The 57,147-nt window shown below is 64.5% G+C and carries 48 protein-coding genes and 1 riboswitch (1 of these 49 cut by a window edge); of the genes, 28 read left to right on the top strand and 20 right to left on the bottom strand.

Annotated elements, in window-relative coordinates; translation table 11 throughout:
• Positions 1–219: 219 nt before the first annotated feature.
• From hinT to H7R73_RS14725, 10 genes are all read left to right on the top strand, one after another.
• Complete coding sequence (gene hinT / locus H7R73_RS14770; protein ID WP_010674343.1) at positions 220–570, top strand: purine nucleoside phosphoramidase; 351 nt, start codon at positions 220–222, stop codon at positions 568–570.
• Entirely contained in the window at positions 570–1,991 is a 1,422-nt protein-coding gene (locus H7R73_RS14765; RefSeq protein WP_182951304.1) for a COG3014 family protein, read from the top strand. Before hinT ends, H7R73_RS14765 begins: the two co-directional genes overlap by 1 nt.
• 68 nt (positions 1,992–2,059) lie before the next feature.
• Positions 2,060–2,458, top strand: coding sequence for a YcfL family protein (locus H7R73_RS14760; RefSeq protein WP_103259904.1), 399 nt, complete (start codon positions 2,060–2,062; stop codon positions 2,456–2,458).
• Positions 2,458–3,054, top strand: a complete 597-nt coding sequence (gene lpoB / locus H7R73_RS14755) for a penicillin-binding protein activator LpoB (protein ID WP_010674346.1) — start codon at positions 2,458–2,460, stop codon at positions 3,052–3,054. Before H7R73_RS14760 ends, lpoB begins: the two co-directional genes overlap by 1 nt.
• A complete protein-coding gene (locus tag H7R73_RS14750; RefSeq protein WP_043155733.1) occupies positions 3,044–3,907 on the top strand; it encodes a phosphotransferase in 864 nt (287 codons plus the stop codon). The genes lpoB and H7R73_RS14750 overlap by 11 nt, the downstream gene beginning before the upstream one ends.
• A gap of 50 nt (positions 3,908–3,957) precedes the next feature.
• On the top strand, positions 3,958–4,818 hold the full coding sequence (locus H7R73_RS14745; RefSeq protein WP_041215412.1) for a DUF6279 family lipoprotein: 861 nt from the start codon (positions 3,958–3,960) through the stop codon (positions 4,816–4,818).
• A 106-nt stretch (positions 4,819–4,924) separates the two neighbouring features.
• Complete coding sequence (locus H7R73_RS14740) at positions 4,925–5,392, top strand: hypothetical protein (protein WP_103259905.1); 468 nt, start codon at positions 4,925–4,927, stop codon at positions 5,390–5,392.
• A 148-nt stretch (positions 5,393–5,540) separates the two neighbouring features.
• Positions 5,541–7,343 (top strand): protein translocase subunit SecD, encoded by a 1,803-nt coding sequence (gene secD / locus H7R73_RS14735; protein WP_103259906.1) that lies wholly within the window; start codon positions 5,541–5,543, stop codon positions 7,341–7,343.
• A gap of 109 nt (positions 7,344–7,452) precedes the next feature.
• Positions 7,453–8,367 (top strand): protein translocase subunit SecF, encoded by a 915-nt coding sequence (gene secF, locus H7R73_RS14730; RefSeq protein WP_029314368.1) that lies wholly within the window; start codon positions 7,453–7,455, stop codon positions 8,365–8,367.
• 250 nt (positions 8,368–8,617) lie between these two features.
• A complete protein-coding gene (locus tag H7R73_RS14725) occupies positions 8,618–10,237 on the top strand; it encodes a methyl-accepting chemotaxis protein (protein ID WP_103259907.1) in 1,620 nt (539 codons plus the stop codon).
• 54 nt (positions 10,238–10,291) lie between these two features.
• Here the strand turns inward: H7R73_RS14725 and H7R73_RS14720 are convergent, their stop codons facing one another.
• Positions 10,292–10,894: a DUF924 family protein gene (locus tag H7R73_RS14720; protein ID WP_102948306.1), complete on the bottom strand. Its 603-nt coding sequence runs from the start codon at positions 10,892–10,894 to the stop codon at positions 10,292–10,294.
• A gap of 206 nt (positions 10,895–11,100) precedes the next feature.
• Here H7R73_RS14720 and H7R73_RS14715 point away from each other — a divergent pair, with 206 nt between their 5' ends.
• From H7R73_RS14715 to H7R73_RS14695, 5 genes are all read left to right on the top strand, one after another.
• A complete protein-coding gene (locus tag H7R73_RS14715; protein ID WP_103259908.1) occupies positions 11,101–12,012 on the top strand; it encodes a DUF808 domain-containing protein in 912 nt (303 codons plus the stop codon).
• A gap of 169 nt (positions 12,013–12,181) precedes the next feature.
• Positions 12,182–13,972 (top strand): M3 family oligoendopeptidase, encoded by a 1,791-nt coding sequence (locus tag H7R73_RS14710; protein ID WP_103259909.1) that lies wholly within the window; start codon positions 12,182–12,184, stop codon positions 13,970–13,972.
• 78 nt (positions 13,973–14,050) lie between these two features.
• A complete protein-coding gene (locus H7R73_RS14705) occupies positions 14,051–15,859 on the top strand; it encodes a M3 family oligoendopeptidase (protein ID WP_103259910.1) in 1,809 nt (602 codons plus the stop codon).
• Between the two features lie 184 nt (positions 15,860–16,043).
• Complete coding sequence (gene ycfP, locus H7R73_RS14700) at positions 16,044–16,583, top strand: alpha/beta hydrolase YcfP (RefSeq protein ID WP_005331594.1); 540 nt, start codon at positions 16,044–16,046, stop codon at positions 16,581–16,583.
• A gap of 74 nt (positions 16,584–16,657) precedes the next feature.
• Positions 16,658–17,950: an NAD(P)/FAD-dependent oxidoreductase gene (locus H7R73_RS14695; protein ID WP_041212859.1), complete on the top strand. Its 1,293-nt coding sequence runs from the start codon at positions 16,658–16,660 to the stop codon at positions 17,948–17,950.
• A gap of 78 nt (positions 17,951–18,028) precedes the next feature.
• On the opposite strand, the gene H7R73_RS14690 is transcribed toward H7R73_RS14695, so the two are convergent.
• Positions 18,029–19,219 carry an OmpP1/FadL family transporter gene (locus H7R73_RS14690; RefSeq protein ID WP_197971162.1) on the bottom strand — a complete coding sequence of 397 codons (1,191 nt, stop codon included), beginning with the start codon at positions 19,217–19,219 and terminating at the stop codon, positions 18,029–18,031.
• 230 nt (positions 19,220–19,449) lie between these two features.
• On the opposite strand from H7R73_RS14690, the gene H7R73_RS14685 reads away from it, so the two are divergent.
• Positions 19,450–19,767, top strand: coding sequence for a heavy metal-binding domain-containing protein (locus tag H7R73_RS14685; protein ID WP_010674360.1), 318 nt, complete (start codon positions 19,450–19,452; stop codon positions 19,765–19,767).
• Between the two features lie 479 nt (positions 19,768–20,246).
• Here H7R73_RS14685 and H7R73_RS14680 read toward each other — a convergent pair whose 3' ends face one another.
• Positions 20,247–22,517, bottom strand: a complete 2,271-nt coding sequence (locus H7R73_RS14680) for an LTA synthase family protein (RefSeq protein ID WP_103259911.1) — start codon at positions 22,515–22,517, stop codon at positions 20,247–20,249.
• Positions 22,518–22,768: 251 nt separating this feature from the next.
• On the opposite strand from H7R73_RS14680, the gene H7R73_RS14675 reads away from it, so the two are divergent.
• A complete protein-coding gene (locus H7R73_RS14675) occupies positions 22,769–23,863 on the top strand; it encodes a hypothetical protein (protein ID WP_010674362.1) in 1,095 nt (364 codons plus the stop codon).
• A gap of 116 nt (positions 23,864–23,979) precedes the next feature.
• Here H7R73_RS14675 and lysC read toward each other — a convergent pair whose 3' ends face one another.
• Positions 23,980–25,332, bottom strand: coding sequence for a lysine-sensitive aspartokinase 3 (gene lysC, locus H7R73_RS14670; protein ID WP_010674363.1), 1,353 nt, complete (start codon positions 25,330–25,332; stop codon positions 23,980–23,982).
• An 87-nt stretch (positions 25,333–25,419) separates the two neighbouring features.
• Positions 25,420–25,645: riboswitch (Lysine riboswitch) on the bottom strand.
• A 109-nt stretch (positions 25,646–25,754) separates the two neighbouring features.
• Positions 25,755–27,083 carry an amino-acid N-acetyltransferase gene (gene argA / locus H7R73_RS14665; RefSeq protein ID WP_041215931.1) on the bottom strand — a complete coding sequence of 443 codons (1,329 nt, stop codon included), beginning with the start codon at positions 27,081–27,083 and terminating at the stop codon, positions 25,755–25,757.
• 252 nt (positions 27,084–27,335) lie between these two features.
• Between argA and msrA the strand changes: the two genes are divergently transcribed.
• Complete coding sequence (gene msrA / locus H7R73_RS14660; RefSeq protein ID WP_010674365.1) at positions 27,336–27,968, top strand: peptide-methionine (S)-S-oxide reductase MsrA; 633 nt, start codon at positions 27,336–27,338, stop codon at positions 27,966–27,968.
• A gap of 301 nt (positions 27,969–28,269) precedes the next feature.
• Here msrA and H7R73_RS14655 read toward each other — a convergent pair whose 3' ends face one another.
• The 3 genes from H7R73_RS14655 to H7R73_RS14645 are packed head-to-tail and all read right to left on the bottom strand — an operon-like array spanning position 28,270 to position 29,520.
• Positions 28,270–28,605: a DUF3802 family protein gene (locus tag H7R73_RS14655; protein ID WP_010674366.1), complete on the bottom strand. Its 336-nt coding sequence runs from the start codon at positions 28,603–28,605 to the stop codon at positions 28,270–28,272.
• A gap of 60 nt (positions 28,606–28,665) precedes the next feature.
• The gene (locus tag H7R73_RS14650) at positions 28,666–29,145 is read right to left on the bottom strand and encodes a GNAT family N-acetyltransferase (protein ID WP_103259912.1); all 480 of its coding nucleotides are present in this window, start codon (positions 29,143–29,145) and stop codon (positions 28,666–28,668) included.
• 3 nt (positions 29,146–29,148) lie between these two features.
• Complete coding sequence (locus H7R73_RS14645; protein ID WP_010674368.1) at positions 29,149–29,520, bottom strand: MmcQ/YjbR family DNA-binding protein; 372 nt, start codon at positions 29,518–29,520, stop codon at positions 29,149–29,151.
• Positions 29,521–29,626: 106 nt separating this feature from the next.
• Here H7R73_RS14645 and H7R73_RS14640 point away from each other — a divergent pair, with 106 nt between their 5' ends.
• Positions 29,627–30,421, top strand: coding sequence for an alpha/beta fold hydrolase (locus H7R73_RS14640; protein WP_042863674.1), 795 nt, complete (start codon positions 29,627–29,629; stop codon positions 30,419–30,421).
• Between the two features lie 15 nt (positions 30,422–30,436).
• Here H7R73_RS14640 and H7R73_RS14635 read toward each other — a convergent pair whose 3' ends face one another.
• Positions 30,437–31,414 carry a LysR family transcriptional regulator gene (locus H7R73_RS14635; RefSeq protein ID WP_103259913.1) on the bottom strand — a complete coding sequence of 326 codons (978 nt, stop codon included), beginning with the start codon at positions 31,412–31,414 and terminating at the stop codon, positions 30,437–30,439.
• Between the two features lie 61 nt (positions 31,415–31,475).
• Between H7R73_RS14635 and H7R73_RS14630 the strand changes: the two genes are divergently transcribed.
• From H7R73_RS14630 to H7R73_RS14605, 6 genes are all read left to right on the top strand, one after another.
• Entirely contained in the window at positions 31,476–33,173 is a 1,698-nt protein-coding gene (locus H7R73_RS14630) for an L-lactate permease (protein WP_103259914.1), read from the top strand.
• A 12-nt stretch (positions 33,174–33,185) separates the two neighbouring features.
• Positions 33,186–34,007: a (Fe-S)-binding protein gene (locus H7R73_RS14625; RefSeq protein ID WP_103259915.1), complete on the top strand. Its 822-nt coding sequence runs from the start codon at positions 33,186–33,188 to the stop codon at positions 34,005–34,007.
• Positions 34,000–35,436, top strand: coding sequence for a LutB/LldF family L-lactate oxidation iron-sulfur protein (locus tag H7R73_RS14620; protein ID WP_103259916.1), 1,437 nt, complete (start codon positions 34,000–34,002; stop codon positions 35,434–35,436). Before H7R73_RS14625 ends, H7R73_RS14620 begins: the two co-directional genes overlap by 8 nt.
• Position 35,437: 1 nt before the next feature.
• On the top strand, positions 35,438–36,082 hold the full coding sequence (locus H7R73_RS14615; protein ID WP_103259917.1) for a LutC/YkgG family protein: 645 nt from the start codon (positions 35,438–35,440) through the stop codon (positions 36,080–36,082).
• Entirely contained in the window at positions 36,082–38,889 is a 2,808-nt protein-coding gene (locus tag H7R73_RS14610; protein WP_103259918.1) for an FAD-binding and (Fe-S)-binding domain-containing protein, read from the top strand. Before H7R73_RS14615 ends, H7R73_RS14610 begins: the two co-directional genes overlap by 1 nt.
• A 131-nt stretch (positions 38,890–39,020) precedes the next feature.
• Complete coding sequence (locus H7R73_RS14605; RefSeq protein ID WP_232092698.1) at positions 39,021–39,581, top strand: hypothetical protein; 561 nt, start codon at positions 39,021–39,023, stop codon at positions 39,579–39,581.
• A 257-nt stretch (positions 39,582–39,838) separates the two neighbouring features.
• On the opposite strand, the gene H7R73_RS14600 is transcribed toward H7R73_RS14605, so the two are convergent.
• The 4 genes from H7R73_RS14600 to H7R73_RS14585 form a co-directional block, all read right to left on the bottom strand.
• Positions 39,839–40,540, bottom strand: a complete 702-nt coding sequence (locus H7R73_RS14600) for a cold shock domain-containing protein (protein WP_182951302.1) — start codon at positions 40,538–40,540, stop codon at positions 39,839–39,841.
• A 556-nt stretch (positions 40,541–41,096) separates the two neighbouring features.
• A complete protein-coding gene (locus tag H7R73_RS14595) occupies positions 41,097–42,137 on the bottom strand; it encodes a lipocalin-like domain-containing protein (RefSeq protein ID WP_103259920.1) in 1,041 nt (346 codons plus the stop codon).
• Positions 42,138–42,322: 185 nt separating this feature from the next.
• Complete coding sequence (locus H7R73_RS14590; RefSeq protein ID WP_103259921.1) at positions 42,323–44,749, bottom strand: ABC transporter permease; 2,427 nt, start codon at positions 44,747–44,749, stop codon at positions 42,323–42,325.
• A gap of 21 nt (positions 44,750–44,770) precedes the next feature.
• Positions 44,771–45,451 (bottom strand): ABC transporter ATP-binding protein, encoded by a 681-nt coding sequence (locus H7R73_RS14585; RefSeq protein WP_103259922.1) that lies wholly within the window; start codon positions 45,449–45,451, stop codon positions 44,771–44,773.
• 152 nt (positions 45,452–45,603) lie between these two features.
• On the opposite strand from H7R73_RS14585, the gene H7R73_RS14580 reads away from it, so the two are divergent.
• From H7R73_RS14580 to H7R73_RS14570, 3 genes are all read left to right on the top strand, one after another.
• Positions 45,604–46,077 carry a DUF4357 domain-containing protein gene (locus tag H7R73_RS14580; protein ID WP_010674381.1) on the top strand — a complete coding sequence of 158 codons (474 nt, stop codon included), beginning with the start codon at positions 45,604–45,606 and terminating at the stop codon, positions 46,075–46,077.
• Between the two features lie 134 nt (positions 46,078–46,211).
• A complete protein-coding gene (gene nhaD, locus H7R73_RS14575; RefSeq protein WP_103259923.1) occupies positions 46,212–47,636 on the top strand; it encodes a sodium:proton antiporter NhaD in 1,425 nt (474 codons plus the stop codon).
• Between the two features lie 33 nt (positions 47,637–47,669).
• Positions 47,670–48,236: a pyridoxamine 5'-phosphate oxidase family protein gene (locus tag H7R73_RS14570; protein WP_103259924.1), complete on the top strand. Its 567-nt coding sequence runs from the start codon at positions 47,670–47,672 to the stop codon at positions 48,234–48,236.
• A 59-nt stretch (positions 48,237–48,295) separates the two neighbouring features.
• On the opposite strand, the gene H7R73_RS14565 is transcribed toward H7R73_RS14570, so the two are convergent.
• The 7 genes from H7R73_RS14565 to H7R73_RS14535 all read right to left on the bottom strand — a co-directional run.
• Entirely contained in the window at positions 48,296–49,492 is a 1,197-nt protein-coding gene (locus H7R73_RS14565) for a Bcr/CflA family multidrug efflux MFS transporter (RefSeq protein ID WP_049637007.1), read from the bottom strand.
• 52 nt (positions 49,493–49,544) lie between these two features.
• A complete protein-coding gene (locus H7R73_RS14560; protein WP_182951301.1) occupies positions 49,545–51,233 on the bottom strand; it encodes a 6-pyruvoyl-tetrahydropterin synthase-related protein in 1,689 nt (562 codons plus the stop codon).
• 69 nt (positions 51,234–51,302) lie between these two features.
• Entirely contained in the window at positions 51,303–52,565 is a 1,263-nt protein-coding gene (locus H7R73_RS14555; RefSeq protein ID WP_103259926.1) for a hypothetical protein, read from the bottom strand.
• A 106-nt stretch (positions 52,566–52,671) separates the two neighbouring features.
• Positions 52,672–53,232 carry a hypothetical protein gene (locus H7R73_RS14550; RefSeq protein WP_103259927.1) on the bottom strand — a complete coding sequence of 187 codons (561 nt, stop codon included), beginning with the start codon at positions 53,230–53,232 and terminating at the stop codon, positions 52,672–52,674.
• A 142-nt stretch (positions 53,233–53,374) separates the two neighbouring features.
• Entirely contained in the window at positions 53,375–54,799 is a 1,425-nt protein-coding gene (locus tag H7R73_RS14545) for an FAD-dependent oxidoreductase (protein ID WP_103259928.1), read from the bottom strand.
• A gap of 75 nt (positions 54,800–54,874) precedes the next feature.
• Positions 54,875–55,714, bottom strand: a complete 840-nt coding sequence (locus H7R73_RS14540) for an FTR1 family iron permease (RefSeq protein ID WP_103259929.1) — start codon at positions 55,712–55,714, stop codon at positions 54,875–54,877.
• Positions 55,714–57,147 carry the 3' portion of a YncE family protein gene (locus H7R73_RS14535; protein WP_182951300.1) on the bottom strand. The gene runs 1,527 nt beyond the window's last position, so 1,434 of the gene's 2,961 nt are visible here — the last part of the coding sequence; its start codon lies off the right edge, out of view; it ends in the stop codon at positions 55,714–55,716. The genes H7R73_RS14540 and H7R73_RS14535 overlap by 1 nt, the downstream gene beginning before the upstream one ends.

Genomic DNA, 57,147 nt, shown 5'->3' with positions numbered 1-57,147 from the left:
GTACCCCGTCCCTTTGATACCCTGCATGCCCCGAAGGGGATGCCGTTGTGGTTCGCGGGACGTCTCCTCGCTATCGGTATTCTTCACAATAACTGAAGCGATTGGGACAACGGCTGTGCCAAATGTCGGCTTGTGTCACACTTGGCGCGTTGCGGCGGCCTGTTTGGGAGCCGCTTGAGCTTTGTATTGAATTTTCTTTTTCCTATAAAGGAGTTACCCATGGCGCAAGAAACCATTTTCAGCAAAATCATCCGCAAGGAGATCCCCGCCGACATCCTTTATCAAGACGATCTGGTGACCGCGTTTCGCGACATCCAGCCCAAGGCCAAGACCCATATCCTGATCATTCCCAACGTGCTCATCCCCACCGTCAACGACGTGGAGCCGGATCACGAGCTGGCGCTGGGCCGGATGTTCACCGTGGCCCGCAAGCTCGCCAGCGACGCGGGCATCGCCGAGGACGGCTACCGCCTCATCATGAACTGCAACCGCCACGGCGGGCAGGAGGTCTATCACATCCACTTGCACCTGGTCGGTGGCGAGCCCCTGGGACCCCTGCTGAGCCTGTGATGCGCCTCGTCCCGTCGACCGGCCTGCTGTTGGCCGGTCTGCTGCTGGGGGGCTGTGCCTCCCAGTGGAAAGACATGTTCGTCTCCTACTCGGATCAGATGGTGCCCCTGCGCAACCAGCTGCTGCTGGGCCATGCCGCCGAGGCCCTGCCCGAGGTGCGCGAATCGACCTCGGGGGACGACACCTTCGTGCTCGACCAGCTGGAGAAGGGGCGCATCGCCTGGCTGGCGGGTCAGGACGGCCCCAGCAAGCAGGCCTTTGCCGCCGCCGACAGCCGGCTTGCGTGGGAAGACAATCAGGCCGAGTACCGCCTGAGCCGGGGACTGGCCCAGGCGGGCAGCCTGCTCACCAACGATCAGACCCTGGCTTACCAGGCGCCCGATTACGAGCGCACCATGCTGCACCACTATCTGGCGCTCAACTACTTGCAGCGCGGGGATGCCGACGGCGCCCTGGTAGAGGTGCGCCGTGCCAACCAGGTGCAGGAGCAGGCCCTTAAACGGTGGGCCGACGAGGTGCGCAAGGCCGCGCAGGAGGGGGAGCAGGAGGACGAAGCCGGGGAGATGCGCCAGCTGATGTCGCGCGGCGCCCCCGAGCTCGATCGCCTGATAGGCCAGGTGAAAAACGGTTTCCAGAACGCCTACACCTTCTATTTCTCCGGCGTGCTCTACGAGGCGGCCGGGGATCTCAACGATGCCTGGGTCGATTACCAGCGCGGCTACCAGATAGCGCCGGACAACCAGAGCCTGCAGGATGCCCTGCTGCGCCTGGCCCGGCTTCGCGGCTCTCCCGAGGAGCTCAAGGAGACCGAGCAACGGATGGGCCGCAAGGCGCCGCCCTTGGCCAAGGATCAGGGCCAGCTGGTGGTGCTGTTTGAAGATGGCCTGATCCCGGCGCGCCGGGAGCTCTTCCTGCCGCTGCCCATCTCCACCTCCAGCGGCGATTTTCGTACCTTTACCGTGGCGGTGCCCTATTACGACAATCGGGCCAGCGACGGCGCCCCGCTTACCCTGTCGGTGGGCAAGGGGGTGGCACAGACCAGCGAGCTGGTGAGGCTGGAGGCGCTGGCGGCCAAGGATCTGCAGGAGCGGCTGCCCGGCATGCTGACCCGGCAGGCCCTGCGGCTGGTGGCCAAGGAGCAGGTACGGCGCACCGCCGCCAAGGAGGGGGGGGATGTGGGCAACATCCTGGTGGGGATCTTCAACACCCTCTCGGAGCGGGCGGATACCCGCAGCTGGCTGACGCTGCCCGCCAAGGCCTCGAGCTGGCAGGGGATGGTCCCGGCCGGGAACGTCACCCTGACCCTGGGGGCGGGCAGCGCCATGCGTACCCTGCCACTCAGCGTCCACGCCGGGCGCACCACCCTGGTGTGGGTACAGCGCCTGGGGAGCGGGCTCACGACCCGGGTGATGCCCCTCTAGGGGGAACCGGATATGGCAACTCAGATGAATGACCGGTCAGGCCGACGGCCACCGGCAAGGAGAACAAGATGAAAGCACAAGGGTTGGCCCTGGGCCTGGTTCTGCTGCTGACGGGCTGTGCCACCAATACTTCCGGCGTGGCGCTCTATGGCGCGGCCGGTTCGGCGGCGGTGGCCGAGCAGCATCAAAACGTCAACGTCACCCTGACCGAACTCAGCCGGCGCCAGCAGAACGGCCTGTTGCAGGTCAACGTGGCGGCGGCCAGTACCCAGCGTGGTGACAACAGGCTGCAATATCTCTTCTACTGGTATGACGACGCGGGGCAGGAGGTGGCCAGCGATGGCCGCGGCTGGACCCCCTTCAAGCTGCATGGCTACCAGACCCGCACCCTGTCCGCCCTGGCGCCGAGCCCGGCTGCACGGGGTTACCGGATTTACGTTCGCGAAGTGATGGAGGAATCCTACTGATGAAAATGAATCATGCCCTGCTGATCCTGACCGGCGCCCTGCTGCTGGGCGGCTGCTCCAGCACCACCGTCAGCTATGGCGATCCCACCGAGACCGAGACGGTGACCGTCGATTACGGCTCCTCCGACTTGCAGGCCATCGCCGACAAGATGGCGGATTCCATGCTGGCGTCCCCGGCCACCAGCGAGATCACCGCCGGGGGCCGCCCGGTGATGTTCATGGACTCCATCCGCAACAAGACCTCGGAGCACATCGACACCGAGGCCATCACCGACACTATCCGCACCAAGCTGCTGCGCTCGGGCAAGTTCCGCTTCGTGGACATGAGCAAGGTGGCGGCGGTCAAGCAGCAGCTCGAATACCAGCAGGGCAGCGGCATGGTGGATCCCGCCACCATGGTGCGGCTCGGCAAGCAGACCGGTGCCCGCTACATGGTCTATGGCAACCTCGCCAGCATCGTCAAGGACAACGGCAAGGTGAAGGACGTCTACTACCAGATGACCATGAACCTGATGGATGTGGAGAACGGCGAACTGCTGTGGGCCGATCAGAAAGAGATCCGCAAACAGGCCAAGAAGTCCACCTTTGGCTGGTGAGGACCCGCGGGGGCAGGGGGATCTGGCGGAGCTGGCGCTCCTCGCCAGCCTGCCGGCGCCTTGGGATCAGGGGCGCCTTGAGCCGCTGGGTCAGGGCCTGACCAACGGCAACTACCGGCTTTGCCTCCCCACTGGCGAGCAGGCCTTCCTGCGCCGCGGTCATCCTGATCCGGTGCGCCTTGGCATCGACCGGGCCACCGAGTGGCAGCTCTACCAGGGGGCGGTGGGGCAGGGGCTGGCGTTGCCCTGTCATCACGGCGATCCCGCCACCGGCCTGATGCTGCTGGCGTGGTGCGACGAACCCAACTGGGCCGAGCAGGCGCCGCCTCTCGCCGCGCAACCCCGCCTGATGGCGGAGGTGCTGGTACGGCTGCACCGCCTGCCGGTGCCGACCGTGGTGATGGCGGTGCGGGCCCACAGCGGCGGTTATCGGCAGCGTCTGGCCCATATCCCTCCCTGGCTGCCCGCGCTGGAGCGGGCCCTGCTCGCGAGCCGGGAGCCGGACGACTGCTGGCTCCCTTGCCATCACGATCTCAATCCGGCTAACTTGTTGGGGTCGCGACCCTGGGTCATCGACTGGGAGTACGGCGCCGCCGGTCATCCTGGGTTCGAGGTCGCCAGCATCCAGCGCACCCACGGCTGGAGCGAAGAGCAGCGGTGCCAGTTGGAGAGCTGCTATCTTGAAGCCATGGACGGGGCACCGACGGGGCTGGGGCCCCGGGGATTCCAGGCCGATGCCTTCCTGCCCTGGGTCGATTACATCGGCCTGCTGTGGGCGCTGCTGATGGCCGAACAGCAACCCGGGCCCGAGTATCAGGCCCTGATCGACATCAACCGCCAGCGCCTGGAATGAATCCGGCAACGGCCCGCGCGACGCGTGTATTCAATGAATGGGAGGCATGCATGGTGACCACATTCTCATGGCGTCAACCGCGTAGCTGGAGCCTGCTGCTGCTCTGCCTGCTGCTGACGGGTTGCGCCACCCGGGTGATCTACTACTGGCTCGACTCGGCCATCGTCTGGCAACTGGACGACTACTTCTCCCTGGACCGCAGCCAGAAGAAGCTGCTTGACCAGGAGGTGAAGGGGCTGATGGCCTGGCACCGGCAGCATGAGCTGCCCATCTATGCCCGGGATCTCGACGCCCTGGCCAAGGCGGTGGCCAGCCCCATGAGCCCGGCCCAGGTGACCCTGCATCTGGACAGAACCCAGGCGAGCCTGACCCGTACTCTGGAGAATGCCATTCCCCGCACGGTGCGCCTTGCCAAGACCCTGACCGACGAGCAGGTGGCTCGCTTCATGGCCGATCGGGTGAAGCGCCAGCAGGAGCGCCAGCACGATTTTGCCACCCAGTCGAAGGCCGAGATGATCAAGGGCTTTCGGGAGAAGATGAACGAGCGCCTGGTGTTCTGGATTGGCAAGGTGAAGCCGGCCCAGGAGCCCCTCATCACGCAGTGGGCCGAGTGGCAATACGAGATGATGGCCCCCTGGCTCGACTTCCAGGAGGCCTGGACCAAGGAGCTGGATCGGCTGATGAAACAGCGCCAGAGTCCGGATTTCGGCCAGGAGCTGACTCGCTTGCTCCAGCAGGGGGACGGCCTGATGGATGGCCGCTTCACCGGCTACACGGACCAGTCCCGCCAGCGCACCATCCAGTGGCTGAGCGATCTCAGCCACTCCATGGATCTCTCCCAGCGGGCCCACCTCTACACCCTGCTCAAGGACTATGCCGAGGACTTCGAGGGCATGACCCGCAGCCGCTGAGGACGCGGTGAGACAACACAAGGGCGGCGGGCACTGGGCCTGCCGCCCTTGTTCTTGTGGGGCAGGCTGTGGTAGCTTGCCCTTTCTATTGTGTGGGAATTAACTTTTGAACCTGACCGACAACGTGAAACTGGCGGCGATGACCCTGCTCATCACCCTCGCACTGTTGTTCTCTACCCTCTCGGTGGAGGGGGTCAAGGTACCCGCGTTCCAGCCCTCGGCCCAGCAGGCCCACTCGCTGGCGGAGGGGGCGGCGCCTGCCGACGCAAGCCCGGCGGCCCACGGCGTCAGCGGCGGTGACGATGGCATCGTCAAGTTCGTCGGCTCCCACCAGAATCACCTGCTGCGCCTCGAGCACTCCCTGAGCCGCGATCATCAGCCCGGCAGCGTGGTCTACGAGCTGGTGATGAGCTGGTCCCAGCAGGCGATCCTGCTGCTGCTGTGCGGCCTGCTGTTCTATGCCGCCCTCTTCTACCCGGGGACGAGCTTTCGCGATCACTTCGCCGGCATTCACAGGCGCCGCCTGCAGCGCCGGCATCTGCAGTACCGCTTCGCCCAGAGCTTCCTCGCCTGACCCCGATGGGGTCAGCTTGCCACCTGTTGCCTCATCTTCTCTCTGTTGCTGTTCACTTTTAGTGAACGGCTAGGCTGTCTTGTTTCATTTTTTTGCACGGTGCGACCCCGGTGTCGCCCCTTGCCATCGCCTGACAGAGGCCGATTTCATGAGAAAAAAGAGTCATACCGTGTTGAACCGCATGAGCCTGTGGCAGTACGCCCTGTTGCTGCTGATGCTGGTCACGTTCGCGTTCTATTCCCTGCCCACCTTCTTCGGTGAGCAGCCCTCCCTCGGGCTGCACGGCCAGTCGCGCCTGAGCGACGCGCAGCGTACCCTGCTGGCCGAGAACCACATCGACCCCCTCAAGCAGATCGCCCAGGGTGGCCGGATGGCGCTGGTGTTCGCCAGCCAGGGGAAGCAGCAACTGGCCAAGCAGTTGCTGGAGCAGCAGGGGCTGGACAGCGCCGCCCTGACCCTGGAGTTCTACTCCAACGCCCCGGCCTGGATCAGCCGGCTCGGCGCCGATCCCATCAAGCTCGGGCTGGACCTGCGCGGTGGCTCCCAGCTGCTGATCGGGGTGGACGTGGATTTTGTCATCGACAACCAGACCAAGAACCTGGTGGATACCCTGCGCACCCGTTTTCGCGAGGCCAACCTGCGCGGCGCCAGCGTGATGCGCACCGCCCAGGGGAGCGTGGCCGTCACCCTGCCCGACGTGACGGGGCAGGAGGCCTGGCTCTCCATCATCAAGGAGAGTGCCGGTACCCGCCAGGATCAGTGGACACTGAGCCGCTCCGGCAATGCACTGACCCTGGTGCTGAGCGACGCCGAGCGCACCCTGCTGGTGAACAACGCCGTGACCCAGAACCTGTCGATCCTGAAAAAGCGGATCAACGAGCTCGGCATCGTCGAGGCCTCGGTGGTGCGTCAGGGGCAGGACGGCATCCGCATCGAGCTGCCGGGGGTGCACAACCCCAAGCAGGCGAAAGAGGTGATCGGCGCCACCGCGTCCCTGGCCTTCTATGAAGCCAAGGCCGACAGCCGCTTCTTCATGGCGGATCGCAGCGGCCAGGCAGTGGGGCTGGCCCGCCAGCCGGTGCTGAGCGGCGAGCACATCGTCGATGCCCGCGCCAACATGGGGGAGATGGGGCAGCCCCAGGTCAACATCGTGCTCGACACCCTGGGGGGGAGCAAGATGAACCAGTTCAGCCGCCAGCACGTGGGCAAGCCCATGGCCACCGTCTTCACCGAGTACAAGACCAACGCCGAAGGCAAGCTGCGCGCCCGAAGCGAGGTGATCAACGTCGCCACCATCCAGACCGCCCTTGGCAACCAGTTCCGCATCACCGGGATTGGCAGCCTGCCCGAGGCCCAGGAGCTTGCCATGCTGCTGCGGGCCGGGGCCCTCACCGCGCCGCTGAAGATCCTGGAGGAGCGCAGCATAGGCCCGACCCTGGGTCTGCAGAACATCGAGGCGGGCTTCACCGCCCTGGCGTTCGGCATGGCGGGCATGATGCTGTTCATGATGGCCTGGTATCGCAAGTTCGGCTGGGTCGCCATCACGGCGCTGGTCGCCAACCTGCTGATGCAGGTGGGCATGCTGGCGGTATTGCCTGGCGCCGTGCTGACCCTGCCGGGGATCGCCGGTCTGGTGCTCACCGTCGGCATGGCGGTGGATACCCATGTGCTGATTTTTGAGCGGATCAAGGACCGGCTGCGGGAAGGGGGTTCGTTGGCCAACGCCATCGACTTTGGTTATCGCTCGGCGTTTCGCACCATCTTCGATGCCAACATCACCACCCTCATCTGCGCCGTGGTGCTCTATGCCATCGGTTCCGGGCCGCTGCAGGGCTTCTCCATCACCCTGATCCTGGGGCTCATCTCCAGCATGGTGACCGGCATCTGGGGCACTCGCGCCATCATCAACCCCCTGTGGGGCAACAGCCGCGCCAAGCTGCTGAGGGTATGACCATGAACCGACTTCATCACCATGGCGCCGCGCCCGTGAGTCTGCATGACCTGCGCACCGACCGCTTCCTGCCGGGAAGCCTGTACCACCTGACGTCGAGGGAAGAACAATGCTGAGAATGATCCTGGCCATGGGGCTGACCCGCTGGCGCTATATCGGGCTGTGGGCCTCTGTGCTGCTGACCCTGGCCTGCGTGGCCGTCCTTGCGACAAAAGGGCTCGCCCTCGGGCTCGATTTCACCGGCGGGATCCTGCTGGAGTTTCGCATCCAGACCCTGAAAGAGGCCCATGAGCTCAACGCTCTGCTGACGGCGCCCCTGGCGGGGGTGGTGGAGCTGCACGGCGCCGGTGTGCCCGGCGAGTGGCTCATCAAGCTGCCCCCCCACGCACTGCCCTGGGCGGCGGAGGATCTGGCGACCATGCTGGGGCAGCAACTCGCCCTGCCGGTGGAGCTCTTGCGCACCACCATCGTCGGGCCCCAGGTGGGCGCGGAGCTGTTCCAGCAGGGGATGCTGGCGGTGCTGGTGGCCTCGCTCGCCATCTCCGCCTACCTGGCGGTGCGCTTCGAGTGGCGCCAGGCAATCGGCATCCTGGTGTCGGTGCTGCACGACGGTCTGGTGGCCATCGGGCTGCTCGCGCTCTTTGACATCGAGTTCGACCTCAACGTCATCGCGGGCCTGATGGCGGTGATAGGCTACTCCCTCAACGACAGCATCGTCATTTCGGACCGGTTGCGGGACTTGCTGGGGTCGCGTACCCGCATGGGGATCCACGAGTGCTCGGACGTGGCCATCAAGGCCACCTTCAGCCGCACCATGATCACCTCGGGCACCACCCTCTTCACCGTGGGGGCCCTGCTCCTGTTCGGCGGCGACGCCCTCTACGGCTTCTCCTTCACCCTGTTCGCCGGCATCCTGGTGGGGACGCTCTCCTCCATCACGGTGGCCTCCACCGTGCAGGAGCTGCTGGGGCTCTCCCCCCAGGCCTACCAGAAAAAAGAGGAGGAGCTGGCCGAGGCGGCGTGACCGGCGAGCGCCCCGTCACGTGGCACATGGGCGGCCAGTGCGGCCGCCCCGGGCAAAAAAGGAAGGCGAATGCCTTCCTTTTTCCATTCTGCCAGAGGGGGCGCGGCGGTCCCGAAGGCCGGGCTGGGGCGGCGTGTGTGACGCGGCCGAGCAGAAGTTGAAAAGTGTAATGAAATGCATGTTTTAGGCGCTATTTTCGGGGCCCGCTTCGGCTACACTGGCAGGGAGTCTATGGATGGAGTAAGCACTCATGAGTATCGCTCGTCGGCTTCAACTCATTGCCCTGCTGGTCATGCTGGCCCTGGGGTGTCTCAGCTGGTTCAGTATCAGCAGACTCTCCTCCGCCAATGCGGATCTCAGCTATGTAACAGACAACACAGTCCCCAGCATTTCCACGATCAAGGAGATACAAACAGACTTCTACGCCCTGCATTCATTGATCCAGGCGCACGTGCTCAACACCGACGACGGCAAGATGAGTCAGATAGAGCAGAGCATTGCATCCCTTCACACCAAGATGGACGCCCTGCTGAGTCAGTATGAAAGCGGGATGATCTCCAATGAGGAGGACAGGCAGCTCGTCGCCGATGATCGGCGCTTGGTTGCCCAGTACGGCAAGGCCTCTGAAGACGTCCTGCGCCTGTCCCGCGAGAACAAGAATGTGGAGGCCAGAGAGGCGATCGACAAGGAGCTTGCCCCCTTGTTTGAGCAGCTTTCCCAGGCCATCGACAAGCACGTCCACTTCAACATCCAGCAAGGTGACGCCGTCAAGCTGCGAGGCGAGCAGAATGCCGATAGCAGCATGCAGGCCCTGTTGTTCATCTCGGTGGGCGCGGGTGCCCTCACGCTGGTGCTCTTTCTCTGGCTGTTCAGGCAGGTCGCCAATCCCCTCCGTCTGGCCATGGCGACCCTGTCCGAGATCCAGCGCGACCTGAACTTCACCCTGCGGGCCAATGTGAGCCAGCAGGACGAGATCGGCCAGACGCTGACGGCGGTCAACCGCCTGCTGGACACCTTGCAGCAGACCTTCACCGAGTTCTCGGTGGGCAGCCTGCAAATCAAGAGCACGGCAGAGTCCCTCTCCCAGGCGGCCCAGCACATGGCGGAGTCGGCGAGTCAGGCCAATGACGCCACCAGCCTTATCGCCGCCGGGGTGGAGGAGATGAGCGTGAGCATCACGGACATCTCCCAGCGCACCCAGGAGACCAGCCGCATCACCAATGAATCCGGCAAGCTCGCCAGTGACGGCGGGGCCACCATAGAGCGCACTGTGCTCGCCATCAACGACATCGCCGACGCCATTCGTCAGGCCTCCCGCGATGTGACGGCGCTGGGGGAGGGGATCTCCCGCATCGGTGGGGTGGTGAACGTCATCAACGATGTGGCGGGGCAGACCAACCTGCTGGCGCTCAACGCCGCCATCGAGGCGGCGCGGGCCGGTGAGCAGGGACGCGGCTTTGCGGTGGTCGCCGACGAGGTGCGCAAGCTGGCGGAGCGGACGGCCCAGTCGACCCAGGAGATCTCAAGGACGGTGGAGGCTATCCAGCAAGGGTCCGAGGCCACGGTGGCCAGAATGGTCCTGGTGGAGGAGAAGGTGGCGCAAGGGGTGGCCATGGCGACGGAAAGCGGGGCCATCATCACCCAGATCCGCCAGGCCTCCCATCGCGTCATGGATCAGGTCGGCGAGATCACCCTGGCCATCCGCGAGCAGACCTCGGCGGCGGAATCCATCGCCCTCCAGGTCGAGCAGATAGCCCAGGTGGTGCAGCAGACCAGCAGCACGGCGGAGGAGACCTCCGCCGCCGCAGAGGAGCTGAACGTGACCACGGAGAATATCCACCAGCAGATCTCCCGCTATCGCATCCAGTGAGGTGCGGATCGGTTGTTCTCTCCCCGCCATGCCCATGGCGGGGATTTTTTTATGTCAGAACCCCGAACCGGGCTGTTGCAGGAAGGCGGCCTCTTCCTCCGTGCTCGCCCTGCCCAAGATGGCGTTGCGGTGGGGGAAGCGGCCAAAGCGATCGACGATCACCTGATGGCGGCGGGCAAAGTCGGCAAACCCTTCGAAGGTGGCCCGGGCCGGGCCTGTGGCCTGCTCGTCGGCCAGCGCCTCGAACAGGGCGACGCTTCTGGCCTGCTGCTCTCTGGACTCCGCGTGCTCGAGGGGCAGATAGAAGAAGACCCGGGCCAGCGGCGAGAGCCCCTTGTCGACCCCGAGGGTGAGCCCCTTGAGGCACAGCGCCCTGGCCTTGTCGTCCTGGGCGAAGGCGGCGGGGGTGTGGCGGTGAAGGTTTCGCGGCAGCTGGTCCAGCAGCAGGATGAGGGCCAGGCGCCCTGCGGGATCGTCCTCCCAACGGGCGAGCTCGCCTGCTGCGGCACGGGCCGCCAGTTCGCCGAAGCGTGAGGCCAGCAGGGCATCGGTCTCGCTGCTCTTGCCCCACCAGAGGGGGGCCTGACGGGCGGCACGGGGAGCGTCGTCTGCGTCATCGCCAAACCAGAAATCGAGCAGAGGTTGCCAGGGTTGCATGGGAACTCCTTGGGCCGGTGGCCGTAAGGTGAAAACGGAGCAGGGGATCTGCCATGGGGGGCTGCCGCCGTGGCGGCTTCCCGTTACACTGTGCCATCTTTTGCCCCAAAGGGTGATCCCTGGATGGGCCCATGGTCCCCTGATCTCCTCATCACCCTGACCGGGGCAGCCCGGATGTGTCCCACTCAATAGAAGGAATGCCAGATATGGCCGGAGCCAGTTTGTTGACCCTGCTCGATGATATTGCCAGCGTGCTCGATGATGTCGCCCTGATGACCAAGGTGGCGGCGAAGAAGACGGCCGGGGTGCTGGGGGACGATCTCGCCCTCAATGCAGAACAGGTCTCCGGGGTGCGGGCCGAGCGTGAGCTGCCGGTGGTGTGGGCGGTGGCCAAGGGGTCGTTTCGCAACAAGCTCATCCTGGTGCCTGCCGCCATCGCCATCAGTGCTCTTATCCCCTGGCTCATCACCCCGCTCCTGATGCTGGGGGGGGCCTACCTCTGTTTCGAGGGGGCGGAGAAGCTGGTCCACAAGTTCCTGCCCCACGAGGAGGAGGCGCATCAGGCGGCGCCGGTGCCCGAGGATCTGGCGGCCTATGAGCGCCAGAAGGTGAAGGGGGCCATTCGCACCGATTTCATCCTCTCGGCAGAGATCATCGTCATCGCCCTCGGTACCGTGCAGGGGTCGAGCCTGGGCCTGCAGATCGCCGTGGTAGCGGGCATCGCCCTGCTGATGACCGTCGGGGTCTATGGCCTGGTGGGGCTCATCGTCAAGCTCGACGACATCGGCCTGCACCTGCTGCAAAAGCCCGATGGCGGCGCTGTGCGCCGGGCGGTGGGGCAGGGGCTGCTGGTGACGGCGCCCCGTCTGATGCACCTGCTTGCCCTAGTGGGCACCATCGCCATGTTCATGGTCGGCGGCGGCATTCTGGTCCATGGCTGGCCCTTCCTCCATCACCTCATCGAAGGGACGGCGGGTACGGTGGCCGCCCTGCCCGGGGTCGGCGGGGTACTGGCCGTGGTGACGCCCACCCTGCTGAGCGCCCTGGCCGGCGTGGTGTCAGGGCTGGTGCTGGTGGTGGCCATGACCCTGGTGAGCAAGCTTCAGCCCGCCAAATAGGTCGCTTGTCGGGGGAGGGCCGACAGGGGCCGTCGCACCCGGGGGCGCTCTTCTGCTGGTTGCCTCGAATGGGGGCTAGGCAAGTGCCTGGCCCCCTTCGTACTATCCGGTTTCACCCGCCCGCAGAGGCGGGGTGACCCGATATGGACGCAAACAGACAAGGACAACCATGAAACCACCCGTTTGGCGAGATGATCACATCTATGCCGCCCCCGACGATCCTGCCATCGAGGCCGCCTTCCAGGAGGCTGCCCGCGCCCTTACCCGGCTTGACGCCCTCCTGGCGGACCTGCCGGATCCCGCCCATCCCGTTGCGGATGCCAATGCCCTGCGCCACCTGCTGCGGGCCATCCGCCGCGAGGCCAACGGGGTGAAGACCCTGGCCTGGAACAGCCAGGTCTATGGTTACAACCGGCTGAGCCAGAACGGGCGCGACGAGGAGGCCCGAGTACTGCTCTCCCGGGGCCAGCAGCTGGAGGCGACCCTGGCCCAGCGCAGCAAGCCGGTGGACCTGTTCTGGGTTCGCGCCCCCGAGTCACTGGTGCGCACCCTGCTGCAAGATCCCGAGCTCTTCGAGCTGGCCTACCACATCCATCACGACAGAGCGCTGCAGGATCAGTGGCTTTCGCTCGAGAGCGAGCAGCTCATCGAGGGGTTGGCGGTGGACGGCCTGCAGGGGTGGGGGGATCTCTACGACAACCTGGTGGGGCGGCTGCTGCCGGTGGTGGAGGGGGTGCCCATGGGGCTTGCCCAGGCGGACAACCTGCTCGCCCACCCGGACAGGGCACGGCGCGCCAGTGCCTGGCACGCCATCCAGGGCGCCTGGGAGGCGGAGCAGGAGACGGTGGCCGCCATTCTCAACGCCATCAACGGCTGGCGCAACGAGCTCGGCCGCCAGCGCGGCAAGGGGCGCAGGCTGGATGCGCTTGAGGTCACCTGCCATCAGGAGCACATCACGGGCGCGACCCTGGAGACCCTGATGGCGGCGGCCGGGGAGCACAGGGAGCTCGGGCGCCGTGCCTTGCGGGCCATGGCCTGTGCCCAGCAGATCACCGACTTCGCCCCCTGGGATCTCTTTGCTCCGGCGCCCCAGGCCATGCACGGCAAGTTCGGCTTCGAGCAGGCGCTGAATCTGGTGATGGAGGCCTTTGCCGCCTTCGATCCCGAGATGGGGGCGTTTGTCCGCATGATGGCCGACAAGGGGTGGATCGATGCGGCCCCGAGCGAGCACAGGCGAAGCGGCGCCTATTGCACCGAGTATGCCGATCCGCCCGAGCCAAGGGTCTTCCTCACCTTCGAGGGGACCATGGACAACGTCATCACCCTGGCCCATGAGCTCGGTCACGCCTGGCACAGCTGGTTGCTGCGGGATCTTCCCTTCGAGCAGCGGGGCTACCCCAAGACGCTGGCGGAGACCGCCTCCCTCTTTGCCGAGATCCTGGTGCGCGATGCCCTGCTGGCCGCCACCGACAAGGTGGAGCAGCGCCGGGCCATCGCCTGGCTGGACGGGGAGCGGGCCGCGAGCCTGCTGCTCGACATCCCCGCCCGCTTTGCCTTCGAGCACGCCCTGGTGACGGCGCGGGAGGCGGGTTACGTGGGGGCGAGCCAGATGCGGGAGATGATGAAATCGGCGCAGCAGCAGTGCTATGGTGACGCCCTCAGCCAGTATGACGAGCTGTTCTGGGCCAGCAAGGGTCACTTCTCCATCGCCGAGTCCGGGTTCTACAACTACCCCTATCTGTTTGGCTATCTCTTCAGCCTGGGGCTCTATGCCCAGCATGCGCGGGCCGGGGGCGAGTTTGTGCCCGCTTATCGCGCCCTGCTGCGAGACACCGGCCGCATGAGCGCCGAGGCCCTGGTGGAGAAGCACCTGGGGGTCGACATCCGCGAACCCGGGTTCTGGCAGGAGAGCCTGCGCTATGTGGAAGAGGCGGTGGTGCGCCTCGAGCGGCTGGTGTGATGCCTGCCCGCGAAGGTGGTGGCTCTGGCCACCTGGATTTCACGACGGGCCAGGCCCGTCCCTGACGATGAGCGTTCGATGCAACAACGAGTCTATCCACAGCAGTGGCAAAATGATCACATCTACCCCTCCCTCGACAGCTGTGTCCTCGAGGCGGACATGAGTCTGGCCCGCGCCAGCCTGGCCGAGCTGAGCGGTTTTATCGAGGGACTGGCCGAGGTTCCGCGCACCCCAGGCGCCTTGCAGGACTTCCTCAGGGAGGTACGCCTGCGGGCCCGTCGCATTCGCGACATCGGCTGGAACATCGCCGTGCTGGCCGCCTGCAAGGGGAGCCAGGACGCCCGGGATCCCCTCGCCAAGCAGGTTGCCTCCCGGGCCCGTGCCCTCAATGCGGATCTGTTCAAGACGCTTGCCCCCATCGAAGATCTGATGCTGGGGCTGCCTGCGCCCGAGTTTGAACAGCTGATGGCCGACCCCCTGCTCGGGGAGGAGGAGTACCGGCTGCGCCACGAGCGCCGCCTGCAGGATCAGCGGCTGCCGGTGGAGGCGGAGCAACTGGTCATCGGCCTTGGCACCGATGGCCTGCACGCCTGGGGCAACCTCTACAACGATCTGGTGGGCAAGATAAGGCTGGTGATCGCGGGTCGCGAGATGGGGCTGGCGGAGGCGAGCAACCTGCTCTCCAGCCCGGATCGGGCCCTGCGCAAAGAGGCCTTCGATGCCATCAGCGCCGGCTGGGAAGGGGAGCAGGAGACGGTGGGGGCCATCCTCAACGCCCTCAACGGCTGGCGACTGGAGCTCTCGCGCCAGCGCGGCAAACACCGGCGCCTCGATGCCCTGGATCTCTCCTGCCACCAGAGCCACATCGAGCGGGCGACCCTGGATACCCTGATGGCGGAGACCTGGCAGGCCCGACATCTGGGCCAGCGAGCCCTGGGGCTGATGGCCGGTCACCTCGGCCTCGAGGTGCTGGGGCCGGAGGATCTCTTTGCGCCGCCCCCTGCCGCCAGCCGCCGGGAGATCCCCTTCGAGGAGGCGGTCGACATCATCGCCCAGGCCTTCGCGCGCTTTGACCCCGAGATGGGGGACTTTGCCCGCATGATGGCCGAGCGCGGCTGGATTGATGCCGCCCCCACCCCCAACCGGCGCACCGGGGCCTATTGCACCAAGTTTGCCGAGCCGGTGGAGCCGCGGGTCTTCATCACCTATGCGGGCACCATGGACAACGTCATTACGCTGGCCCACGAGCTCGGTCACGCCTGGCACAACTGGCTCATCCGCGACTTGCCCATGAGCCAGCGCAGCTACCCCATGACCCTCGCGGAGACCGCCTCCATCTTCGCCGAGACCCTGGTGCGCAGCGCCCTCTACGAGCAGGCCCGAAGCGCCGAGGAGCGTCTGGCCATCGCCTGGGCGGATGCCGACGGCGCCGCCACCTTCCTGGTCAACATCCCGGCCCGCTTCGACTTCGAGCGGGCCCTGGTGGCCGAGCGCGAGCAGGGCTATGTGTCGTCGGCCCGGCTCAAGGGGCTCACCGACGAGGCCTGGGGGCGCTGGTACGAGCAGAGCCTCGACCGCTATCACCCCCTGTTCTGGGCCGCCAAGGCGCACTTCTCCATCGCGGGCTTCGGTTTTTACAACTACCCCTACCTCTTTGGCTATCTGTTCAGCCTCGGGGTCTATCAGCAGCTGATGAGCCGCCAGGCCGCAGGGGAGGCGGGGGTGGCAAAGGCCTACCGCGCCCTGCTGCGAGACACCGGTCGCATGAGCGCCGAAGAGCTGGTCGAACGGCATTTGGGGCAGGACATTCGCGAGCCCGCCTTCTGGCAGGGGAGCCTGGCCCTGGTGGAAGCGGCGGTGGCGCGCTTCGCCCAGTGCGGCGGTTAACCTCGCCAGACCCGGTTTGCGCCATGTCCCGCCGGGGCATGGCGCTGCCACAGCGGCCCCGACGCGCGGTTTGGTGGCCCGAAGGGGCGTGATCCAAAGCAAGAAAGTGGGATGTTTTGGTGGCGCAAGGCCCTGTCGCTGGGGTAGTTTCGATAGAACCGACACAGTTTTTGAGGTCTTGTCCATGATCATCTATCTGCATGGCTTTGATGCCACCAGCCCCGGCAATCATGAAAAAGTGCTGCAGTTGCAGTTTATCGATGATGATGTGCGTTTCGTGCACTACAGCACGGTTCACCCCCGCCACGACATGAGCCACCTGCTCAAGGAAGTGAAGAAGCAGCTCGACATGAGCACCGATCCCAAACCCCTCATCTGCGGCGTGGGCCTGGGTGGCTACTGGAGCGAGCGGATCGGGTTTCTGTGCGGCATCAAGCAGGTGGTCTTCAACCCGAACCTGCACCCGGAAGAGAACATGCAGGGCAAGATCGACAGGCCGGAGGAGTACGAGGACATCGGCACCAAGTGTGTAACCGAATTTCGTAATAAAAATTCAGGAAACTGCCTGTGCATCCTTTCCGTTCAGGATGAAATCCGCGATAATCGGGACACTGAACGTGAATTGAAGAACTATTACGACATCGTATGGGATGAGCGCGAGACCCATAAGTTCAAGAACATCTCGCACCATCTGCAACGGATGAAGGCCTTCAAAGAAGCCTGAGCCATCACGTCAACCGATTTCGTTTTAGGGAGCCAATGGCTCCCTTTCGTTTTGAGGAACCAAGGAAAATCATCATGATGAATATTGTCGTTGTAGGCGGTGGCGCCGGTGGTCTCGAGCTTGCGACCAGCCTGGGCCGCAAGCTGGGCAAGAAGAACAAGGCCAGGATCACCCTGGTGGATCGCAATCGCACCCACCTGTGGAAACCCCTGCTGCACGAAGTGGCCACCGGCTCCATGGATGCGGGCATCGACGCCCTGAGCTACCAGTCCCACGCCAAGAACCACGGCTTCGAATTCCAGCTCGGCAGCCTGACCGACATCAAGCGCGACGAGAAACGCATCGTGCTGGCCCCCATCCACGACGAGAGCGGCGCCCTGGTGGTCAACGAGCGGGAAGTGGCTTACGACATCCTGGTGATGGCCATCGGCTCCGTCTCCAACGACTTCAACACCAAGGGCATCAAGGATCACTGCATCTTCCTGGACAGCCCCTCCCAGGCACACCGCTTCTACAACAGCATGATGAACCGCTTCCTGCAGTTCGCCACCGAATACCAGCCCGGTGACAAGGTGAAGATCGCCATCGTCGGCGGCGGCGCCACCGGCGTCGAGCTCTCCGCCGAGCTCTACAACGCGGTGGAGCAGCTCTACGCCTACGGCTTCAAGAACCTCACCACAGACAGTCTCAAGGTGACCCTGGTGGAAGCGGGCCCCCGCATCCTGCCGGCCCTGCCGGAGCGCATCAGCGGCTCCGCCCATCAGGAGCTGGTGAAGCTGGGCGTGGACGTGCGTACCGCCACCATGATCACCGAGGCGACCGCCGAAGGCCTGCACACCAAGGATGGGGAGCTGATTGAAGCAGACCTCATGGTGTGGGCCGCGGGCATCAAGGCGCCGGACTTCATGAAGGAGATCGCGGGCCTGGAAACCAACCGCATCAACCAGCTGGTGGTCCACGAGACCCTGCAGACTACCCGGGACGAGAACATCTTCGTCATCGGCGACTGCGCCGCCTGCCCGCAGCCGGACGGCAAGTTCGTGCCGCCCCGCGCCCAGTCCGCCCACCAGATGGCGACCCAGGCGTTCAAGAACATCCTGGCCAAGATGAACGGCGGCGAGATGAAGCCCTACCGTTACCACGATCACGGCTCCCTGGTCTCCTTGAGCCGCTTCTCCACCGTGGGCAGCCTGATGGGCAACCTGATGCGCGGCTCCATGATGGTAGAAGGCTACATCGCGCGCATCGTCTACATCTCCCTCTACCGGATGCACCAGGTGGCCCTGCACGGCTACATCAAGACCGGCCTCATCATGCTGGTGGGCCGCATCAACCGGGTGCTGCGCCCGAGCATGAAGCTGCACTGAGTGCATGGCGGCTGCCGCTGCGAACATCAAAAAGGAGAGGCTTGCCTCTCCTTTTTTTATGGCCGACGCGGGGCGACGCTAGAAACGTCTGCCGTAGTTGAGGGCGAAGAAGTAGAGGGCCGGGGTGGGGTAGCGGCCCGAGAGATCCCGCTCATCGACGCTGGCGCTCTCCATGTGGATGTACTCAAACCCGGCTCCCAGGGTCTCCTGAGGGGTGAGCGCATAGGTGACACCGGTGCCGAGCCGCAACGCGCTGCCGCTTGGCGCCGTGAGGGAGGTGTGCTCTTGATCCCGGTAGGCACTGGTGTCGTACGCCACGCCGCTATTGAGGGTCCATTGGGGCGTCAGCGCGTGCTGGAGCCCGAGCGCCAGGTGGTAACTGTCCTGATAGAGCCCCTGCTGCGGGGCGGTGCGGTCAAAGATGGTGACTTCGTTGTCGTTGTAGCGACTCCAGTCCTGCCAGCCCAGATTGCCCATGATGGCCCAGTCGTGGGCCAGAGTATGAAAGGCGCTCACCATCAGCTGCTGGGGGCTGTTGACCATGCCGGACAGGGGCAGGGTGGCGCTGATGCCGGGCAGGTTGGGGCGCGAGAAGGTGATGGTGCGGTCGATGGCGAAGTGGTAGGTCACCTCGCTGGCATAGCCGAGCCCGAATCGGGTCTCTGGATTGTGCTCATAGAGGAGCCCCAGCTTGGCATTGAGGGCCCAGTCTCCGTCGTCCTGCTTCTGCTCCCCGCCACTGCCCTCCCGGGTGAGGGAGAACAGGCCGTAGTTGATGCCGACCCCGGCCCCGAGAGACCAGTGCTCGTCGAGGCGATAGGCAATGGATGGTTGCAGGGTGAGGCCGATCAGGGTGGCCTTCTTGATGAGCTGCTTGCCAGCCCAGTCGCCAAAATCGAGCCCCAGCCCGAAGTTGCCATAGAGCGCCAGGCCCGCCGACCAGCGATCATCGAGCTGCTGGCTGTAGTAGGCGGAGGCCGCGGGGAACCAGCCGACGACGGTATCGACATCCCCCTTCGCGGGATCGTCCAGATCGTAGGGCAGGTCCCCGTAGAGCAGTTGCCCGCCGAGAGTGAGGTGGCGCCCCTCCAGCCGGGTCAGGCCGGCGGGGTTCACCAGTTGCACGGTGGCATCCTGGGTCCTGGCGGCCATGCCGGCGGCGGCCAGGCCGAGATCATTGGTGCCGGTTTCGTACAGGTAGAGCCCGGCCCCCTCGGCGGGGGCGTTCAACATGGCGGTCAGGGGCAACAGCAGCAGTGTCCGTTTCATCAAGGTCCCTCTTTCATCGTGGCTGAGAAGCCCTCTCCCCAGCGTCGGTGCCCATCCTTGCATTCCCGGGGAAAGTGGCACGACACAGGCAGTATAGATGGCACCTTGATGAGCGTGGCGGGCACGATGCACGGGGCGCCCCGCCACACCGGGCTTATGCTTTGGCCAGCGCCTTGCTACCATGACGGCAACGGTGCTTCGCGCACCCAGCCCAACTCACAGGAGACCTCATGATCCTCTCAACCACCCCCACCCTGGAAGGCAAGACCATTCGCGAGTACCGCGGCATCGTCGTGGGCGAAGCCATCCTCGGCGCCAACATCTTCAAGGATCTGTTCGCCGGCATCCGCGACATCATCGGCGGTCGCTCCGGCGCCTACGAAAAAGAGCTGGCCCGGGCCCGGGAGATCGCCTTCGAGGAGCTCAAGGAGCGTGCCCAGGCGCTGGGGGCCAACGCCGTGGTGGGCATCGACATCGACTACGAGGTGGTGGGCCAGAACGGCAGCATGCTGATGGTCAGCATCAGCGGCACCGCCGTGGTGATCTAGCCCGCCAGTGCCCGGCCCTGCATGGCCAAACGCCCCGTCACAAGCCGACCCCGAGGTCGGCTTTTTGTCGGGTGTGACGCGCAAAGGTGGGCGCAAGTGAGTGGGGCTCAAGGCCTGAACGTATCGAACGCTCCGATGGTTCTGGGCTGGCCGGGAATGAGGGAGAAAATGGCCCGGCCCGGAGAAGGTGCGGGAACATGGGGGGGCACGGGGCCTGAAGGTCGGCAAGGTTGTTCAATTTTACTATTCGATAGTGAGTTATCGTTTGATATATCTAAACAAAAAATGACCTGGCAGGGGTCGTAGAGCCCAGGTCGGGACGAACATGGCGAGGTGCAGGCGGCACTGTACTCGCATCCCGCCCATAAAAAGAGGCCGCCCGGGCGACCTCTTTGTCGTCTGCGACTTCGCTGCGGATCAGGGCAGGGCATCGGGCCGGAAGGTGTTGCAAGGATCTGTGTCCCTCGTGTCTCAATCGATCAGGGCAATGCATCGGGCCGGAAGCTGGCGCGGATCTGCGGCACCAGGGGAGAGGGGTCGAAGCCTTTCTCCTCCCCGAGCACCGGGTGGAGCAGGGGTTGGTCCCGGATAGGGGTGAGGTCCCCCGCCAGCAGCTGCCTTGTGGCCTGGCCCATCTGGTAGAGCTGGCGCACCGGGTCGAACTGGCGGGCGAGATCCAGCCCGTCCCCGGCCCGGGTGAAGGCCATCATGGGGATCTGGTAGCTGGCATCCCGTGGCGGTTTGGCGCCGTGGATACCCTTGCCGGCCGACATCAGGAAGGGCTGGTGGTCCCCGAAGGCCACCACCAGGTAGCGCTTGCCGGAGCTGTCCAGGGTCTTGAGCAGCCGCTCCAGGGAGGCTATGGCATCCACCACCCCGGTGTAGTAGGTGTTGAGCAACTGGGTATCCGCCGGGCTCTGATCCGGGCAGGCGCCGCTGCGCTGCTGGGCCCGGTAGCGATCCCCGTCGAAGGGGCCGTGCCCCTGCATGGTGACCGCGTAGGCGAACAGGGGCTGATCGTCCTGGTTGCTGCGTTTGAGCAGGTGATCGATGAGGGCATCGTCGGAGATATAGAGCCCCTTGTGCTCGAGGGCGGTGAAGCGGGTATCGAACCAGCGCTCCTGGTAGCCGAGGGCCGGGATCGCCTTGGCGCGGCCCCAGAACTTCTCCACATAGGGGTGGGCGAACAGGGTCTGGTAGCCGCTTTGGGCTGCACTGCGCGCAAGGCCGGGCACCTTGTCCGAGAGGTAGTAGTAGGGCACCACCCCCTGTTTGAGCAGGCCCACCGGCAGGCCGGTGTTCATCTCGAACTCCGCCAGCACCGTCATGCCGCCCGTGGTGGGGGAGTGGATGGTCTTGCGCCATTGGGCCACGCTGGCGGGCAGGCTCAAGGTGGGGGCGGGGGCGCAGAGACGGCCCTGCCAGTCAAGCCAGAGTGACTCGTATTGCAGCACGATCACCAGATCGAAGCGGGGAGCCCTGGGCTGGGCGGGCAGGCTCAGCTCCGGGGTGCGCTCGTTGATCTGCAAGGGGTAGCGAAACACGTTGCCGCTTTGCAGCATCTCGTCCACCAGGTTGAACAGGTAGAGGCCGGGGCCGGCGCGGATGATGTCCCTGTGGTAGTTCACCGCCCTGTCCACGTAGCGGATGTTGGCCCCGAGCAGCTTGTTGCCGGTCTGGGTGGCGAACACGCAGAGGGCGAAGAAGGCGGCGGTGGCGGCGGCGGTGCGCAGCAAGCCCCGCAGGATCCAGCGGGAGAGGGCAAAACGCCACACCAGAAAGAGGAGCCCCAGCACGACGAGCACCGGCACCACAGGGTGCTGATCGAGCAGGATGTGCAGCAGGGCCAGCAGGTTGCCCAGATCGTCCCCCCCCAGCGGCACCCCGTAGATGGCGATCTTCATGAAGTTGGCGAGCAGCCCGATGCCCGAGAGGGCGGTGAAGAGCAGCCCCATATAGAGGCTGAAGCCTGCGAGGGCGCAGAGGCTCCAGCCCAGCACCATGCTGCCCCAGGCGAGGTAGTAGTGCTCGGGCCGAAAGCCCGACCAGAACAGGAATTCCCCCAGCTTGAACACCACGAAGCCGTGGAGCAGCACGAAGGTGAGGTTGCCGAGCAGCAGGCTGCCTGCCACCCGGGCGCGGTAGCTTCGGCGCAGCCGCGGCAGCAGGGCCTTGAGCACGGCGGCGCTCACCAGCAGCACCAGCAGCAGGCTGGTCATCAGGTAGAGGAGGTTGAAACCGCGCTCCGGCAGGGTCTGGAGGATCTGGCTGTATTCGGCGCTCTCCGGCCTGTCTGCCAGCAGCAGCCCGATGCGCAGCTGGTAGCGGCTGTCCAGGGCGTCGTCGGGGGCGCGCAGGGCGCTGTTGAGGCTCAGGGTGCAGCGCTCCTTTCGGCACTTCTGGCGCTTGTCCACCGCCTGGCTCAGCTGGTCGATGCGCACCCCTTTGTCGTTGAGCAGCTCCACCCGCACCTTGTCCCCCTCCTGCAGGGGTTTGAGCAGTTGCCACTGGCTGCGCACCACCAGATAGAAGCCCCGGTTGTCACTTTTGTAGAGCAGGCTGTAGCGATGGAGGGTCGCGATGGGCTGATCCGCCGGGCCCAGAATGAGGGGGGCGGCACGCCCGAGCCAGCTGACGGGGTTGAGCAGCGGCAGGGCGAGGGTCAGCAGCAGCAGGGCGGTCAGCAGACCCAGCAACAGCCCGGCCAGGGGCTGGGAGGCGGGGCGGTGGCCGGTGACGGGGGCATTCATAAGGGCTCATCCTTGGAGCGGTCATGGCAGCGACGACTGCCTCTATTTTGACCCGATGGTGCGTGGCTTGTTCCTTGATGTCAATTTAATGACAACAAGATGAATATTCCGTGATGAGCACTGTGAAGCAATTTGTGATCCCGATCCGCCAGGGGCACTCATTCTGTGATGAAAGCGTCATCATGAGCCTTTGCCGCTGGTCTGGGAGGGGGGCGCTGTTTAGTCTCTCAGTAACGGTTGGAGGTACATGTATGAATCCCAAAGTTGCGGCGCGTCAGGCCAGATTGCTCCAGATGCTGGAGAGCAAAGAAGAGATCCGGATCGGGCGGGAGCGGGACTGCCCCCTGCCGCTGCCCCAGCTCGTCCGGCTGACCGAGGATCACCCGGACGTCGTCAAGGTCTACGGTCACGGGCTCACCGCCGAGGTGTTCCATCTCAAGGTGGAGGGGCACCACTGGTGCCTGAAACGCTGCCGCCAGGACTCTCTGGTGGCCAATGTGGACGGCAAGACCGCCTTTCTCACCGAGCTGGAGCGCCGCCGGGAGATAGAGAGCCTGCGGGAGCTGCACCCCACCATCCTCTCCAACGTGGTCTGTACCAGTTTCGGCTCCGCCCGGGCCGGGGTGCTGGTCTCCCCCTGGCTGCGGGGGGAGCCGGTGCGCACGCTCTGCGAGCGCAACCTGGCGCAGATGCTGGCGGTGGAGGCGGAGCTGGCCCGCTGGGGCTGGTTTGACTGGGATCCGAGCCCGGGCAACCTGCTGGATGACGGCCAGCATATCTCGGTGTTCGATTTTGGCTACATGTGGCCCTTCGATCCCCTGCACGAGTTCAATTCCAACGGCCTCACCGATCCCGATTTCCATGTGCCTGAGCGGCTGGAAACCCGCACCCTCTCCGGGCTCTGGCTGGACGAGGCGGATCCCTTGCCGCTGTTTCGCCGCTGGCGCGAGCTCTGCCTCGCCTGGGCCAGGGGAGAGCTGCAATACCTGTCGCGGGAGGGGGCGAGCGCCCCCGTGCTGGCGCGGATGCAGGGACTGGTGGGGGAGTGGAGTGCGGCGCTGGCAAGCGACGAGGCGCTGGCGGCCAACTGGTGGCGCGACATGTACCGCAGCCATCGGCTCGACATCCTGGACGATCTCAGCGGCAAGAGCTGCGGCCCGCTCACCCTGCGCCGCCTCGACTGGCTGGAGCAGGCGGTACGGGAGCACTTCCCGGCCCTGGTGGACAATCTGGCCCCTGACGAAGCGGGGCTCGGTCAGGCCGGGTTGCTGCAACGGCTGGGAGGGCTGCGCGAGCAGATCCGGGCCAATCTGCTGCCCACCCGGGCCACCCTGGTCACCAGCTGATGGTGAAAGAAGAGTGACAAGAGGGGCGCCGCGGCGCCCCTCTTTGCTGAGTGGGGAAGGCCGCCCCGGGTGTGATGGGGCGGAGGAGGCTCGTTGTGTGCCAGCGCCGGGGCAACTCAGTCGAGCAGTTCCCGGTGCAGGCAGTTGACGATGTGGCCCGCCTCGTCCTCTTTGACCAGGAAGCAGAGGTTGTGGGCGCTGGCGCCGTAGCAGATCATCCGGATGTTGTGCTCGCGGATGGCGTCGAACACCTGGCTGCCCACCCCGGCCGCTTCGCTCATGCGGTTGCCGATGAGCGCCACCAGGGCGAAGCCGGTCTCCACTTCCACCTTGCACAGCTGGCCGAGCTCCGCCAGCACCTTGTCGTTCAGGATGGGTTCGCCGTTGCTCTGACTGCCGGTGTGATCCAGGGTCAGGGAGACGCTCACCTCGGAGGTGGTGATGAGATCCACCGAGATGCGGTGACGGGCCAGGATGCCGAACACCTCGGCCAGGAAGCCGTAGGCGTGGAACATGTTGAGGCTGTGCAGGGTCACCAGCACCTGCTGGCGGCGCAGGGCCACGGCCCGGAACAGCGGGTTGCTGCGGGTGGTGGCGCGGATCCAGGTGCCACCGGCGGCGGGATCCTTGGCGGAGCCCACGAACACCGGGATGTCCTGGCGCAGCGCGGGTTGCAGGGTGGCCGGGTGCAGCACCTTGGCGCCGAAGGTGGCCATCTCCGCCGCCTCCACGAAGCTGATTTCGGGGATGGGGCGGGCGCGGGTAACCAGGCGGGGATCCGTGGTGTAGATGCCGGGCACGTCGGTCCAGATCTCGATGCTGCCTGCGTCCAGGGCCTCGGCCAGGAGGGCCGCGCTGTAGTCGGAGCCGCCACGGCCGAGGGTGGTGGTGCGGCCATCGCCGTCGGCACCGATGAAGCCCTGGGTGATGACCAGGCTGTCACCCAGCAACGGGCCCACCGCCTGCTGGCAGAGGGCGCGGGTCGCCGCGAGATCCACGGTGGCCTTGCCAAAGCGGCTGTCGGTGCGCAGCAGTTGGCGCGCATCCTGCCACTGGGCCTTGACCCCGCGCTGGTGCAGGAGTTCGGTAAAGAGACGGGTGGACATCAGCTCGCCGCAGGCGATGAGGCGATCGGCGAGTTCGGCGTCGGTGTGCTGACTGGCCTGACGGGCCATGGTGCGAATGTCGCCGAGCTGGGCATGGATGAGGGCGCTCACGTCGCTCGGGTTGCCAAGGGCGGCCAGAATGGCCAGCTGGATGTCGGCAAGCCTGGCGAGCTGGGCATCCTGTCCGGCTTCGTCCAGTTCACCCTGAGCCAGGCTCACCAGCAGGTTGGTGACGCCGGCGCTGGCGCTCAGCACCACCACCCGGGTCGCCGGATTGGCCAGCACCACGTCGGCGCAGTGGTTCATGGCCGCGGCATTGGCGACGCTGGTTCCGCCAAACTTGGCGACATTGATCGGGTTCATTGCATACTCCTGTCTCAAGGTGAAAATCCGGTTTCATCGGGCAAATAGAGAGGAGGAGGCAAAAAATGGCAGGAAAACGCGAGGATCCCGGCCAGAAGCACTCCACCTGCAGAGCCCATCCCGTACCCGCCCCAAGGTGGGGCGCGGTGTGGGATGACCACTACCGATGACAACCCGGGGGATTCAGCCCCCGCAGCCGACGTGGCGGTGTCCAGTCACTCGCCTCGTCTCGGCGCTGCTCCCCCTGACCCAAGTTCACCGGACACTGGTGTCCTCCCTTGGGCTGCCTGGGCAGCGCTCCTCTTCTGGTGCCACCTGTGACAGGTGGCGTGCATGTACAAATACCTTGGTCTGGATTGCACTGTCAATCGAGTTCGTAAAAAAGAACAAAATTGACGGTAACCAGGCACAAGATCAATCAGTTACGAAATGGTCTTGGACAAAACCTTGGAGCGACGCTGCCAGTTGTAGAAGCGCTGGCGCTCCACCGGCAGATCTTCGACTTCCAGGGGATCGAAGCCCCGCTCCCGGAACCAGTGGATGGAGCGGGTGGTGAGCACGAACAGGCGACGGATGCCGAGCCGCTTGGCCCGCTCGGCCACCTTGGCTATCAGGGTGTCCCCCCGGTTGGAGTTGCGATACTCCGGGTGGATGGCGACGCAGGCCATCTCGGCCATGGCTTCTTCCATGAAGCAGTAGAGCGCTGCGCAGCCGATGATGAGGCCGTCCCGCTCGATGATGGTGAACTTGTCTATCTCCATCTCCAGCTGCTCCCGGGAGCGGCGCACCAGGATCCCTTCCTCCTCCAGCGGACGGATGAGGTCCAGGATGCCGCCGATGTCCTCAATGGTGGCGGCCCGGGCCCGCTCGGCGCTTTCGCGCACGATCTGGGTACCCAGCCCCTCGCGGCTGAACAGCTCCTGCAGCATGGCGCCGTCGTCCTGATAGCTCACCAGGTGGGAGCGGGGCACGCCACCCCGGCAGGAGGCGATGGCCGCGCGCAGGTAGCGGGCGGTGCCTGACATCTCTTCCCCCGCCTGCTCCAGCGCCACCAGCAGCTCTTCGGCCTGTTCGGGGAAGAGCTCGGAGATGGCCTCTCCGTGCCTGTCCATTACCCCCTGGGTGCTGCTGAAGCAGATGAGCTTGTCGGCTTTGAGATCCACCGCCACCCGGCGGGCTACCTCTTCCGAGCTCAGGTTGAAGCTCTCGCCGGTGACCGAGCAGCCGATGGGGGAGATGAGCACCAGGCCGTGCTGATCCAGCTGGCGGGTGATCCCCTCCACATCGATGCGACGCACCCGGCCGCTGTGGCAGAAGTCGATGCCGTCATCCACACCCAGCGGCTGGGCGGTGACGAAGTTGCCGCTCACCACGCTGATGCGGGCCCCCTGCATGGGGGTGTTGGCGAGGCCCATGGAGAGCTGGGCGGTGATGTCGTATTGCAGACCGCCGCACACCTGCTTGATGATGGCGAAACTGGCATCGTCGGTGACCCGGATCCGCTTGTGATACTGGGCCTGGATGCCGGCGCGGGCCAGGGCCTCGTCATTTTGCGGACGCGAACCAAACACCAGTACCAGGCGGATCCCCAAGGTCTGCAGCAGGGCGATGTCGCTGACGATGTTGGCGAAATTGGGGTGACAAATGGCTTCCCCGCCGATCATCAGGACGAAGGTGGCACCCCGGTGCACATTGACATAGGGGGTGGATTGCCGAAAGGCATGGACCAGGCTGGGTTCGCGTTCACGCACGTGTTTCATTCCATAAAAAAGCAGCAATTCGCCCAATATATGAAAATAAATTCACAAATCAAGACTAAATATCGACTTGATGTTTTTTTGTCGCCATTTTGACCAGTGCTGGTGGGGAGGGGAAGACGCAGGCGAGGGCGGGAGGGTCGCCCCGGGGGCCGCTCCCTGGTTGATCCGGGCTAATAACCTGATATCTTCGGTGTTCCTTTTCGTCAGCCGCATTGCGCGGGGTTTTATACAAGGACAGGGCATATGGAGCAGATTATTTCACCGGCAGAGGCGCTGCCGGGACGGCGGGAAGCGCTGGAGATTGGCCAGGTGCACGCAGTAAACGGCCACCCGACCCAGGGGCCCTGGCCCGAGGGGATGGAGCTTGCCTGGTTCGGCATGGGCTGTTTCTGGGGGGTGGAGCGTCTGTTCTGGCAGCAGCCCGGGGTCTATTCCACCGCCGCCGGGTATCAGGGGGGGCTGACCCCCAATCCCACCTACAAGGAGGTGTGCAGCGGCCTGACCGGCCACGCCGAGACGGTGCAGGTGGTGTTCGATCCCAAGGTCATCAGCTATGGGGATCTCGTCAAGCTGTTCTGGGAACACCATGATCCGGCCCAGGGGATGCGCCAGGGTGGCGACATCGGCACCCAGTATCGCTCCGTCATCTTCGTCGGGGACGACACCCAGGAGGCGATTGCCCAGCAGAGCCTGGCCGCCTACCAGCAGGCCATGACGGCGAGCGGTGACGGGCGCACCATCACCACCCGCATCCTGCCGCTGGCCCCCTTCTATTACGCCGAGGATTATCACCAGCAATATCTGGAGAAGAATCCCGAGGGGTATTGCGGCCTGGGGGGCATCGGCGTCTGCCTGCCTCCCAGCCTGAATCGCTGAGGCGTCATTGCATACCACGGGGGCCATCAGGCCCCCGTGTCATTGTGATGAAAAATAATTGAAAAAAATGCGTCAGGTGGGGAACTAAACTGAACCCTGGCTGACCAACAGGGTAGCGACCACGGATGGTTGCCAAGACCAGACACATTTTTTTGCCCCGATATTCATTACTCTGACAAGCGCGATGAATTGACAATGCTAGCAAGCAGGGCTGCCCGATGAGGCGGCCCTTTTCATTGGGCCCCGCCTCACTCCTCGCCTCATTGCATCTCGTCCCATTGCCGTCACGGCAGGGGTGGGGTCAGCTGATGGTGCTGTCGAACAGGTTCTTGATGAGGTCGATGAACTCGATGAGGAAGGCTTGCTGGGCTTCGCTGGGGGCGGACAACCAGACGGCGGAGAGCACCTCTTCCAGGTCGGCGACCACGGCATCGGCCTCCTGCATGATCAGGAAGCGCACCTTGGGGTCGAGCTGGGGGTTCTGCTCGCAGATGGCCATCAGGTTGTCGGCCACCCGGCTGCTCACCAGATCCTCGATGGTCTGGGCGCCGCCGCCTTGTTGCTGGCTCTCGAACAGACCCAGACTCTCTACCAGATACTCGATCAGCGCAATGTAACCGTCGCTCTCTACCACCATGATGGCTGCCCTTTCTTCATTGCCTTGGGGAAATGGTGCGTATTTTAGTGGCTGAACCCGTCATGGCAAGCGGCAGTGGAGCCGATGGCGGATAAATTGGACACCGCCGCGCTCCACAGTCTCCAATCCGGTCAGCAGGAAGCCGTGACGCAGGAAGAGGGCGAGGCTGAAGGCGCTCGCCTCCGTGGTGAGGCTGCCAAGTCCCATCTGGCTGGCGGCTGCCAGCACCCGCTCCAGCAGCAGGGTGCCAAGCCCCTGGCGCGGATGATCCGCGCTCACGTAGAGCAGGCTGAGATGACCGTCATCGCTCAGGGTGGCAAAGCCAAGGGGCACATCGTCTTGCTCGATGACCCAGCCATGGTGCTCGCGCAACTGGCTGGCAAGCCCCGGGTGATGGGTGCCCCTGGCCCACTGCTCAACCTGCTCCGGGCTGTAGTGTGCAGGCCCCAGGCGGCGTACCGACTGCTCGAACAGATCCAAAAGTCTTGGAATGTGCGCCTCCTCGAGGGGGACGATGCGAGGAGAAGAAAGAGACGGCATGGGTCAATCCTCCCTGATGGTCGCGCGGGGAGCCTGGGGCCGCTTCGCCCTGGGCAGACCCGCCACCACCCGCTCATAGGAGTGGACTATCCAGCCCTGCCAGAGATCGTCAGACAGGCCTTCGCTCAGTGTCACCGTGTTCCAGTGCTGCTTGTTCATGTGCCAGCCCGGTTTCACCTCGGGGTGGATCTCCCGCAGCAGCAGGGCGAGCTCGGGTTCGCACTTCAGGTTGATGGAGAGGGGCTCCGCCTGCCAGTCCACCAGGGCAAACATCTTGCCGGCGATGCGGTAGACCAGGATCTCCGGGCCGAAGGGGGTGTCCTCGGTGGCGCCGGGCTGGCTGAGCAAAAATTCACGCAATTGAACGAGGGTCATGGGGACTCCAGGCTGGTCCGATCATGGTGGAAGCATGTTCACCGGGGTGAGCCTTCTGTTAATATGCGCGCCGAGTATACCCCCCATCACCCCGGGAGCCCATGAGATGTTGTACCACAAGACCTTTGAACTGGGTCCCGATCGGGATTGGGTGGTGTTCGTGCACGGTGCGGGCGGCAGCTCCTCCATCTGGTTCAAGCAGTTGCGGGCCTACCGGGAGCACTTCAACGTGCTGCTGCTGGACCTTCGCGGTCACGGCCAGTCCAACCAGCTGCAGCAGGTGGTAAAGGGGCACTACAGCTTTCGGGCCGTGACCGAGGATATCCTGTGCCTGCTGGATCACCTGCGCATCCCCCACGCCCATTTTGTCGGCATCTCCCTTGGCACCATCCTCATCCGCCACCTGGCGGAGCTTCGCCCCGAGCGGGTCAAGAGCATGGTGCTCGGCGGCGCCATCCTGCGTCTCGACATCCGCTCCCGGGTGCTGGTGCAGCTTGGTCGCCTCGGCCAGCACTTCCTGCCCTACATGTGGCTCTACCGCCTGTTCGCCTTCATCATCATGCCGCGCCAGCACCATCAGGAGTCCCGCAACCTCTTCGTGCGCGAGGCTCGCAAGCTCTGCCAGAAGGAGTTCAAGCGCTGGTTCCGTCTCGCCACCGAGGTGAACCCCCTGATGCGCTACTTTCGCGAGCGGGCCCTGCCCATTCCCACCCTCTACGTGATGGGGGAGGAGGATCACATGTTCCTCGCCCCGGTGCGCGAGCAGGTGGCCCGCGACCCTTACAGCCGCCTCGAAATCATCGAAAAGTGCGGCCACGTCTGCAACGTGGAGCAGCCGGATCACTTCAACCGCCAGTCCCTGGCGTTTCTCTCCCGTCAGGCGGCGTCATCCGCCCTCTGAGGCCCGACAAGGGCCTCAGAGGAAGTAGTGGCCAATCTCCAGATAGCGCTGGCGGATGTGCTCGATGAGCAGCCTTATCTTGCGCGGCGGCTGGCGGGTGAAGGGGTAGACGGCGTAGATGCCGAGCTTCTTGCCCACCTGATCGGGGAAGAGATCCACCAGCTCGCCGTTCATCAGATCGTGATAGACCAGACAGCGCGGCACATAGACGATGCCGCGCCCCCCCAGCGCGGCCTTGCGAAGGGCTCCGGCGTTGTCGGTTGAAAAGCTCCCCGACACCGACACCAGATAGTTGCCCTCTTCCCCCTTGAAGGCCCACTCCGAGGCCCCCGTGCTCTGGTAGGCGTAGCGCAGGCAGTTGTGGGTGAGCAAATCTGATGGCTCCCGCGGCGCCCCGAAGCGGCGCACATAGGCGGGGGCGGCGCAGATGACCCACTGGGAGTCGAGAATGTGGCGGGCAATCAGGCTGGAGTCATCCAGATAGCCGGTGCGAATGACCAGATCGAACCCCTCTTCCACCAGGTTGACGAAGCGGTTGTCCAGCGACATCTCCACCGTGAGCCCCGTGTGCTGCTGGCAAAAATCGGCCACCGCATCGGCGAGCAAGAGCTCCCCCGAGATGGTGGGCACCGACATCCGCACATGACCGCTCACCTTTTCACCAAATCCCGCCACCGCGTCGAAGGCGTCCAGTGCGGCGGCCTTCACATTTTTGGCACCTTGATAGAGCGCCTTGCCCGCCTCACTCAGGGTGAGCCGGCGGGTGGTGCGATAGAGGAGCTGCACCCCGAGCTCCTCTTCAAGACGCCCGATCCGTTTGCTAACCACTGAATTTGTCAGGGAATTTTGTTCAGCCACCTTGCTGAAGGAGCCGGCCTCCACCACCTGGGCGAAGAGGATGAGGTCGTCGGTACTGGCCATATTGATCAACTTTTGGAACGAATGTTGTTCATTATTTCCATATATCGCGAAAAAGGAACAGGGTAAGGTCACGTCCGCTTAACAAAACAACAACAAGGTGCGCCTCTGCACCCCTCTGGACAAGGACGCAATGATGACAGACACCCTGCTGGCCCTGGTGGCCTTCTCGCCGATCCTGGTGGCCGCCGTGCTGCTAGTCGGCCTCAACTGGCCCGCCAAGCGCGCCATGCCCGTCGCCTTCCTGTTGACCGTGTTCATCGCCCTCTGGGGTTGGCAGATGAGCCCGACCCGGGTCTTCGCCTCCACCCTGCAGGGGCTGGTGATCACGGTGACCGTGCTCTGGATCGTGTTCGGCGCCATCCTGATGCTCAACACCCTCAAACACACCGGCGCCATCACCGCCATTCGTGGCGGTTTCACCAACATCTCGCCGGACCGGCGCATCCAGGCCATCATCATCGCCTGGTGCTTCGGCGCCTTTATCGAAGGGGCCTCGGGCTTTGGCACCCCCGCCGCCATCGCCGCGCCCCTGCTGGTGGCCATCGGCTTTCCGGCGCTCGCCGCCGTGCTGCTCGGCATGATGATCCAGTCCACCCCGGTGTCGTTTGGCGCGGTGGGCACCCCCATCCTGGTGGGCATCAACAAGGGGCTGGATAACCAGGCCATCGGCCAGACCCTGAGCGCCGGTGGCAGCAGCTGGGACATCTACCTGCAACAGGTGACCACCAACGTGGCCCTCATTCACGCCACCGTCGGCACCCTGATGCCGGTGCTGATGGTGATGATGCTGACCCGCTTCTTTGGCCGCAACCGCAGCTGGACCGAAGGGCTTTCCATCCTGCCCTTCGCGATTTTCGCCGGGCTCGCCTTCACCGTCCCCTATGCCCTCACCGGCATGCTGCTCGGCCCCGAGTTCCCGTCCCTCATCGGCGGTCTGGTGGGGCTGGCCCTGGTGGTGACGGCGGCGCGAGCCGGTTTTCTGGTGCCCAAGAACTCCTGGGATTTCGCCCCCGAGAACGAGTGGCCCGCCGAGTGGCTGGGCTCCTTGAAGCTCGATCTCAAAGAGGCCGCCGGTCGCCCCATGTCGCTCATGCTGGCCTGGCTCCCCTATGTGGCGCTGGCGTTCCTGCTGGTGGCGAGCCGGGTGAGCCCGGAGTTCAAGGCAAGCCTCCTGTCGGTGAGCCTCGCCTTCACGGATCTCTTGGGGGAGAAGGGGGTCAGCGCGTCGATTGAGCCGCTCTACCTGCCGGGGGGGCTGCTGGTGCTTTGCGCCCTGCTCGCCACCTGGCTGCAATCGCGCTCCCTCGCCCCCTTCGGTCGGGCGCTGGGGGAGTCCAGCCGCACCCTGATCGGCGCCGGCTTCGTGCTGATTTTCACCGTGCCCATGGTGCGCATCTTCATCAACTCCGGCGTCAACGGGGCGGATCTCGCCAGCATGCCGGTGACCACCGCCAACTTTGCCGCCGGGCTGGTGGGGGAGTTCTTCCCGGCGCTCAGCGCCACCATAGGTGCGCTGGGGGCCTTTATCGCCGGCTCCAACACGGTATCGAACATGATGTTCAGCCAGTTCCAGTTTGAAGTGGCCCAGACCCTGGGGGTCTCCACCGCCGCCATGCTGGCCCTGCAGGCAGTCGGTGCGGCGGCCGGCAACATGATTGCCATTCACAACGTGGTGGCGGCCTCGGCCACCGTGGGGCTGCTCGGTCGTGAGGGGGCGACGCTGCGCAAGACGGCGCTGCCGGCCCTCTACTACCTGCTGGTCACCGGCCTTATCGGGCTGGCGCTCATGTACAGCTTCCACATCTCGGACGCACTGCTGCAGCTCAAGTAAGGAGAGCAAGTGATGAAGGTAATGCGGGTCTACCCGGCCAAGCCGGCCGATGTCTATCTCTACGCCACCTGTCTGGTGGACCTGTTCGACCCGGTGGCGGGGCTCGATGCCATCGCCCTGATCGAGCGGGAAGGGATAAGGGTGCACTTTGTCGAGAAACAGACCTGCTGCGGGCAGCCGGCCTACACCTCGGGTCACGAGGAGGAGGCGCGCAAGGTGGCGCAAAGCCAGATGGCGCTCTTCCCCGAGCCCTGGCCGGTGGTGGTGCTGTCGGGCTCCTGCGGCGGCATGATGCACCACCACTACCGCCGCCTCTTCCCCGAGAGCCCCGAGGTGGCGGATTTTTGCGATCGGGTGTTCGAGCTCACCGAGTTTCTGGCCCGGGTCTGCCGGGTGCGCTGGCACGGGGTGGGGGAGGCGAGCATCGTCATGCACACCTCCTGCTCGGCCCGGCGCGAGATGCAGGTACACACCACGGCCCGCAGCCTGCTGGGGCAGCTCGATGGCGTCACCTTGCATGAACAGGCCTACGAGAGCGAGTGCTGCGGCTTTGGCGGCACCTTCTCGGTGCGCCACCCCCACATCAGCCAGGCCATGGTCGAAGACAAGACCCGCCACCTGCTGGCCACCGGCGCCGACACCCTGGTGAGCGCCGACTGGGGGTGCCTCTTGAACATCAAGGGATCCCTGGCCTATCAGGGCAGGATCTTGCCCGCCATGCACCTGGCGAGCTTCCTGCTCGCCCACAGCCGCCCCGACAGTGACGAAATAGCTCATAACGGCGCCGCTATTAGCGATTTGGCTCATACCAAAGAGGCCCAGCCCCATGTCTGATCACGCCAAGTATTCGCCGCGCCGCTTCCATCCCCAGGCCGAGGCGGCCCTGGCCGACCCGGTGCTGCGTCAGAATTTTCGCGGCGCCATGGATTACCTGCGCGCCAAGCGCCGGGATGCCTTCGCCGACCCGCAGGAAGAAGCGGCGGTGCGCGATGCGGCGGAGCAGATCCGCCAGCGCTGCCTCTCGCGCCTGCCCGATCTTTTGGAGCAGCTCGATGCCAACTGTGAGCGCAACGGCATCCGGGTGCACTGGGCCCAGACACCGGCCGAGGCCAACACCATCATCCTTCGCATCGCCCAGCAACATGGGGTGAGCAGCATCGTCAAGGGCAAGTCCATGGTGAGCGAGGAGGTGGGGTTCAACCACGAGATGGCGCGCCACGGCATCCATTGCCTTGAGAGCGACATGGGGGAGTTTATCGTCCAGCTCGACGGCGACACCCCGTCCCACATCATCATGCCCGCCATCCACAAGAACAAGCAGGAGGTGAGCGACACCTTCGCAAGCAACCTGGAAGGCTTCACCCCCACCACGGACGTGGATGCCCTGATCCAGACCGGGCGGCGGGCCCTGCGCGAAGAATTTCGCCGCGCCGGCATGGGGCTCTCCGGCGTCAACTTCGCGGTGGCCGAGACCGGCAGCCTCTGTCTCGTGGAGAACGAGGGCAACGGGCGCATGTGCACCACTGTGCCGAAAGTCCACGTGGCCATCACCGGCATCGAGAAGGTGGTGGAGTGCCTATCCGATGTGCCGCCCCTCTACAGTGCCCTGACCCGCTCGGCCACCGGACAGGCCATCACCACCTACTTCAACGTCATCAGCGGCCCGCGCCGGGCTGGGGAGCTGGACGGCCCGGACGAGGTGCACCTGGTGCTGCTGGACAACGGCCGCAGCCAGGCTTATCGGGACGAGGAGCTGCGCAAGACATTACAGTGCATCCGCTGCGGTGCCTGCATGAACCACTGTCCGGTCTACACCCGCATCGGCGGCCACGCCTACGGCACCATCTACCCGGGCCCCATCGGCAAAATCATCTCCCCCCATCTGCTGGGGTTGGAGAGCACGAGCGATCTGGTGACGGCCTCGAGCCTGTGCGGTGCCTGCGGCGAGGTGTGCCCGGTGCGCATCCCCATTCCCGACCTGTTGCAGCGCCTGCGCCGGGAGGCCAAGCACGACGCCCAGCCCGGCCACGAACCGCTGGCGGGGCAGGGGGCGGCCAAAAGCCGACTCGAAACCCTTGCCATGCAGGGCTTTGCCTTTGCCGCCACCCACCCGCGCCTCTACCACGCCGCAACCGGGGTGGCCGGTCGCCTGCGGGGCTTGATGCCCAAACACCTGGGCCCCTGGACCCAGTGCCGCGAAGCCCCCAAACCCGCCCCCCAGAGCCTGCACGCCCTGCTGCGCCAGAAGAAGAAGGAGTCCTGAGATGTCGAGCAAAGAGGCCATATTAAGCCGCCTGCGCGGCGCCGCCACCCCCATGGCCCACGCCCCCCATGGCTGGCAGCCCTGGCGCGGAGAGGATGAACAGGCGCGGCGCGAGCGCTTTGTTGTCGGGATCAGCGCCAGCCACGCCGAGATCCTCACAGTCCAACAGGTAAACCTGGCCCGGGATCTGGCCGCCTGGCTGGATGAAGAAGGCGTGACGCATCTGGCCTGTGGCCAGGGCGGCCGCTGGCAGGAGGAGGTCGCGGCCGCCTGCGCCGGGCGATCTGTGTTGACCCCCGCAGGCGAGTTCGCGAGCTGGAAGGACGATCTGTTCGATGCCTGTCAGGCGGGCATCACCCACTGCGCGGGGGCCATCGCTGATACCGGGACGCTCGTATTGCTGCCCGATGGCGGCGAGCCGCGCACCCTCTCGCTTGTGCCCCCCTGCCATATCGCCCTGCTGGCGGCCTCCACCATCGCCGACAACCTGGTGGGGCTGGTGGCGGCCGGGCGCTGGCAGCAGGCCATGCCCACCAACCTGCTGCTGGTCTCCGGCCCCTCCAAGACCGCCGACATCCAGCAGACCCTGGCCTACGGCGCCCATGGCCCGAGCCGCCTCTTGGTCGTGCTGGTGGAGGATTGCTGATGCGCTGGAACCAGTTTGACGCCGCCGTGCTCTCGCGCATCCCGCCGGAGCGGCTGGTGAGGGACCCGGACTTGCGATTGGCCCACGGCACGGACGCCAGCTTCTACCGGCTGGTGCCCGAGCGCATCGTGCGCCTCGACTCTTTGGATGAAGTGCGCTTCGTGCTGTCGGTGTGCCGCGAATTGAATTTGCCGTGCACCTTTCGCGCCGCCGGCACCAGCCTCTCGGGCCAGGCCCTGAGCGATTCGGTGCTCATCACCCTGACCGACAGCTGGCGCGGCCACCGCATTCTGGACGAGGGGGCCCGCATCGCCCTGCAACCCGGGGTGATCGGCGCCGATGCCAACCGCTATCTGGCGCCCCTGGGGCGCAAGATTGGGCCGGATCCCGCCTCCATCAACGCCTGCAAGCTCGGCGGCATCGCCGCCAACAACGCGAGCGGCATGTGCTGCGGCACCGCCCACAACAGCTACCACACCCTGCACGCCATGACCCTGCTGCTGGCCGATGGCACCGTGCTGGAGAGTGGCGACCCCCAGAGCCGCGCCGCCTTTGCGGCCAAGCGCCCGGAGTTGCTGGACGGGCTCGCCGCCCTGCGTGCCGAAGTGCTGGCGAACGCCGAGCTTGCCGCCAAGATCCGCCACAAGTACCGGCTCAAGAACACCACCGGCTACGCCATCAATGCCCTGCTCGATCATGAGGATCCCGTCGATATCCTCACCCACCTGATGATTGGCTCGGAGGGGACTCTCGGCTTTATTGCCGAGGTGGTGCTCGACACCGTGCCCGAATACCCCCACAAGGCCTCGGCCCTGCTGGTGTTTCGGGACGCCGAGCAGGCCTGTCTGGCCACCTCGCGCCTGAAAAGTGCGCCGGTGGCGGCGGTGGAGCTGATGGATGGGCGATCCCTGCGCTCGGTGGCGGGCAAGCCCGGTCTGCCGGACTTTATCAAGACGCTGGATCTGGCCGCCTGCGCCCTGCTTGTGGAGGTGCATGGGGAATCGAAAGAGGCGCTGGTGGATCGCTGCGAGCAGGTGACGGCCATGGCCGCCGAGTTCGCCCAGGTCGCCTCTGTGCCTTTTACCAGCGACAGCGCCGGGCTCTGGGCCATTCGCAAGGGGCTTTTCCCGGCGGTGGGGGCGGTGCGTACCACAGGCACCACCGTCATCATCGAGGATGTCGCCTTTCCCATCGAGCGTCTGGCGGAAGGGGTGGCGGGGCTGCAAGCCCTGTTCGATCGCTTCGAATACGGTGAAGCCATCATCTTCGGCCACGCGCTGGAGGGGAACCTGCACTTCGTCTTTACCCAGGGCTTTGACGATCCGGCCCAGGTGGCCCGCTACGGCGCCTTTATGGATGCGGTGGCGGAGCTCGTCGCCGTGCGCTTTGGCGGGTCCCTCAAGGCCGAGCACGGCACCGGCCGCAACATGGCCCCCTATGTGGAGCTGGAATGGGGGTCGGAGGGGATGGCGCTGATGCGGCGCATCAAGGCGCTGCTCGACCCCGATGGCCTGCTCAATCCTGGCGTCATCATCAACGATGACCCCAAGGCCCACCTGGCCCACCTCAAGCCCATGCCGGCGAGCGATGCCATCGTGGATCCGTGCATCGAGTGCGGCTTTTGCGAGGCGGTCTGCCCCTCGCGCACCCTGTCGCTGTCGCCGCGCCAGCGCATCGTGCTTTACCGCGAACTGGCCCGCCGCAATCGTGCCGATGAGCCCTCCAACCAGCTGGCCCAGCTATTTGACTATCAGGGCATCGATACCTGCGCCGCCACCGGGCTGTGCGCCGATCGCTGCCCGGTGGGCATCAACACTGGCAGCCTGATCAAGAAGCTGCGTAGCGAAAAGTACCAGCGCTTTGTGCCCATCGCCCGCTGGAGCGCCGATCACTTCGCCGGCGTTACCCGCACGGCCCGTGGGGCCCTCGGCTTCAAAGCCATAGCGGGCAAGGTGTTGGGAGACAAGGCGCTGGCAGGATTGGTGAACGGGGTTCGCCATCTGAGCGGCCAGCGCACACCCGCCTGGCTGCCCACCCTGCCGGGGCCGAGCCGCTACCTGTGGCCGCAAGGGGAGGGGAGCCATGGCGGATCCAGCGAGGACATTGGAGAGGATCGCGCCGTGGTCTACCTGCCGTCGTGCGCCAGCCGGGTATTCGGCCAGCAGGAGGAGGCCCCGTCACTGCCGGACGTGGTGTTATCCCTGCTCAAGAAGGCGGGCTGCCGGGTGATAGTGCCGCAAGGCATTGAGGGGCTCTGTTGCGGCATGCCCTATGACAGCAAGGGGATGGTCGAGGTAGCGGAAGCCAAGCGTACTGAGCTGGCGGCGGCGCTGTGGCAGGCAAGCGAGCAGGGGCGCTGGCCCGTGCTGCTCGACACCAGCCCCTGCGTGCAGCGACTGCTGTCGGGGGCGCTCGGCAAGGGGCTTCGGGTGTTCGAGCCCTCCGCCTTTGTGCTGGAACATCTGCTGCCCCACCTTGAGCTGACCCCCATCGATGAGACCGTGATGCTTCATATCACCTGCAGCAGCCGGCGCATGGGGCTCGGCGATAAGATGCTGGCGGTGGCCCGCGCCTGTGCCCGCGAGGTGATAGTCCCTGAGCATATCCAGTGCTGCGGCTTTGCCGGTGACAAGGGGCTGATGACCCCGGAGCTCAACGCCGCGGCGCTTGCCAGCCTGCCCGCCCAGGTCCCCAGCGATTGCCGTCAGGGATTCAGCAACAGCCGCACCTGCGAAATGGGGCTTAGCCAGCACGCCGGCATTCCCTATCACAGCATCCTCTATCTGGTGGATCAGGCGGCGAGATAGGGGAAAAAAACGGCAGGATAACTATCCTGCCGTTTTCAATGGGGTGAACAAGGTGGCTTAAAAACGGGACTTGTCTGGTGCTACGTGCTATGAAAGGGGCCGATACTGATACGAACGATGGTAAGGAAAAATTGATTACGCCGCTAAACCACTATCTGCCTGCCTATCACTTCTGTGAAGAGCACGCCCGCGATATTGCCGCCGACCCGCACACCGTCATCCAGGCGGCGGCCAACTATCGACCGGAAGCGGATCCGACCTTTCGCCACCTGATCGGCTTGCGGGAAGTGCCGATGCGCCTTGGGCATCTTCTCGGCCGCCAACAGAGCGCCAGCCCGCCTCCCTTTGGCCTGCACAGATTCGTGCCGCTCGACAGCCAGGACGACAACACGCTGCTCTACGGCCTTGTCGGCCGGTTCTGGCGGCCGGACTTTGGTCTGGTGACCATGGTGGACAGTCAGGCGTATCTGGACTTTGCGGCGCCAGGCGTCGCCAAGCTCGCCCTGGGGTTTTCGGCCAGCCGCCAGCCAAACGGCACCACCCGGTTGACCACCCAGACAAGGGTGTTCTGCCCGGATCTGGCCTGCCGCCTCAAGTTCGCACCTTACTGGTATCTGATCCGCCCCGTCAGCGGCCTGATCCGGCGCCGGATACTGGGCGCCATCAAGGCAGAGAGTGAAAGAGGGTTGTAAGGCCATGCCGGAGTGTTCACCTGTACTTTCACTTTTTGGCACAAACAGAAGATGAGGGATTAATGACTTCTGAGTTCCCCATTGCCGTGCCTGCAGCCATGGAATACAGCTGCACCTGAGAAATGAGGTGGTAACAGTATTCCCTATCACAGTATCCTCATCTGGTTGATCAAGTGGTGAGATAAAGAAGTAGGTACAAGAGTCGGGAGTTTATCTGGCCATTAACTGCTTCACGACAAGTTCCCATTAAGTAATGTTCAACTCAGCCAAGATGCGATAGACACTAACCCTACTGGAATAACGATCATCATTACTAGAACACCAAGGCAGCCGCTACCCCGGTTTGATGATGAGTGGAAATCATTATTTGTTGTTTCTCGGTTACTCAACCATTCAGCATGGCAATTTGAGCAATAGAGTTTCATTGTTCCCGTATTCCAAGCGCGAATGGTGCGATTGTCAAACGGGGCATTGCAGCGACAACGAGAACAGGTAAAGAATTTTTTTGAAGGTTTTTTGGGACGACTGAAGAGAGCAAGTAATATCATTGCAAACAATGCAATAGGAAGTGATATCGCAAGGTCTTTTTCTTTATAATATTTAAAGCCAGTAAAAGTTATCAAAACTATAGCCAAGATTAAAAAAACATAATCCAGAGGTGTTTTTTTGACAGGTTCAAGTATGATTTTTTTATCACTTGGCCCTCCCTTAGAAAGAGAGCTTTGTTTGGAAGGTTGTTTGATAGGACTAAGAGTCCAACCTTCATAGTAAACTTCTGTCGCTCTCACCCGTCGCTGACTATCGGTGTCAGTCTCAAACAACACCTCGTCATTAATCTGTGGCCTTCTGTCATTAGGGTTCACAGCAGAGATATGGAAGAATATTTTTTCTGAACCATCCTCTGGCGTAATAAATCCAAAGCCCTTGCCATCATTCCATTGAGTAACTTTCCCTTTCATTTTCTTCCCTGGGTATCAAATGTTGAATTGACTGTGTTAATGAACAAGAGATTGACAAAGAAAATGATTTTTTATTCTTGTATCCCTAGGTGCTTTCTACATAGAGGAGGATCTCACTGAGATTGTCATGTCGTATAACACACTCAATCTCGATTTTATAAACCCTGCCTAACTATAAAACAATGGTGTTTACTGGTATCCAGTTATATTTCATTACTCACTAAATCACACGACTACCGCACGGAATATAGCCTCCATTGTGCTGTGGTTAACTGATTGAGGATGTACGAACCGTAGTCGCTCCCTGGCTGCCTTTAGGGCTGGCGCATAAACAGGGTACCAAGTACAGCAGCATATGTTGAGCAAAATGTTTTACTTTGGGTGTGGGTTGGTGAGTATTTTTGATGGGGATCAGAAATTGGATAGGGCAGGATATTGGGTGCTGGCTGTTATTGGGAAGTTGCCTCAGAACCAAACCGTAGAGATGGTAATGGGGCGTAGACTTCGCCCCGCAACACACAAAGAGACGCAGCGAGAAATGAGGCAGGCCTTGGGTTCAATACCCCGTCATCTCCAGATAACCGACGCCTTTTGCATCCCCCGAGACGGATACCGCCCCCTCCCAGTAGTCAAAGCGCCCCGTCATGGCCTGATTGGGTTGACGCGCCTTAATAACGAGATTCAAATCAGCGGCCTTAAGCTGCCACTCGACGGGATAGGGCTGCCCTTTGGGGCCGCGCCAGGTCTTGCCGGGGGTGAGGCGGATGCGATCTGGGCTTAATACCCGACTGCTGCCGTCCCGCTCGATCAGGATGCCGTAGTGGTTCTCAGGCTCGGTGCGTCCTGCCTTGGTGCGCAGGCGAAACAGCATCAGCTCGCGGCCATCCTCAAATTGCAGCGAAAACCAGTCCCAACCCGATTGCCACTCGGCCAATACCGAGCTGCTCCACTCGTGATCGAACCAGCCCTCACCGCTGACGTGGCGGGTCTCCCCATCCAGGGTCAAAGTGCCGCTGATGGTCAGGCGCGGGTAGGAATAGTAGAAGGAGGCGTTGCCCGGGCTCTTCTCGCTGTAACCCGCTTTGCCTTGTAGTACCGCCGGCTTGGCGGCACTCACCTGCAAATCAAGATCCCCCGCCTTGCTCTGCACCTTGAGGGTGGCGGGAAAGAGCGCTTCTCCTTGAGAGGCCAAGACCCACTCTTTCAGCCAATACTCACCGCCGCTGGCACCGGCGAGCCCCGGCCCCTGGCGGCTGGTGCGCTCGTCCTGCTGGTGGCGGCCTTTGCTCACATCCGTGATGGCGAACTGGGCCAACCAGAGCTGGGGGGTGAGCCAGGGGTTGTCGGATGTTATCTCCTGCTCGATGCCTTGGCGAAACAGGGTCCACTGCATGCCGTAGCCGCGCCCTTGCTCGTCTTTGAGGTTGCCGGTGAGATACCACCATTCGGAGCGGTAGTCGGGGTGGGCACCGTGATCCGCGGGCAGGAGGATGGATTGACCCGGCAGAGCCTTTTTGAAGTGATCGCTACCGCCACCCAGGATGGTCCCCAGATCGCTGGCCTGCGCGTGGCCGCTTATGGCAACAAGCGGGATCAAGCGGGCTGCAAGCCACAGGGACCGTAAAGAGGACAAGATTCCCCTCACCCTGGCCCTCTCCCGAAGGGAGAGGGGATGGTTCGCGGCAGCTCTGTGCGCTTCTCTGCGCTGAATCAAGTGCGGTGACAGAGATCTGGTCAATGGGAACGTCAAGCCATGGCCGAGCCAGAGCGCCAACCAATATGTCATACCACTCTCCTTGCGGCGTACCAGGAGGCCAGCGCCCCGCACACCGGCGCCAGCAGAAGCGCCGTGACGGCGTGCAGGGGGGCGGCCTCGAAGGCCAGCCGCCAGCCGAAGGCGCGGGGGTTGACCACCTCAATCAGCACCCAGGCGAGGCCATAGCCCACCGGCAGTGCCAGGAGCGCGGTGAGCAGCCCGAGGCCCGCCCCTTGCCACACCAGCAGCTGGCGGCAGTGCCGCGGGCTCAGGCCAAGGCTTTGCAGGGTCTGCAACTCGCCGCGCCGGGCCAGCCCCAGCACCATAAAGGCCGAGCCGATGCCGACAAAGGCGATCCCCAGGATCAGCAACTTCAATAGTTCGGTCACCACGAAGGTCTGATCGAACACCTTCAGCGCCGCGGCGTGGATGGCGGGGGCGGGCAACAGGTTCACCTGCTCGCCAAACTGGCTCCTGAGCCTGTCACCAAGGTGCTCGGGATCCGGGCTGAAGAGGGCCAGGGATTGCACCTTGCTCCCTTCGAAGGCGTGCAGTATCTGCCCCTTGTCGCTGCCGTAATCCTGATAGACGCCGGTGACGGTGAAAACCCTCGGCCCCCCTTCGCTGGTTACCTCTAGGCGCTGGCCTACCCTGACCCCGAGGCGTACTGTCAGCGGTTCGCTCGCCAGCACCTCGTCGGGAGCAGCGGGCCAGCGCCCGGCCAGCAGGGGATAGGCGGCTTTGAGCTCGGGAATAAAGTCCATCTGCGCCCACTCGATGGGCTGACCCTGCCAGCGGGCGGGGAGCACGGCGCGGCGGGAGGCGGCGCGCACATCTGGCGAGGCGAGGATGGTGTTGAGGGTCTGCTCGCCCAGGGCGCCCCTGCTGCCTGCCACCCCCTTGGGGGCGGTGACGTAGAGATCGGCGGCCAGGCGCTGGCCGAGCCAGATCTCCACGCTCGAGCGAAAGCTCGACACCATGACCCCGATGCCAATGGCCGCGGCGATGGCCAGTTGCAGCGCCATCACCGCGATGGCGGTGCGATCCAGGTGATAGAGGGTTTCTGCCACCCCGAGCCGGGCAGTGAGGGGGCCGCGTGCACGCAGTCGCCCCAGCAAGGAGCGAAGGGCATCGGGCAGCAGGAGGGCCATGGCGAGCAGCCAGCCCCCGGCCACGAAGAGGGCGCCGCCAAGGCCGGTGGCGGGCTGCCACAGACACAGGGCGCACAGCAGCAGAATGGCGATGGCAAGCCCCCGGCGTTGCCAGGGGTGAGCCGGTGGGCGACTGTTGCCCTCTCGCAGCGCAAGGGGGGATTGGCGCAGCAGTTGCCACCAGCCGGGCAGGTTGGCGGCAAGCATCCCCAGAAGGCCAATGACCAGCGCCTTGCCAAGGCTCGCGGGGGAGAGGCGCAGCAGGTCGATAGGGTTGGGGCCATAAAGGTCGGCCAGCGCCTGGGTGAGCTGCCCCATCAGGGCGAGGGCCAGCAGGCTCCCCAGCAGCAGCCCGAGCAGGGTGCCGAGGGTGGCGAGGATCAGGATCTCCAGGGTCAGCCAGCGCAGCACCCGGCGCGGCGGCATCCCGAGGATGATGAGCTGGGCGAGCAGGGGGCGGCGTACGCTCTGCACGAAGCGCTGGGCGTTGAACACCAAAAACAATCCCACCGCCATGGCGAGCAGGGAAAGGGCGCTGAGGTTCAGCGCCAGCGCATCCCCGAGCTGGCTGGCATCGAGCGCCGGGCTGATGGGCTCAAGCCAGAGGGGCTGATGGGGGGCATAGGATTGCAGGGCTGCCTGCAAGGCTCTTTGCAAGGTATTGGCCTCTTGCTCGCTGAGCTTGAAGACGATGCGATCCAGTCTGCCTTCCTTGCCAAGCAGGGGCTGGGCGAGGCCGATGTCGGTCACCAGCAGCCGCTCCATGTGGACGGTGCCGGGCTCGAAGGTGCCCGCCAGGGTCAGGGTCAGGGGGCGTTGTCCCTCATCCCCCAGCACAAAGGTTCGCGACTGGCCCGGTTGCCAGTCAAGGCGTCTGGCCTCGGGGGCGGCCAGCCAGACGCTGTCGGCGCGATTCAACGAGACATCGGGTTGTCTGTCTGGCGCATCGCCAAAGAGGCGGCGCAGGGGGCCGGGGTTGAAGAGATCCATCCCCAGCAACTGGAAGCTGCGCCCCTGCTCGTCCTTGAGCCAGGCGTGAAGCTCTGGCATGGCGTCAAGGTTCGGCTGGCTTCGCACCAGCCTCACGTAGACTTGTTCATCCAGGCCACCCTGGGGGGCCAGGCGGTAGTTGGCCTCCCCGGCGAGCTGGCTGCGGGCGGCGACGAAGTTGGTGCGGGCGCTGTGGTTCAAGAGCTCGATGGCCACCACCAGGGTGACCCCGAGGGTGAGCCCGGCCAGGCTCATCAAGAGCAGCCAGGGGTGAGCGCGATAGAGGCGCAGCAGTGCCTTGAGCGGCAACATCAGCAGGCCCCCCGGCAGACGTCAGCCATGGCGGCGCCCCTTGAGCTCGACCAGCTGCCCCCCTTCAAGGCGCAGCACCCGATCCGCCAGGTCGCCATAGCCCGGGTTGTGGCTCACCAGCAAGAGACCGGCGCCGGTATCGCGCACCGCGCCCATCATCAGGGCCATCACCTGCTCGGCGTTGTGTTCATCGAGACTCCCGGTGGGTTCGTCGGCGAGCAGCCAACAGGGCTGATGAATGAGGGCACGGGCCAGCGCCACCCGCTGGCGCTGGCCGCCGGAGAGCTGCTCCGGCCAGGCGTGGCGTTTGTGGCCCATGCCAAGGCGCGCGAGCAGGGCATCGAGGCGCCCATCGTCCTGGGGCAGGTTGTTTATCTGAAGGGGCAGAGCGAGGTTCTCGGCCACGGTCAGGGTCGGCAGCAGGTTGAAATCCTGATAGACGATGCCGAAATGGCGGCCACGCAGGCGGGCCCGCTCATCTGTCGGCAGGGTGTCGAGGCGGGTCTCTTCCAGCCAGATCTCCCCCTCGTCCGGGGCGATGAGACCGGCGATGAGGTTGAGCAGTGTGGACTTGCCACAGCCGCTTTGCCCCAGCAGCAGGCAGGTTTCCCCCGGGGTGAGGGCGAGATCCAGCCCCTCAAACAGGGGGAGCGTCTCGCCGCCGTTGGCGAAGCGTTTACTGAGGTTGCGCAGGCTAAGCATGGGATAACCGTTTGATGGTCAATGGCTTTCACAATGTCCGTCACTATGCCAGTTAGTGATCGCGCCTGCAAAAGGGATGGGGATCCTCGCTGGATCCCGCTCGCCTGAGGTGGTTAGAATAGGGCCTTCCATGGGTCACAGGATGAGCAAGGATGTTACACAAGCAAGTCAGTTTTATCGTCGACAGCAAGGGCGTCAAGCAGGCTGCCGTGGTCCCCATCGATATCTACAACGAGCTGATGACCCTGCAAAAGGCCCTCTCCGACAACAAGCCGGGGGAGCGCGAGCTCTACCACTTCAATGGCAAGGGGGCAGAGGCCCATGGTTATCCGGTGGGCAAGCGGCAGAACCCCGGTTTCATGGTCCAGGCGGGCTCCACCGCCAACGGCGAGGATGCGGCCTCCCTGCGCGAGGCGGTGATCGAGCTGCGCCAGGAGCTACTGGGCAAGGGGGTGCTCGTTCCCCACCCCGAAGGGGGCTTCATCTTTACCGCCGATCAGCTCTTCAACAGCCCGAGCCTGGCCGCGAGCCTGGTGGCGGGCAACAACCGAAGCGGGCTGGATGCCTGGCAAAACAGCGCAGGCTACACCCTCAAGCAATCGGGTTTTGGCAAGAAGACCTCCTGATGACGGGGCCCGGCAACGGGCCTCGCTCATGTTTGCCTGAGTGCCCGCGGCGGGCCGCTCATCAGGATGACAAAGAGGCGGCTTCCCTTTGCGCTGCTAGCCTCAATGCCAGACGCCTGCCAGGAGATGCCGCCATGTCTGGACTCCTTCACCTCGTGCCCGGGGCGGCCCTGCTCAGTGCCCCCGCCGCTGCGGGCAACGGCCCCCTCGATCTGACCCACAGCGGGGTCGGGCTCTTTGCCCTCGCCATCTTCGCCCTGGCTTATGCCCTGGTGATGGCCGAGGAGTACCTGAAGCTGCGAAAGTCCAAGCCGGTGCTGGTGGCCGCCGGCATCATCTGGATAGCCATCGGCCTGGTCTATACGGGGCAGGGGCACAGCGAGCTGGTTCAGGCCGGGTTTCGGCACAACCTGCTGGAGTATGCCGAGCTGATGCTCTTCTTGCTGGTGGCCATGACCTATGTGAACGCCATGGAGGACAGGCTGCTGTTTGCCGTGCTGCGGGTACGCCTGGTGCAAGCGGGCTTCAGCCTGCGTACGCTCTTCTGGCTCACCGGTTTTCTCGCCTTTTTCATCTCCCCCGTGGTGGACAACCTCACCACGGCGCTGCTGATGTGTTCAGTGGTGCTCAACGTGGCCAACGGGGAGCGCCGCTTCATCAACCTGGCCTGCATCAACATCGTCGTGGCGGCCAATGCGGGCGGCGCCTTCAGCCCCTTTGGCGACATCACCACCCTGATGGTGTGGCAGGCGGGCAAGGTGCCGTTCCAGCAGTTCTTGCTGCTCTTCATCCCCGCCCTGCTCAACTTCCTGGTGCCGGCCACCCTGATGAGCCTGATGGTGCCCCGTCTGGTGCCCGCCATGCCGGGCGAGATGGTGGTGCCAAGGCGCGGCGCCCTTGTCATCGTGTTGCTCTTTGTGCTCACCATAGTGACCGCCGTCGCCTGCCATCACTTCCTGGGGCTGCCCCCCGTGCTCGGCATGATGATGGGGCTGGGCTACCTGCAATTTTTCAGTTTCTATCTGCGAAAGACCCAGCCCGTTACCTTGGCCCGGGCACGGGCGCTGTATGAGCGCACCGGGGACGAGGCCAGGCTGCTGCGTCTGGGCTCGGTGGTGCCGTTCGATGTGTTCAACAAGATTGCCAAGGCGGAGTGGGACACCCTGCTCTTCTTCTACGGGGTGGTGATGTGCGTCGGCGGCCTCGGGTTTATGGGGTATCTGGCGCTTGCATCCCATTTCCTCTATGACGGTGGCGATCCAACCCTGGCCAACGTCACCATCGGCCTGCTCTCCGCCCTGATCGACAACATTCCGGTGATGTTCGCCGTGCTCTCCATGGAGCCGCAGATGAGCACGGGGCAGTGGCTGCTGGTGACATTGACCACCGGGGTGGGGGGCAGTCTGCTTTCGGTCGGCTCCGCCGCCGGGGTGGCCCTGATGGGGCAGGCCAGGGGCATGTATACCTTCGTCGGGCACCTCAAGTGGTTGCCTGCCATTTTGCTTGGTTATATGGTCGGCATAGGGGCGCACCTGTGGCTCAACAGCGCCCTGTTTTAGGGAATCCGGTTCCAGGCACCAGGGAGAGGCAAGATGGGACAACTGTTCGAGGCGCTTTCGCCGCGCCATGTCACCTTTATCGAGGGGCAGAAGATCTTCTTCGTCGGCACGGCAGCCGCGAAGGGATCGGTCAATCTCTCCCCCAAGGGCGGGGATTCGCTGCGCGTCCTCGATGCCCACACCCTGGCCTGGCTCAACCTGACCGGCAGCGGCAACGAGTCCGCGGCCCAGGTGCTGCAACAGCCGCGCATGACGGTGATGTTTTGCGCCTTCGAGGGGGCGCCGCTTATTCTGCGGGCCTATGGCCAGGCACGGGTGCTGCACCGCTCTGATCCGCAGTGGCCGTCGTTGCTGGCGCTGTTCCCCCCAAGCGTGGCGGCTCGCCAGATCTTCCTGCTGGACATTGAACGGGTCCAGACGTCGTGCGGCATGTCGGTGCCTCTGTTTGATTATCAGGGAGACAGGGAGGATCTTGCCAACTGGTCGGCACGCCAGGGGCAGGAGGGGATAGAGGCCTACTGGCGCAAGAAGAACCAGCTAAGCCTGGATGGGCTGGAGAGCGAGATCCTGGCGCGCAGCGGGTTGCAGGCCGATGACTGAGGCCTGCGCCCCGATGCAAAAAGCCCTGTCCATGGACAGGGCTTTTTCATTGCAGGGCATCAGGGGACGCGCTTGCCGCTCAGCAGCCAGTAACTGAGGGCCGACCCCAGGCCGCAACCGGCGATGGCGATGGCCATGGGGAGCGGCGATTCGGGGGGATTGAGGTTGACCAGCACCCCCACCAGGGCCCCAAGGCCAAAGCGCAGGGTACCCGCCAGCGCCGAGGCGGTGCCTGCGGACTGGGGGAAGTGGCCCATCAGGCCGGTCATGGCGTTGGCCCCCACCAGGCTGATGTGGCCGACGAAGAGCACGACGGGGATGACGATGCCCCACAGGCCGCCGGTCTGGCTCCAGGCGTTGTAGATGAGCAGGGCCCCGGCGAGCGGCAGCACGGTCAGGCCGTATCGCAGCATGCGCTCGGCACCCACCCCTTTCACCAGCCGGCTGTTGGCGAAGGTGACCACCATCATCAGCAGGATATTGAGGCCAAAGAGCCAGCCGTAGTGCTCGGTCGGCACCTTGAAATACTCGATGTAGACATAGGGGGAGGCGCTCAGGAAGGCGAACATGCCGGAGCTCGACAGGGCGCCGCACAGCACATAGCCCATGGCACCACGGTGGGAGAGCACCCCCCAGTAGTTGCGAAGCACCTGCCCGAGTCGCAGGGGCTGCTTGTGCTCGGGTTTGAGGGTTTCCTCAATCTTCCACTGCATCACCAGGCAGATGAGCAGGCTGATGACCACCAGCAGCCAGAAGATGACCCGCCAGTCGCTGTGAGCACTGATGTACCCCCCCACCACGGGGGCCACCAGGGGGGCGAGGGTCATCACCAGGATGACGAAGGACATGGCGCGGGAAAACGCATCCTTCTCGAACAGGTCGCGCAGCAGGGCGTTGACCACCACGGAACCCGCGGCGCCCCCTGCGGCCTGCAACATGCGCCAGGCGAGGAGCTCAGGCAGGGAGTCCGCCATGGCGCAGCCCACGGAGGCCACGGCAAACATCGTCAGGCCCGCCAGGATCACCGGCTTTCTGCCGAAGCTGTCGGCGAGCGGCCCGTAAAAGAGCTGGCCGATGGCAAAGCCCCCCAGGAAGGCGCTGATGGTGAGCTGGGCGCCGTCGATGCTGGTAGCCAGATCCCGGGCGATGGCGGGAATGGCGGGCAGATACATGTCCACCGCGAGGGGAGTCAGGCCCGCCAGGGCACCGAGCAGGATGAAGAGGAAACGGGGGGAGAGGGAGCTGGCTTGGGGCATAGGGTATCCGAGTCGTGGGCTGGGCCGGGTTAAGAGGCAGGTGTTGAGTCTATCAGTTTTGGCGGGCGCGATCAGGTGCATCCTGCCCGATGCCCTTTTGTCGGGTGCGGTGCCAGAGCTGCCAGAGCCAGGCAAGCCATCCGAGCAGGGAGAGGGCATTGCCGGTGCGCTCCGGCCAGCGTGCCGCCAGGGTCAGGGTGAGGCTGTGGTGGCCTGCCGGAACCCAGAGTTGCATCAACCCCTGGCGATTGGCGCTCACCGTCAGCGTCAGGTGCCCGTCGAGGCGGGCCTCCCAGCCGGGGTAATGGTATTGGTGCAGGACCAGCCGGGTCGGTACCCGGGCCTTGATCTCCAGCGCCAGGGCGCGGGGTTGCCAGCGGGTCAGGGTCCAGCTCGCGCCTGGCGGTTCGGCGCTGACAGGCGGCTGGAACTCCTCCTTCCAGGCGAGCAGGGTCGGGGCGAACATGCCTCCCGGTACCTGCCTTGGTCTGTATTCCCGGGCACTGCGCTTGCTGTCGAACTCGAATGCCATGGCCTCCCGTTCGGGGGCCTGGGTGAGGGGGGCGTGACGCACATAGGCCAGGGTGGAGAGGAGGGTCAGCAGAAATACTCCCCACCAGAGCCCCTGCCAGAGACGATGGGGCTGGGTGCCGAGCGCCACCACGGCGACCGTGGCAAGGGCGAGCACCAGGTTGAGCCGCCAGGGAAACTGCACCCGCTGCAAGGGGGGAAGCAGGCTCCAGAGAGGCTGGCTCGGGGGCAGCATCATCAGGAAGGCGACGACGCCGATCGCCCCCCAGCACAGCAGCTCGGGGTGGCGCGGCTCCCGGGCGGCGGCCCAGGCGATGAGCAGCAGGGCCAGGGTCAGCATGCTTTGCCACGCCAGGTGACCGCGAAAACGCCAGTCCTCCCAGGCGCTGGGCAGGCGGTCGAGAAAGTTGCGCCTGTAGTCGAACATGCCGCCGCGCATCAGCTCCATGGAGATGGCCCCCTGATCCGCCATGGCGGGCAGCAGCAGGGCGGCTGCCATGCAAAGCCCCACCCCCTGGGCGACGAGGGCTTGCCAGCAGGGCGTCAGAGTGCGGGTGCGTCTGGCGAACCAGAAGGCGCGCAAGGTGACCAGCCCCATCATGAGCAAGAGGCTGGGGAGGTGGGAGAAGGCCAGCAGCGCCAGCCCCAGGATCAGCAGGGGCAACCCCTGAGGTCGTCCGCGGTGGGCGAGATCCTGCCCCAGCAGGATAAGGGGGGCCCAGGCGAAGGCCCAGAACTCCGCCAGGGCGAAGCGGGCATAGAGATCCATGGCGACATGATAGGGCAGCGCCAGATAGAGCAGGCTGGCGGCCAGGGCCCGGCCAGGGGACGTGGTGGCACGCAGCCACAGATAGGCAAACACCCCGGAGAGCAGCAGGGCCAGGGTGGCGCTGCCAAGCAAAGGGTAGATGGCCTGCTGGGGGTGGGCACCGGGCCCGGCAAAGAGGGCGCTGACGTAGTAGGGGAGCGGGGGATAGAAGACGAAGGTGGAGCTGCCGAAGCCGCCGTTCATGGCCATCAGCCAGCGGGGATAGAGTTCCCCCTGCCAGAGCTGACGGGCAAAGTAGTGGCCGGAGAGCAGGTGATGAAACAGATCGTGTCCCTGGCTGCCCCCCTGCCACCAGAGCGGCAGCATCAGCAGGGCGCAGGCCAGCAACAGGGCCAGCGCGACCCGTATCCCCTCCCCGGTTCCGCTCGTGTTTCTTTCCATTGCACTGGTTCCTGACAGACCCGGCTGTGAGTGTAGACGAGTCGTGCGATGCCCTCGCAAGTGCCCGGTTCAGCGGGGCAGGGCGAGCCAGAGGCCGGGTTCGGCGTGAAAGCGGGGGGCAAACCAGAGGGTGTCATAAGGGCCTGGTAGCGCCTCTGCCCCCAGGGGACGGCGGCTGAGGCGGCAGGCCCCCTGGGTGAGCGCAAGGGCGGCATCCCCCCGGTACCAGCCGTCGGTGACGGGCAGGGTTGTGGTTTCCCTAAGCAGCCTCACTCCCCACTGGGTCACCAGCGCCGGGCACGTTTGTTCGGCCAGTCTGGCGGCCCGGGTCATGGCTGGTGCCACCGGTGGGGTGAGGGTGCATAGCAGCAGCAACAGGGCTCCCAGCATGGCTGGCAGCTCGCCCCGGCGCGGCAGCCAGCCTACTAGCAGCACGAGGCCGAGCAGGGTGATGGGCGCGAGATGGCGGGGATTGTCCGGATTCTGGCCAAACAGGGTCCACAGCAGCAGAACGAGCCAGTAGAGGGGCCAGAGCACGGAGGGGGCTGGATTGTGATCCTTTGAGCGTTGCCAGAGTGGCAGTATCAGCAAGGCTCCCATCAACAGGGGCCAGAGCGGGGTCAGCTGATCGTTGAAGGTATTCGCCCAGCTCAGCAGTCGATCCCCGTGGGCTGCCGCCGTGTTGCCCCAGAGGGTAAAGTGGCCGTCGGTAAAGCGCCGCCCCTCGCTGAAATAGGCCCAGCCATCGGCCTGCCAGACAAACAGCAGGCAGGCTAGCCCCACTAGCGCTATGGGGAGCACAAACCTGACGCGCGTGCCCTGCTGCGCCATCCCCAGCCAAAGGGGCAGCAGGGCCAGCACGAAGTAGGAGGGGCGCAGCGCCAGCATGAGGCCCAGCAGCAGACCCGCCAGCGCTATCTTGCGCTGTTGCAAAGCCAGCAGCGCTGCCAGCCAGGCGGCGAGCGCAGGCCCGTCGGACAGGCCGGAGAGGGCGAGCGTCGGGGTGAGCGGCAGGGCCAATACCAGCAGCCAGACCGGCACCAGCAGGCTGGGCCGCTGCCACAATCTGACCGCGAGGAAGGCGGCAAGCGGCGCCAGCAAACTGCTCCCCAAGAGGCTGGTCCACTGCACCGCCCGGGCCGGATCGTCCACCGCCAGATTGATCAGCCGCGCCAGCCAGATAAAGGCGGGGTAGCCTGGAAAGTGGGGGGAGAACTCCAGCACGCTAAAGCGAGTCACCCCGTGGGCGAAGTTGAGGGCATCGTCGGAATCGAGCGCCACGGGGAAGGTCAGCAGCCAGCCAAGCCAGGCCAGTTGCAGCAGGGCAAGCAAGTAGAGTCGATTGGCGAAGCGTAATCGGCCGTGACGACGCCCCCCTTCTCCCCTTGCGGGAGAAGGGTTGGGGATGAGGGGGGCCGTCGTCATCGATGAGAGGTCATCAAAGCGGCGCCAGCACGGCCATCAGCGCTTTTTCGGCATCGCCAAAGGCGGTGGCATCGGCGGGCTTGGCGCCCACCCCGAACACCCCAGGGTTGCCGATGGCATCGAGCACCTTGGCCAGCGCCTGTTCGGCGGCCTTGCGATCCCCTTCATCGAGGGAGGGGAGGATCAAATCGAGGAAGCGCTTGCTCTTGACCACCAGCACCTTGGCGGTCTGGTAGTCGCCAAGGTTCTGGCTGGCCCCCTCGAGGCGGCGCTCGATCTCCGCCTTGTAGGCCCGGTTGAGCAGGGCCGCGGTAGCGGCGGCGTCTTTGGCCTTGATGGCGGCGGCCAGCGGTGCTTGCAGCTTCACCTTGTGGTGCTCTTCCAGATAGGTCAGCTCCTCGGCAATCTCGCTCAAGGTGGCGCTGGCATCCTTGCCGTCGGTGGCGGCGCCCAGCAGCGCCTCGCGGGCATCGATCAGCGGCTCCTTGCCGGCTGCGGCGTAGGAGTAAGCCTGCGCCTGCCCGCTCAGGGTCAGCAGCAGGGTGAGGGCAAGTAAACCCGGGCGGATGGTCATCCTGTTCTCCTTACTTATGCCAAGAGGTTATGCCCATGGCGCGGCACTCAGGCCACGCTCTGGGTCTCGATCACGGTATTTTCGTTGCGATGATTGAAGGTGTTGCGGCGTCTGTCTGCCTGTTGAACACCAGTCATCGTGCTCACGCCACGCTCTGGGTTTCAATGACGGTATTTTCGTTGCGATGATTGAAGATGGCGTGGCGTCTGTCCACCCCGTCGATCACCATGTCGGCGGCCATCATCCCCATCTCCATGGCGGTGTCGGTGAAGATGTAGCGGAATGTCCCCTGACGGCCGGTCATGATGAGGTTGCCTATCGGCATCAGCGCCTTGATGGCTTCGTTGCGACGGGCCTGATAGCCCAGATCCATCAGCGGATAGGCGTACTCGCTACGTGCTTCAAAAGTCTCATCGCCGAGCTTCTGGGTATCGACGCCGAGGCTCGCCAGATCGGCGGTGACCCGACCGCGCAGATCAGAGAGCGGTGCCTGCCAGGTGGCATCCCCCGGATTGCAGGGGATCTCCAGCATCACTGAGGTCTGGCCCTGAGGCGCCATAAAGGGGCTGCGCCGGCGCGGCTCCTGCAAGCGGGTGGCCAGAATATGGGGGTCGGAGAGGTACTGCCAGGTGTTGTCCGACAGGTTCTCCTGTTTGAGGGGCATATTGACGAAGCGAAGCGACCGGTAGTGGAGATCGCACGGCAAGCCCAGGTGCTGGCAGGTGAGCGGCAGCGGCAGGGTGGAGATCACCTGATCAAAGCGCTCGCTCTGCTCCACGTCATCTTGTTTCCAATACACCCGTTCAATGCGGCCATCGGTCTGCTCGAGACGGGTGATGGTGGCGCCGGTCTTGAGTGTGACGCCCTCTGTCACCAGCCGCTCCCCCAGGGCGGTGAAGATCTGGCCAAAGCCATACTTTGGATAACGATATTTGCGGGCATAGGTGCGCACCGACATGCTGCCGTTGCGCCTTGGCAGCAGGCGGCGCGCCACGTCTTTGAGATCGATCAGGCTGATGCGCTGGCCAGCCCAGTCGGCGGAGAGCTTGTCCGGGTTGATGCCCCACAACTTGCCGGTGTAGCCCTCGAAGAACTGGCGGTAGAGGGTGCGACCGAAGTGGCTCTGGATCCACTCGGCAAAGCTCGCCTTGGCAAAATCGGTGGGCTTCTTGGCAAAGGGCAACAGAAGCAGATCCTTCACCGCACCGGCCATCAGGGCCAGCGGCGCCGTCTTGAGCAAGTTGGGCAGGTTCAGGGGGTAGTCATAGGTACGCCCGCCAAAGCGGATGACGCTCTTTCGCTCGGCGTGGAGCAGATCGTCCCCCATCAGCTCGTCGATAAAGGCGAGCAGCTCGGGGTTCTTGGTGATGAAGCGGTGGCCGCCGTAGTCGAAGCGATACTCGCCGTCGCGCCCCTTGAAGGTCTGGGTGGCGCACATGCCGCCCACCACGCTCTCCTGCTCGAACAGGGTGACCGCAAAACCGGCCTGGCGCAGGCGCCAGGCGGCCATCAAACCGGCAGGGCCGGCGCCCAGTACCGCAATGTGCTTCTTGTTGTTGTCGTTCATGAGTGTTCCGAAACGGCGTGATAGCTGGGGGAGCGCGCCTGTGCGCGGCTCCCGAACAGAGTGTGATCCCCGGGCTCAGCCCCTGGTCGGGGCGGCGCTCCCCTGGGGGCGATAGCTGCGATGCCAGAGGGTGACAAAGATGATGAGGTAGCTTGCCCAGGTCAGCAACTGCAGGCCGGCCGGTGAGGCGTTGTAGCCAAACAGGGCGCGCAGGAAGGTGCCGAATACCCCCTGATCGTCGAGGATGTGGCTGATGTTGAAGACAGGCGTGGTCCAGAAGGTGATGACGTCCGCTGCCTGCAACATGTTGACGGCGGACGAGAGCAAGCCTGCGGCGATGATGATGATGAGCAGGCCGGTCCAGCGGAAGAAGGGGGCCAGCGCCACCTTGCGGGTGGAGCGCAGCAGCCCCCACACCAGCACCACAGAGACCAGCAGCCCCGCCAGCGCGCCCATCAGCCCCTGGTGCAGATCCACCCCTTGCCCGGAGTAAACCAGGGCCGAGAAGAACAGCACGGTTTCAAAGCCTTCGCGCATCACCGCCAGGAAGGCGAGCAGCACCAGACCAAACAGGTTGCCACCGTCGATGGCCGCATCGATACGCGCCGTCATGGCCCCCACCTGGGATTTGGCCTGTTTTTGCATCCAGATAGCCATATAAGTGAGCACCAAGGTGGCGAAGATCAGGATCCCCGCCATCAAGAGGTGGTTGTAACGTTCGCTCTCGAACTGGCTCACCACCACCTGGAACAGGAAGGCGACGACAAGGGAGGCGACGAGACCGAGGCCCACCCCCAGATAGATGAACTTGTTGTAGCGGCTTGCCCCCAGCTTGGCGAGGTAGGAGAGGCAGATGCCGACCAGCAGGAAGGCTTCCAGCCCCTCGCGCAGGGTAATGAGAAAACTTGCGAACATCAGGATTGAGGCTCCGTATCGGGCGTAACGGGGAGGGGCTGCAGGGTCAGTTGCAGCCGATTGAGTAGCACTATGGGTGGCTCCGGCAAGCTCGGCTCGGCGGCGCGCACCGCATCATTGACCCACTTGGGGTAGGTGCGGAAATTGAGTCTGATATCGGCCTTGAAGGGCCCCCGGGCATCTGCGGGTAGCGGCCAGGCTTCATCGCGCCAGCCATCGGCCGGGATGCGGGTGTCTTCAAGGAGCTTGGCGTAGCGCCAGAACTTGAGCCCCACCGGCTTGCCTTCGGCATCGCCAAACACTTTTCTAAATAGCCGCGCATCCTCAGGGACGGCACCGTTCACCGGCTGGCCGCTTTGGAGCACCAGCTTGCCGCTGGCGTCGGTGACGGTCAGCTCCAGCCAGAGTTCACGGAAATCGGCGACCCCGGTGGGCAGGGCGTGGCCGGCGCCGGTATTGGCGACTCTCACCACCAGCGCGGGTTGGCCACTCTGGTTTTCAATGCGGGCCGAGAGGGTGGCGCTTGAACGCAGCAGCGCCAGGCTCTCCTGCTCGAGCGCGGGATTGCGCAGCCCCACCAGCTGGTGCTGGGCACCGGTAAAGTTGTGGCGATAGAGCCGCTCTTTCACGGTGCCGTTTTCGGTGGACTGGCCCGCCACCGGCGCGCCGCCATTGCCCGGCTCGGGGTTCATATGGCAGTCGATGCAGGTGCGCCGTTTGGCGGGATCTTCGGCTTTGGCGAAGCTGGATTTTTCCCACTCGTCCCAGGTGTTGACGATATTGGCGCCGGTGCCCGGGGCAAACTCGTTGTGGCACGACTTGCACAGGGCCGCGTCCCGGTAGAAATCCTTCTGGTAGGAGGCCTTGTGCATGGCGGGGCGGGCGTTGATCTGCCGCTCTGCCAGCCAGTGCTGGAGGCTGCCACCGGCGGCATCCTCGAACACATAGCTCTCGCGGTCTTTCAAATTGACCGTAAAGGCGCTGTTGCCGCCTGCATCCTCGAGCTTGGTGATGCGATGACAGAGCACACAGCCGGTGCCTTCTTCCACCACGGGCTCGCCTTTCTGGTGGGCCGCAATGAGCGAAGCGCCGCCCTGCTCGAACATGTGGGAGCCCTTGGGCAGATCAGTCTGGCCGTTCATCACCTGCTGGGGCATGTGGCAGCCCTGGCACCACTGGCCGAAGGCTTCCCCTTCGGTTTCGCGGGCCAGCGCCTGCACCACCTTGTAGTAGGGGTGAGAGTTGCCCATCAGCCGGTGGTTGCTCTCGCTCCAGTCCTGGAACGCCTGTTGGTGGCAGTTCTGGCAGGAGGCGGAGTTGAGCCACTCTTTCGGGTGGGTGGTCGGCGCCTTGGCAGGATCCCTGCGCGGGGCATCGAGCCTGAGCCAGTTGGCCAGATAGGGGAGGTTGCCATCGGCGGTGACGAAAGCGTG

Origin of the sequence: Aeromonas sp. WP2-W18-CRE-05 (assembly GCF_014168615.1) — a bacterium.
Taxonomy (GTDB): Bacteria; Pseudomonadota; Gammaproteobacteria; order Enterobacterales; family Aeromonadaceae; genus Aeromonas; species Aeromonas caviae.
Note: the sequence above shows the minus strand (reverse complement) of the source record. Positions and strands in the feature narration are given on the sequence as shown.

Excerpts from the sequence above, each read along its gene's own strand:
- nhaD (WP_103259923.1), top strand. The coding sequence starts at position 46,212 with ATGTCTGGACTCCTTCACCTCGTGCCCGGGGCGGCCCTGCTCAGTGCC.
- H7R73_RS14625 (WP_103259915.1), top strand. The coding sequence starts at position 33,186 with ATGAAGGTAATGCGGGTCTACCCGGCCAAGCCGGCCGATGTCTATCTC.
- H7R73_RS14580 (WP_010674381.1), top strand. The coding sequence starts at position 45,604 with ATGTTACACAAGCAAGTCAGTTTTATCGTCGACAGCAAGGGCGTCAAG.
- H7R73_RS14570 (WP_103259924.1), top strand. The coding sequence starts at position 47,670 with ATGGGACAACTGTTCGAGGCGCTTTCGCCGCGCCATGTCACCTTTATC.
- H7R73_RS14540 (WP_103259929.1), bottom strand. The coding sequence starts at position 55,714 with ATGTTCGCAAGTTTTCTCATTACCCTGCGCGAGGGGCTGGAAGCCTTC.
- H7R73_RS14585 (WP_103259922.1), bottom strand. The coding sequence starts at position 45,451 with ATGCTTAGCCTGCGCAACCTCAGTAAACGCTTCGCCAACGGCGGCGAG.
- ycfP (WP_005331594.1), top strand. The coding sequence starts at position 16,044 with ATGATCATCTATCTGCATGGCTTTGATGCCACCAGCCCCGGCAATCAT.
- H7R73_RS14620 (WP_103259916.1), top strand. The coding sequence starts at position 34,000 with ATGTCTGATCACGCCAAGTATTCGCCGCGCCGCTTCCATCCCCAGGCC.
- H7R73_RS14680 (WP_103259911.1), bottom strand. The coding sequence starts at position 22,517 with ATGAATGCCCCCGTCACCGGCCACCGCCCCGCCTCCCAGCCCCTGGCC.
- H7R73_RS14690 (WP_197971162.1), bottom strand. The coding sequence starts at position 19,219 with ATGAAACGGACACTGCTGCTGTTGCCCCTGACCGCCATGTTGAACGCC.
- H7R73_RS14655 (WP_010674366.1), bottom strand. The coding sequence starts at position 28,605 with ATGGTGGTAGAGAGCGACGGTTACATTGCGCTGATCGAGTATCTGGTA.
- H7R73_RS14695 (WP_041212859.1), top strand. The coding sequence starts at position 16,658 with ATGATGAATATTGTCGTTGTAGGCGGTGGCGCCGGTGGTCTCGAGCTT.
- H7R73_RS14615 (WP_103259917.1), top strand. The coding sequence starts at position 35,438 with ATGTCGAGCAAAGAGGCCATATTAAGCCGCCTGCGCGGCGCCGCCACC.
- H7R73_RS14560 (WP_182951301.1), bottom strand. The coding sequence starts at position 51,233 with ATGGAAAGAAACACGAGCGGAACCGGGGAGGGGATACGGGTCGCGCTG.
- H7R73_RS14600 (WP_182951302.1), bottom strand. The coding sequence starts at position 40,540 with ATGAAAGGGAAAGTTACTCAATGGAATGATGGCAAGGGCTTTGGATTT.
- H7R73_RS14765 (WP_182951304.1), top strand. The coding sequence starts at position 570 with ATGCGCCTCGTCCCGTCGACCGGCCTGCTGTTGGCCGGTCTGCTGCTG.
- H7R73_RS14745 (WP_041215412.1), top strand. The coding sequence starts at position 3,958 with ATGGTGACCACATTCTCATGGCGTCAACCGCGTAGCTGGAGCCTGCTG.
- H7R73_RS14720 (WP_102948306.1), bottom strand. The coding sequence starts at position 10,894 with ATGCAACCCTGGCAACCTCTGCTCGATTTCTGGTTTGGCGATGACGCA.
- H7R73_RS14645 (WP_010674368.1), bottom strand. The coding sequence starts at position 29,520 with ATGACCCTCGTTCAATTGCGTGAATTTTTGCTCAGCCAGCCCGGCGCC.
- H7R73_RS14565 (WP_049637007.1), bottom strand. The coding sequence starts at position 49,492 with ATGCCCCAAGCCAGCTCCCTCTCCCCCCGTTTCCTCTTCATCCTGCTC.
- H7R73_RS14590 (WP_103259921.1), bottom strand. The coding sequence starts at position 44,749 with ATGTTGCCGCTCAAGGCACTGCTGCGCCTCTATCGCGCTCACCCCTGG.
- H7R73_RS14610 (WP_103259918.1), top strand. The coding sequence starts at position 36,082 with ATGCGCTGGAACCAGTTTGACGCCGCCGTGCTCTCGCGCATCCCGCCG.
- H7R73_RS14550 (WP_103259927.1), bottom strand. The coding sequence starts at position 53,232 with ATGACCATCCGCCCGGGTTTACTTGCCCTCACCCTGCTGCTGACCCTG.
- H7R73_RS14545 (WP_103259928.1), bottom strand. The coding sequence starts at position 54,799 with ATGAACGACAACAACAAGAAGCACATTGCGGTACTGGGCGCCGGCCCT.
- hinT (WP_010674343.1), top strand. The coding sequence starts at position 220 with ATGGCGCAAGAAACCATTTTCAGCAAAATCATCCGCAAGGAGATCCCC.
- H7R73_RS14675 (WP_010674362.1), top strand. The coding sequence starts at position 22,769 with ATGAATCCCAAAGTTGCGGCGCGTCAGGCCAGATTGCTCCAGATGCTG.
- H7R73_RS14650 (WP_103259912.1), bottom strand. The coding sequence starts at position 29,145 with ATGCCGTCTCTTTCTTCTCCTCGCATCGTCCCCCTCGAGGAGGCGCAC.
- H7R73_RS14630 (WP_103259914.1), top strand. The coding sequence starts at position 31,476 with ATGACAGACACCCTGCTGGCCCTGGTGGCCTTCTCGCCGATCCTGGTG.
- secD (WP_103259906.1), top strand. The coding sequence starts at position 5,541 with ATGAGAAAAAAGAGTCATACCGTGTTGAACCGCATGAGCCTGTGGCAG.
- lysC (WP_010674363.1), bottom strand. The coding sequence starts at position 25,332 with ATGAACCCGATCAATGTCGCCAAGTTTGGCGGAACCAGCGTCGCCAAT.
- H7R73_RS14685 (WP_010674360.1), top strand. The coding sequence starts at position 19,450 with ATGATCCTCTCAACCACCCCCACCCTGGAAGGCAAGACCATTCGCGAG.
- H7R73_RS14760 (WP_103259904.1), top strand. The coding sequence starts at position 2,060 with ATGAAAGCACAAGGGTTGGCCCTGGGCCTGGTTCTGCTGCTGACGGGC.
- lpoB (WP_010674346.1), top strand. The coding sequence starts at position 2,458 with ATGAAAATGAATCATGCCCTGCTGATCCTGACCGGCGCCCTGCTGCTG.
- msrA (WP_010674365.1), top strand. The coding sequence starts at position 27,336 with ATGGAGCAGATTATTTCACCGGCAGAGGCGCTGCCGGGACGGCGGGAA.
- secF (WP_029314368.1), top strand. The coding sequence starts at position 7,453 with ATGCTGAGAATGATCCTGGCCATGGGGCTGACCCGCTGGCGCTATATC.
- H7R73_RS14710 (WP_103259909.1), top strand. The coding sequence starts at position 12,182 with ATGAAACCACCCGTTTGGCGAGATGATCACATCTATGCCGCCCCCGAC.
- H7R73_RS14725 (WP_103259907.1), top strand. The coding sequence starts at position 8,618 with ATGAGTATCGCTCGTCGGCTTCAACTCATTGCCCTGCTGGTCATGCTG.
- H7R73_RS14640 (WP_042863674.1), top strand. The coding sequence starts at position 29,627 with ATGTTGTACCACAAGACCTTTGAACTGGGTCCCGATCGGGATTGGGTG.
- H7R73_RS14705 (WP_103259910.1), top strand. The coding sequence starts at position 14,051 with ATGCAACAACGAGTCTATCCACAGCAGTGGCAAAATGATCACATCTAC.
- H7R73_RS14715 (WP_103259908.1), top strand. The coding sequence starts at position 11,101 with ATGGCCGGAGCCAGTTTGTTGACCCTGCTCGATGATATTGCCAGCGTG.